This window comes from Vicinamibacterales bacterium, from assembly GCA_036504215.1.
Lineage (GTDB): Bacteria > Acidobacteriota > Vicinamibacteria > Vicinamibacterales > Fen-181 > FEN-299.
The window spans coordinates 1-57,671 of sequence record DASXVO010000029.1; the positions used below are offsets into that span (position 1 = coordinate 1).

Annotated in this window: 43 protein-coding genes (1 of these 43 running past the window's edge); 17 read left to right on the forward strand and 26 right to left on the reverse strand. The window is 66.4% G+C overall.

Translation table 11 applies throughout. The annotated features are described in order from the left end of the window. A partial coding sequence (locus VGK32_07360) for a hypothetical protein (GenBank protein ID HEY3381568.1) occupies positions 1–459 on the reverse strand: 459 nt, incomplete at its 3' end. 369 nt (positions 460–828) lie between these two features. Then, positions 829–1,770, reverse strand: coding sequence for a hypothetical protein (locus VGK32_07365; protein ID HEY3381569.1), 942 nt, complete (start codon positions 1,768–1,770; stop codon positions 829–831). A 401-nt stretch (positions 1,771–2,171) separates the two neighbouring features. Here VGK32_07365 and VGK32_07370 point away from each other — a divergent pair, with 401 nt between their 5' ends. Then, positions 2,172–3,863, forward strand: coding sequence for a response regulator (locus VGK32_07370; GenBank protein HEY3381570.1), 1,692 nt, complete (start codon positions 2,172–2,174; stop codon positions 3,861–3,863). Positions 3,864–4,002: 139 nt separating this feature from the next. Here the strand turns inward: VGK32_07370 and VGK32_07375 are convergent, their stop codons facing one another. The 4 genes from VGK32_07375 to VGK32_07390 form a co-directional block, all read right to left on the reverse strand. After that, the gene (locus VGK32_07375; protein ID HEY3381571.1) at positions 4,003–5,040 is read right to left on the reverse strand and encodes an acetamidase/formamidase family protein; all 1,038 of its coding nucleotides are present in this window, start codon (positions 5,038–5,040) and stop codon (positions 4,003–4,005) included. Positions 5,041–5,088: 48 nt separating this feature from the next. Then, positions 5,089–6,024, reverse strand: coding sequence for a protease modulator HflC (gene hflC / locus VGK32_07380; GenBank protein ID HEY3381572.1), 936 nt, complete (start codon positions 6,022–6,024; stop codon positions 5,089–5,091). Beyond that, on the reverse strand, positions 6,021–7,061 hold the full coding sequence (gene hflK / locus VGK32_07385) for an FtsH protease activity modulator HflK (protein HEY3381573.1): 1,041 nt from the start codon (positions 7,059–7,061) through the stop codon (positions 6,021–6,023). The genes hflC and hflK overlap by 4 nt, the downstream gene beginning before the upstream one ends. A gap of 295 nt (positions 7,062–7,356) precedes the next feature. Next, positions 7,357–8,787, reverse strand: a complete 1,431-nt coding sequence (locus tag VGK32_07390; GenBank protein HEY3381574.1) for an AAA family ATPase — start codon at positions 8,785–8,787, stop codon at positions 7,357–7,359. A gap of 284 nt (positions 8,788–9,071) precedes the next feature. On the opposite strand from VGK32_07390, the gene VGK32_07395 reads away from it, so the two are divergent. After that, positions 9,072–9,506, forward strand: a complete 435-nt coding sequence (locus VGK32_07395) for an ester cyclase (GenBank protein HEY3381575.1) — start codon at positions 9,072–9,074, stop codon at positions 9,504–9,506. Between the two features lie 99 nt (positions 9,507–9,605). Here the strand turns inward: VGK32_07395 and VGK32_07400 are convergent, their stop codons facing one another. After that, positions 9,606–10,616: a fatty acid desaturase gene (locus VGK32_07400; GenBank protein ID HEY3381576.1), complete on the reverse strand. Its 1,011-nt coding sequence runs from the start codon at positions 10,614–10,616 to the stop codon at positions 9,606–9,608. A gap of 482 nt (positions 10,617–11,098) precedes the next feature. Between VGK32_07400 and VGK32_07405 the strand changes: the two genes are divergently transcribed. From VGK32_07405 to VGK32_07420, 4 genes are all read left to right on the forward strand, one after another. After that, positions 11,099–11,413: a hypothetical protein gene (locus VGK32_07405; GenBank protein ID HEY3381577.1), complete on the forward strand. Its 315-nt coding sequence runs from the start codon at positions 11,099–11,101 to the stop codon at positions 11,411–11,413. 654 nt (positions 11,414–12,067) lie between these two features. Continuing rightward, on the forward strand, positions 12,068–12,379 hold the full coding sequence (locus VGK32_07410) for an RNA-binding protein (GenBank protein ID HEY3381578.1): 312 nt from the start codon (positions 12,068–12,070) through the stop codon (positions 12,377–12,379). 163 nt (positions 12,380–12,542) lie between these two features. Next, entirely contained in the window at positions 12,543–12,728 is a 186-nt protein-coding gene (locus VGK32_07415) for a hypothetical protein (protein HEY3381579.1), read from the forward strand. A 260-nt stretch (positions 12,729–12,988) separates the two neighbouring features. Continuing rightward, positions 12,989–14,230, forward strand: a complete 1,242-nt coding sequence (locus VGK32_07420) for a BamA/TamA family outer membrane protein (protein ID HEY3381580.1) — start codon at positions 12,989–12,991, stop codon at positions 14,228–14,230. Here the strand turns inward: VGK32_07420 and VGK32_07425 are convergent, their stop codons facing one another. The 11 genes from VGK32_07425 to VGK32_07475 form a co-directional block, all read right to left on the reverse strand. Next, positions 14,231–15,025, reverse strand: a complete 795-nt coding sequence (locus VGK32_07425; protein HEY3381581.1) for a hypothetical protein — start codon at positions 15,023–15,025, stop codon at positions 14,231–14,233. Positions 15,026–15,104: 79 nt separating this feature from the next. Then, positions 15,105–15,950, reverse strand: coding sequence for an ABC transporter permease subunit (locus VGK32_07430; GenBank protein ID HEY3381582.1), 846 nt, complete (start codon positions 15,948–15,950; stop codon positions 15,105–15,107). Then, on the reverse strand, positions 15,947–16,420 hold the full coding sequence (locus VGK32_07435) for a nitrous oxide reductase accessory protein NosL (protein HEY3381583.1): 474 nt from the start codon (positions 16,418–16,420) through the stop codon (positions 15,947–15,949). The genes VGK32_07430 and VGK32_07435 overlap by 4 nt, the downstream gene beginning before the upstream one ends. Then, a complete protein-coding gene (locus VGK32_07440; GenBank protein ID HEY3381584.1) occupies positions 16,417–17,316 on the reverse strand; it encodes an ABC transporter ATP-binding protein in 900 nt (299 codons plus the stop codon). Before VGK32_07440 ends, VGK32_07435 begins: the two co-directional genes overlap by 4 nt. After that, positions 17,313–18,743, reverse strand: a complete 1,431-nt coding sequence (nosD, locus tag VGK32_07445) for a nitrous oxide reductase family maturation protein NosD (GenBank protein HEY3381585.1) — start codon at positions 18,741–18,743, stop codon at positions 17,313–17,315. Before nosD ends, VGK32_07440 begins: the two co-directional genes overlap by 4 nt. Continuing rightward, positions 18,701–19,345 carry a hypothetical protein gene (locus VGK32_07450; protein HEY3381586.1) on the reverse strand — a complete coding sequence of 215 codons (645 nt, stop codon included), beginning with the start codon at positions 19,343–19,345 and terminating at the stop codon, positions 18,701–18,703. Before VGK32_07450 ends, nosD begins: the two co-directional genes overlap by 43 nt. 63 nt (positions 19,346–19,408) lie before the next feature. Beyond that, a complete protein-coding gene (gene nosZ / locus VGK32_07455; protein ID HEY3381587.1) occupies positions 19,409–21,271 on the reverse strand; it encodes a Sec-dependent nitrous-oxide reductase in 1,863 nt (620 codons plus the stop codon). A gap of 123 nt (positions 21,272–21,394) precedes the next feature. Continuing rightward, positions 21,395–22,630 carry a c-type cytochrome gene (locus tag VGK32_07460; GenBank protein HEY3381588.1) on the reverse strand — a complete coding sequence of 412 codons (1,236 nt, stop codon included), beginning with the start codon at positions 22,628–22,630 and terminating at the stop codon, positions 21,395–21,397. Between the two features lies 1 nt (position 22,631). Further along, the gene (locus VGK32_07465; protein HEY3381589.1) at positions 22,632–23,978 is read right to left on the reverse strand and encodes a cytochrome b N-terminal domain-containing protein; all 1,347 of its coding nucleotides are present in this window, start codon (positions 23,976–23,978) and stop codon (positions 22,632–22,634) included. Between the two features lie 12 nt (positions 23,979–23,990). Continuing rightward, entirely contained in the window at positions 23,991–24,497 is a 507-nt protein-coding gene (locus VGK32_07470) for a ubiquinol-cytochrome c reductase iron-sulfur subunit (GenBank protein ID HEY3381590.1), read from the reverse strand. Beyond that, positions 24,472–26,448 (reverse strand): FAD-dependent oxidoreductase, encoded by a 1,977-nt coding sequence (locus VGK32_07475; protein ID HEY3381591.1) that lies wholly within the window; start codon positions 26,446–26,448, stop codon positions 24,472–24,474. The genes VGK32_07470 and VGK32_07475 overlap by 26 nt, the downstream gene beginning before the upstream one ends. A gap of 540 nt (positions 26,449–26,988) precedes the next feature. Between VGK32_07475 and VGK32_07480 the strand changes: the two genes are divergently transcribed. Beyond that, positions 26,989–27,669 (forward strand): hypothetical protein, encoded by a 681-nt coding sequence (locus VGK32_07480; GenBank protein ID HEY3381592.1) that lies wholly within the window; start codon positions 26,989–26,991, stop codon positions 27,667–27,669. An 81-nt stretch (positions 27,670–27,750) separates the two neighbouring features. Here VGK32_07480 and VGK32_07485 read toward each other — a convergent pair whose 3' ends face one another. The 5 genes from VGK32_07485 to VGK32_07505 all read right to left on the reverse strand — a co-directional run bounded on the left by VGK32_07485 (position 27,751) and on the right by VGK32_07505 (position 34,866). After that, the gene (locus VGK32_07485) at positions 27,751–28,029 is read right to left on the reverse strand and encodes an ATP-binding protein (protein ID HEY3381593.1); all 279 of its coding nucleotides are present in this window, start codon (positions 28,027–28,029) and stop codon (positions 27,751–27,753) included. 464 nt (positions 28,030–28,493) lie between these two features. Then, positions 28,494–29,198 carry an OmpA family protein gene (locus VGK32_07490; GenBank protein HEY3381594.1) on the reverse strand — a complete coding sequence of 235 codons (705 nt, stop codon included), beginning with the start codon at positions 29,196–29,198 and terminating at the stop codon, positions 28,494–28,496. 148 nt (positions 29,199–29,346) lie between these two features. Next, positions 29,347–30,537, reverse strand: a complete 1,191-nt coding sequence (locus VGK32_07495) for a type IV pilus twitching motility protein PilT (protein ID HEY3381595.1) — start codon at positions 30,535–30,537, stop codon at positions 29,347–29,349. Between the two features lie 103 nt (positions 30,538–30,640). Beyond that, complete coding sequence (locus VGK32_07500) at positions 30,641–31,048, reverse strand: hypothetical protein (GenBank protein ID HEY3381596.1); 408 nt, start codon at positions 31,046–31,048, stop codon at positions 30,641–30,643. Positions 31,049–31,395: 347 nt separating this feature from the next. Continuing rightward, positions 31,396–34,866: a methyl-accepting chemotaxis protein gene (locus VGK32_07505; GenBank protein ID HEY3381597.1), complete on the reverse strand. Its 3,471-nt coding sequence runs from the start codon at positions 34,864–34,866 to the stop codon at positions 31,396–31,398. A 524-nt stretch (positions 34,867–35,390) separates the two neighbouring features. On the opposite strand from VGK32_07505, the gene VGK32_07510 reads away from it, so the two are divergent. The 3 genes from VGK32_07510 (at position 35,391) to VGK32_07520 (ending at position 39,974) form a co-directional block, all read left to right on the forward strand. Further along, entirely contained in the window at positions 35,391–37,430 is a 2,040-nt protein-coding gene (locus tag VGK32_07510) for a DUF5916 domain-containing protein (GenBank protein ID HEY3381598.1), read from the forward strand. A gap of 130 nt (positions 37,431–37,560) precedes the next feature. Further along, positions 37,561–39,087 (forward strand): glycoside hydrolase family 27 protein, encoded by a 1,527-nt coding sequence (locus VGK32_07515; protein HEY3381599.1) that lies wholly within the window; start codon positions 37,561–37,563, stop codon positions 39,085–39,087. A gap of 68 nt (positions 39,088–39,155) precedes the next feature. Next, on the forward strand, positions 39,156–39,974 hold the full coding sequence (locus VGK32_07520; GenBank protein ID HEY3381600.1) for an aldolase/citrate lyase family protein: 819 nt from the start codon (positions 39,156–39,158) through the stop codon (positions 39,972–39,974). Positions 39,975–40,029: 55 nt separating this feature from the next. On the opposite strand, the gene VGK32_07525 is transcribed toward VGK32_07520, so the two are convergent. The 3 genes from VGK32_07525 to VGK32_07535 form a co-directional block, all read right to left on the reverse strand. Then, complete coding sequence (locus tag VGK32_07525; protein HEY3381601.1) at positions 40,030–41,919, reverse strand: cation-translocating P-type ATPase; 1,890 nt, start codon at positions 41,917–41,919, stop codon at positions 40,030–40,032. Between the two features lie 193 nt (positions 41,920–42,112). Further along, positions 42,113–43,516, reverse strand: coding sequence for a sigma-54 dependent transcriptional regulator (locus VGK32_07530; protein HEY3381602.1), 1,404 nt, complete (start codon positions 43,514–43,516; stop codon positions 42,113–42,115). After that, a complete protein-coding gene (locus tag VGK32_07535; GenBank protein HEY3381603.1) occupies positions 43,513–44,634 on the reverse strand; it encodes an ATP-binding protein in 1,122 nt (373 codons plus the stop codon). Before VGK32_07535 ends, VGK32_07530 begins: the two co-directional genes overlap by 4 nt. A 354-nt stretch (positions 44,635–44,988) precedes the next feature. Between VGK32_07535 and VGK32_07540 the strand changes: the two genes are divergently transcribed. The 7 genes from VGK32_07540 to VGK32_07570 all read left to right on the forward strand — a co-directional run. Beyond that, positions 44,989–46,311: a TolC family protein gene (locus tag VGK32_07540; GenBank protein HEY3381604.1), complete on the forward strand. Its 1,323-nt coding sequence runs from the start codon at positions 44,989–44,991 to the stop codon at positions 46,309–46,311. Positions 46,312–46,349: 38 nt separating this feature from the next. Continuing rightward, positions 46,350–47,840 carry an efflux RND transporter periplasmic adaptor subunit gene (locus VGK32_07545; protein HEY3381605.1) on the forward strand — a complete coding sequence of 497 codons (1,491 nt, stop codon included), beginning with the start codon at positions 46,350–46,352 and terminating at the stop codon, positions 47,838–47,840. After that, a complete protein-coding gene (locus VGK32_07550; protein HEY3381606.1) occupies positions 47,837–50,971 on the forward strand; it encodes a CusA/CzcA family heavy metal efflux RND transporter in 3,135 nt (1,044 codons plus the stop codon). The genes VGK32_07545 and VGK32_07550 overlap by 4 nt, the downstream gene beginning before the upstream one ends. Before the next feature lie 20 nt (positions 50,972–50,991). Then, complete coding sequence (locus tag VGK32_07555; GenBank protein HEY3381607.1) at positions 50,992–51,711, forward strand: hypothetical protein; 720 nt, start codon at positions 50,992–50,994, stop codon at positions 51,709–51,711. 483 nt (positions 51,712–52,194) lie between these two features. Beyond that, a complete protein-coding gene (locus tag VGK32_07560) occupies positions 52,195–53,499 on the forward strand; it encodes a TolC family protein (GenBank protein ID HEY3381608.1) in 1,305 nt (434 codons plus the stop codon). Positions 53,500–53,520: 21 nt separating this feature from the next. Next, positions 53,521–54,999 carry an efflux RND transporter periplasmic adaptor subunit gene (locus tag VGK32_07565; protein HEY3381609.1) on the forward strand — a complete coding sequence of 493 codons (1,479 nt, stop codon included), beginning with the start codon at positions 53,521–53,523 and terminating at the stop codon, positions 54,997–54,999. Between the two features lie 24 nt (positions 55,000–55,023). Beyond that, positions 55,024–57,671, forward strand: partial view of a CusA/CzcA family heavy metal efflux RND transporter gene (locus VGK32_07570; GenBank protein HEY3381610.1) — the 5' portion only. 667 nt of this gene lie beyond the right edge of the window; 2,648 of the gene's 3,315 nt are visible here — the first part of the coding sequence; its start codon is at positions 55,024–55,026; its stop codon lies off the right edge, out of view.

The window sequence follows — 57,671 nt, forward strand, 5'->3', positions numbered from 1 at the left end:
CTCCGCGAAGTACCGGTTTCGAGAGTGGGGAATCAGGCCGGCCGCAGGGAGGCTCTTGTCCACGCTGAGTGGATGCGTCAGCGGCAGGTTGTTGACGAAGTCGATGCGGACTGGCGTGCCCCGTTGCGCCACGATGAAGCCACCAAGATAGCGGTGGTTCGGCGCCACTCCCGGCGTCGTGATGTCAGCGTATCCCCAGAGATGCGACTCGGGGAGGTCGGGATGGAACGATTGCGTGTAGGCGGCAGCTCTGATTCGATAGAAGTCGGTCCCTGGATAGGCGGCTTTGTCCGGAGCGGCCATCGGCAGGCCGCTCGGTCCGAGCCCGGGCAGCGGAGCGATGAACTTCCTGAGGATCGGGCTCTGCGAGTACGCGAACACCCGCTGCCCACGGAACAGGTACAATCCCGCGCCCGCGATCACCGACGTCTTCATGAAGCTGCGACGGTTCATCGGCATACGGCCCTTCTCCTCTGTTCACCGAATTTGGAAACCCGGCATCAGCGGCCAGAAGACCTGCAGGGCGGCCGCGGCCGCACACACTTCCAGCGATTCAGGTCGTGCAGTGTTGAAGTGGAGGGGCGGCTCTCAGTCCCATGCCAGAGTGGCCGCCCTGTTCAAACTAGCGGTGCCTGAGGCGAGTGGCAATGACGCAAAGGTACTGTGCTGGAGGTACAAAAGTACCAAAGGGATCCGGCGGGCGCATCGCGAACCCACAGCAGGCGACGGCGCGCCAGGACGGGCAGCGGGTCTCGTGAGGCCAGCAGAGGGGATCGGAAATCGGAAATCGGAACCGACTCCTGATCACCGATCCCTTCGTTTTCGCTCCTACTGCCAGCTCATGGTCACCCTGAACGCGCCGCCGTTGTCGTCGAAGTAGTCGTCGTTGATCCCGAGAAACAGACGGCCCGACGCCGGCATCGCCATCGGCTCGGTGAAGGCGCCGATGAGGAAGGGTTCGCCGTCGTCCACTCTGCCGATGAGCGCTCCAGCTGGCGCATTCCGCACCGGGCACCTGGAACACCTCACCGCCCTGGTTCCTGCCGGGCCCGAGCTCACCCGGTCGGCCAACGTGATGCGCCCGGTGGCGACGAAGACGAGACGCCGCCCTTCCCGAACGCGCACGCCGGTGTCGACCCACGGCTGGTTCCCGTCGAGGCGGATTGCGCCAGTGTTCTGGTCATCCGGGCCGCCGAACACCTGGCCCCGATCCTGCCCTCGGCCCTGTCCCCGGCCCCGATCCTGTTCCTGGCCCCGGCCTTGGGCACGACCCTGACCTTGACCCTGACCCTGACCTCGTTCCTGGTCACGGCGCAACATCGAGTCGTACGCCAGGTGCGCGGACGGCGGATTCAGGTACAGGCGGCTCACATCACGAATGGCCCAGTTCTGGCGCACTCCCGCCTCGTTCACCCACTGCACGTGACCGCTCGCGATGATGTTGTGCAGGTGTCCTCGGACCTTTCCCCCATCCCGCATCACCATGACCCCTGTTCGGCCGTCCGTGGGCAGCGAGTCCAGTTCCGATGTCGAAGGGTTGGCACCGGTGAAATCGATCGCCGCCACCTGGTCCATTGGAAACGCGCGATCATTTCCCGAAACGCTCAGGTGGAACTGAAGGTCGACGATGTTGTTGTCACCCCGGCCATAGATGAGAGTTCCGCCGAATCGCTGGCCGTCGGTCAGAACAAACGTCGCAGACTCGCCCGCCCAGCCGGAGGCAGCGGTTCCGGCGATGAGAATGGCAGCCAGAAGAGCTCGACGAACCATGATGTCCTCCTGTCGGATGCCTGTCGGGTGGCCACGCTCCATGAGTGAAGCGGCGATGCCGTGCCTGCCTATAAATCTAACGCCGCAAGCCACTCTCCGCCAGGGAGATCGATGAGGCCTGTGGATTCCACCACGTCCTCCCGCGCGATGTTCAGGGGGTTGTAGACGATGACCGGCGTGCCCTTGACCTGCGGGTTCTGGCACGTGGCGATCCGGGTGGCGCTCGTCAGGACGCCCGCGAACCGGGAAGAATGCTACAATCGGCCCGTCCAGCGCGGACCTCGCACAGAGCGAAGAGGCGCTGTTCGTCGTGACGCTGCTCCGCGACGCGCGCTGGCCGAACCGACACGAGATCCAGGTCGCCGAGCGCAGGTTCAAGGAGCCGAAGGCGGAGGCGCTCGATGGACCCTGGGATCGCTCCGAAATCGGTCGACGACCTGCGCCGGCGATTGGCGGAATTGGAAGCGCAGGTCGAACACCTGCGGCGCGCCAACGAAGCGCTCCAGCAGATCGACGCGCCACACGAACGACTGGATGCCGCGCTGCGCGAGGCGGGCGCCCTCCTGACCAAGTCCCAGGCGATCGCCCACGTCGGGAGCTGGATCCTCGACCTGCCCACGGGTCGACTCGTCTGGTCGGACGAGACCTTTCGCATCTTCGGCCTCGAAGCGCAGGAGTTCGCAGCCACCTACGAGGCCTTCCTGGAAGCCGTCCACCCGGACGACCGGGCGGCCGTGGACGACGCCTACTCCCGCTCGGTCCGCGAGGCAGCCGACAGCTACGACATCGAGCACCGCATCGTACGGCGACACAGCGGCGAAATCCGGGTCGTCCACGAGCGGTGCGAGCACGAGTGGGACGCGTCGGGTGCGATCGTCCGCTCGATCGGCATGGTACAGGACATCACCGAGCGCAAGCACCTCGAGGAAGAACGGCAGCGGCTCCAAGGCCAACTCCTCCAGTCGCAGAAGCTGGAATCGATCGGGCGACTGGCCGGCGGCGTGGCCCACGACTTCAACAACATGCTCTGCGTCATCCTGGGCCGCGTGGAACTGGCCCTCGCCCAGGGGCACGCCGCAGACGCGATGCACGAGGATCTGGTGGCGATCGAGCACGCCGCGAGACGCTCGGCCGACATGGTCAGCCAATTGCTCGCCTTCGCCGGCAAGCAGCCCATCGCACCCAGGGTGATGGATCTCGGCGAGGCGGTCGGCGGCATGCTCACGATGCTGCGGCGACTGATCGGCGAGAACATCACGCTGGTCTGGACGCCGGACGGAAAGGCGTGGCCGGTCCGGATCGACCCCGCACAGCTCTCTCAGTTGCTGGCGGGCCTCTGCCTCAACGCCAGAGACGCCATCGTCGGAACCGGCACCGTTCGCGTCGAGGCGACCAACGTCACGGTCGCTCGCGATCATCCGGCGGCGCGCGCCGGCGGTCATCGAGGCGACTACGTCCTCCTGGCGGTCGCCGACGACGGCCGCGGCATGGAGGCCGAGGTCGTCGAACACCTGTTCGAACCATTCTTCACGACCAAAGGTGTCGGGCGGGGACCCGGCCTCGGGCTGTCGTCCATCCACGGCATCGTCAGCCAGAATGGCAGGTTCATCGACGTGGAGAGCAGTCCCGGCTCCGGTTCGACCTTCAGCATCTACCTGCCGCGTCACACGGCGTGCGAGACACCAACTCGGGGCGGGCGGCCGGAGGCGCCGGCGGACCGCGGTCGCGAGACCATTCTGCTGGTCGAAGATGAGCCCTCGATCCTGAAAATGGCCCAGCGCATGCTCGAAGCCCGGGGCTACACGGTGTTGACCGCGAAATCTCCTGGCGAGGCGCTCGAGTTGGCACAAGCGCACTCCGGCGACATCCACCTCGTCGTCACCGATGTGATCATGCCTGGCATGAACGGGCGCGAGTTGGCCACGCGGCTCTCGCTGCTTCACCCGAAGATGAAACGCGTGTTCATGTCCGGCTACGCGGCCAACGTCATCGCCAACGACGGTATGATCGAAGAGGGCGTCCAGTTCATCCCGAAGCCTTTCTCGGCGACTGCGCTCGCGACCAAGGTCCGCGCCGCGCTGGGACAGGCGTGAAGCCCGCCCGCGCGCCTGACGGCACCACCGGGATCTTGCAGTTGGAATGTGGCCGCACCGACGGGCCCACCGTCAGCGATGTCTTGGTGGACCCGACCGAAGTGCCTCGCCCAGACCGCGAAGTCGGGTAGGAGGCAGCCTACCGCTTCGCCGTGAAGATTGCCTTCGGCAGCTTCACATGGACGCCGAGTGTTTGATCGACGAGCTGCGTGATGGCCACGTCGCCGGCCAGGCTGGTCAGCTGGTATGCCTCGTGTTTGGTCAACCCCTTGGTCGCGGCCAGGAAGTCGATCATTTCCTGAAGCGCGGCTTTCGTGGCCACGGCCAGGTCCAGATCGGTCGCCATGCTGATGAAATGTGTCGGCGTTTCGGCGCGGGGCCACTCGAGCTTCATCCCCTTGCGGACCGTGAGCCGCAGCTTGCCGCGCAACGAGGTTTCGATCGCGGTCTGATCCACCTCCCCGTCACCCTGTGCCGCGTGGCCGTCCCCCACTTCGAAGAGCGCACCAGCCACGAATACCGGGATGTAGAGGGTCGTCCCCGCGACGAGTTCCTTGTTGTCGATGTTTCCCGCGTGTCGACCGGGAGGCGTGCTGCTGACGCGGCCCAGGGCCGGTAACGGGGCCACGCCCATGCTGCCGAAGAACGGGCGGAGCGGCACGACGATGCCCGGCGCGAACGTGGCAGTCATCGTCTTGTTGTCGAGAGGGATGATGCGGATGCCCGCACTGCGATCGCAATTCTCACGCACGAAGCCGCTGCAGCCGTTGTAACCGTAGTCAATCGGCAGTTCGATCGTGAGAATGTCCACCTGGAGCGTGTCTCCAGGTTCGGCGCCCTCGACGTAGATCGGCCCCGTCAGGATATGGCCGCCGGGACCGCGCCGATCGCCCGTGACGTCGGCGACCACCGACCGCAGCGAGGCCTCGACCTTGGCGGGCGGCACCCCGGCTCGCTCGAGCCCGGTTGGCGTGTTGGTGAGCAGCGTATCGACATCGACGACGTCGCCCGACGCGATCCGCAGGACCGGCCTGGCGTCGGACCAGTAGTAGCCATAGGCCACGGTGCCCGCCGTGGCCTCCAGGCGATGCACGCGACCACCGACCGCGTTCTGTGCGGCCGTGGGGGATGCGACAACAATGAGAGTCGAGACGGTTGCGAGAATGGCGCGCCACATGGTGCCATTATCGGCAATTCCGGTCGGAGCACAAGGCCGTGTCGCGGGTTACTTGCTCTCCTTCAGGAACCTCAAGAACTCGCCGTCGGTGGACAGGATCAGCGTCGTGTCCGATGCAAACGTCTTTCGATAGGTCTCCATCGTCTTCAGGAACTGGTAGAGTGCCGGGTCGCGACCGTAGGCCTCCGCGTAGATGCGCGTCGCTTCCCCGTCGGCTTTTCCCATCACCTCCTGGGCCTTGCGGTACGCCTCCGACTGGATCCCCTTCAGCTCGCGTTCCTTCTGGCCGCGGATCTCGGCCGCCTTGCCGTTGCCTTCCGACCGCGACCGCTCGGCGATGCGCCGGCGCTCGGAGATCATCCGGTCGTAAACCTTCTGCTGCACCTCGGCGACGTAGTTGACGCGTCTGATCTGGACGTCGACCAGCTCGATGCCGAACTCCGCGACGATATGTCGTGACTTCTCGAGAATCGCGCGGGTGATCTTGTCGCGGCCCATCGCGATCTTCCCCGCCACCGCGGCAGCGCCCATGTCCACGTCGGCGTTCTCCTCGGTTTCCGGAAACGCCCGGTCGGTGCTGCGAACGACCTCGATCAGGTCATTGTTGGCGATGACGTTGCGCGTCTCACCGTCCACGATGTCGTCGAGGCGCGACTGGGCGCTGCGCTCATCCGTCACGCGTTGGTAGAAGAGCAGTGGATTCTTGACGCGCCAACGCGTGTAGGTGTCCACCCAGATGTACTTCTTGTCTCGCGTCGGGATCTGGTTCGGATCGCCGCTCCATTCGAGCCACCGTCTGTCGAAGATATGGACGGTCTGGATGAACGGCACCTTCATATGGAGGCCGGCATCGGTGTGCGGCTGACCGACCGGCTCGCCGAACTGGGTGATGATCGCCTGCTCGGTTTCCGCGATTGTGTAGACCGACGACCACAGGAGGATCAGTCCCAAGCCGATGACGATGGCGAAGATCGGGCGCTTCACTGCTTCACCTCCTGCTTCACCGAATCGAGATTCAGGAGCGGCAGGATCCCCTTCATCGACGAATCGATGATCAGCTTCCGGCCAGTCTTCGGCAGCACCTCGTTCAGCGTCTCCAGATACAGGCGCTTGCGGGTCACGTCCGGAGCTTTGCGATACTCGTCGTAGATATTGACGAACCTGGCGACATCGCCCCGCGCATTATTGACCCGCTCGAGCGCGTAGCCTTCCGCCGCCCGCACAACCCGCTCGGCCTCCCCGCGTGCGTTGGGAACGGTCTGGTTGTAGTCCGCCCATGCCTCGTTGATGAGCCGTTCCTTCTCCTGGATGGCCTGGTTGACCTCGTTGAACGCCGGCTTGACCCGGTCCGGCGGGTTCACGTCCTGGAGGACGATCTGGAGCACCTCGAGGCCGGTCTCGTACCGGTCACACAGACGCTGGAGCAGCAACTTCGCATCGATCTGGATCTCCTCCCGGCCGACAGTGAGGACCTCGTTGACGCTATGGTCGCCAACGACCTCGCGCATCACCGCCTCGTTCATGTCGCGAAACGTCGAGGGGTCACCGCGATGGGTCGCGTTGTCGAGGTTCCGGACCTTGAACAGGTATTTGTAGGGATCCTTCACCTTGTACTGCACGATCCACTCGACCACCGCGACGTTGAGGTCGCCAGTCAGCATCAGCGACTCGGCTTTGGTGACGTCGGTCTGCTCGAATTGGGACTGCACCGCGGCCGCCGTCGTGCGAAACCCGAACTCGGTCTTCAACTGCCGTTGCACGGGCACGCGGATCACGGTCTCCACGAGCGGGATCTTCACGTGGGGCCCGGGGTCGGTGGTCCGCACGTACCGACCGAACCGCTGCACGACGCCGAGTTCGTCGGCGTTCACCTGGTAGTAGGTCGATGACAGCGCGAGAAGTACGAGCAGGGCGAGCGCGATCCTGCCGATCAGGCGACCTCGGCCCTGAAACGAGATCGGGGGCACGCGGCCGACATCGACGACCTCCTGTGCCCGCCTCGTCCAATCAACGATACTCATGATGTGCTGTCCTCCGCGGCGCCGCGCCGCCAGTACGAGCGTCCGAGCGATGCCATCCAGGTGCGGACTGTACCTCATCATAGGTCGGCGTTCGAGAGCGAACTGTGCAGAAGAGCACACCGGCGGCTGGTCCCGGGAGCACCCCAACCGCGAAGCGTCGCCTCACACCGCCGAACTCGCTTCGCCCACGTTGTTTCTGGACGACGCCTCCGGCGTCGTCATCGACATCTTCCAGGGGCGGCAGCGCGGCGCGAGAACGTGCTTCATTCGTCACGCTCTGACCCCTGAACGATGTCTAGCCTGCCGACGACGACCGACGAAGTCGTGTGCGCACCAGGTTGGCTACGTCTTCGGGCAGGAACGGCTTGCGCAGGACCGGAAAATCCTGGCGTTCACAGAGCGCGGATTCGTCCGGCGAGAGTTCGGTGCCGGTCGTCAGCGCGATTTGCAGGCGGGGATGGATCCGCAGGAGTTCGAGGGCCAGCGACAGACCATCCCCGTCGGGCAGCACCATGTCCACGATCGCCAGGTCGGGCCGCTCGCGGGCGGCGATCTTCCGGGCCTCTTCTGCGGTTGACGCGACGATTGTCACCACGCCCACGCTGCTGAGCGCGTGATCCAGCCAACGAAGCAGGTGCGCGTTCTCATCGAGGACGAGCGCGACGGGCCGCGCAGGTGGAAGCTCTCCGATCGAGGTGTCGGCCCGAAGACTCAGCGTCGACCCGTCCCCGCTCGCGTCCACTTCCACGTGACCGCCCGGCGGGATCTCGCCATCGGCAACCAGCGTGGCGATCGGCTGCGTCAGCATCCGATGAACCGTTCGTTTCAGCTCCCGCGCGCCGTACTCCTCGCTCGTTCCCTTCTCGAGCAGCAGGTCGCGCGCGGCCGTCGTGACGGTGATGTCGAACGAGCGGTCCGCGAGCCGCGTGTGGACGTGCTGCTGCAATTCCGCGATGTGGTGATCGAGGATCTCGCCGAGCGCCGCGACATCGAGAGGACGGTACGTGATCACGACGTCGATTCGATTCACGAACTCCGGGGAGAACCGGCGGCGCACCGCCCCGACGCCCACCGTCTGCAGCCGGTCGAGCACACCGGCGGGCGATCGGCGGTCGACCCCTTGGAAGCCGATCTCGGGCCGCACGACCTTGAGCATCTCGCGCGCACCGAGGTTGCTCGTCAGGAAGACGAGCGTCTTCTCGAAGTTCACCGTCACGTTGTCGCCGAGCCGCAGCGTTCCGCGATCGAGAACGCCGAGCAGGAGCGCGGTCAACGAAGGGGCCGCCTTTTCGATCTCGTCGAACAGGATGATCGCGAGATCCGAACTCGAGCTGACGGCCGCCAGCAGCCGCTCCTGAGTGAGGAGCGGTTTGGTCTCACGGTGGCCGATGTACCCGGGCGGCGCCCCGATCAACTTCGCGACCTCGTGATCGGACTGGTACTCGGCGCAGTCGATCTTCAGCAGATGTTTGGGGCTGCCGTGGAGGATCTCTGCGAGCGCTTCGACGGTGCGAGTCTTCCCGGTTCCGGTGGGACCGAGGAGAAGGAAGATCCCGGCCGGGCGGTCGGGTGGGCTCAGGTGGGCCTGGTACATCTGAACGTACGGAACGATATGCCTCAACGCATCCGGCTGCCCCACCACCTTGCGCGACAAGAGTGCCGCGAGCTGGCCGGCTCCTCCGGTCGGAGCGTCGAGCGCGCCGTTGCCGCCGTCCACGAGTGTCATCCTCCTCGAGGCGATTATAGCGCGCGGCTCGGGCCGGCCCCCTGCACCGAGCAACCCGGCCGCGCGCCTCGTCGCCAACCGCGCCAAGGCAGAGACGGCGGCGGCTCAGCCATCGAAAACGCTGGCGGCGCGCGTAGGAACGAGCTATAAGGGTCTTCTCCCACCAATCCAGTCTGGGCCGGAGGCTCGTGGCGTTCACGAGCGTCGGGACGTCGTTTCCATGACTGCGGTCGGCTGCCGCGAGGTGCGGTCGCTCCCGTCAGTCAGTCCCCAAGGAGGCGTATATGGCCGACAAGACCACCATCGTCCGCCGTCTGTTCGACGATGTCTGGAGTAAGGGCAACGTGAAACTCCTCGACGAGATCGTCACCACCGACTACGCCCACAACGACCCGATGAACGACCTGCAAGGTCCCGACGCGATGAAGGACCTCGTGAAGAAGTACCGAAGCGCATTCCCCGATTGCCGAATCGACATCGACGAACTGCTCACGGCCGGCGACAAGGTCGTCGCACGCTGGCGGTACAGCGGCACGCAGACCGGACAGTTCGAGGGCATGCCGCCGACCGGCCGGCACGCGACCGGCCCGGGCATTACGATCTTCAGGTTCCAGGGGGATCGCGTCCAGGAAAGCCACAGCACCTGGGACGCCCTGGGCATGATGCAGCAGCTTGGAGTCGTGACGCTACCAGGCAAGGCCGCGAGGGTCAGCCGGTAGGGTCGTTAGAGAGTCGTCAGGTCGGGGCGAATTCGGGTTCCTGGAATTCGTCCCGACCCGTTCGAGCGCGTGGCGGATCCACGCCCGACAGATCCAATCCTACCCGGCATCCGACCTACTGCGGCGCGCCCTCATCTCCGCCCAGCTCACCATGTGTCGGCCGGTCTCGTCCACCAGGCGGAGGCGTAGCGAGCGCAGACTGCGCCGAATCGTCAGCGGAGGGACGGCCTGGAACGCCGGAATCGCGGTCTGGCACCGCTGCAGGTTGTAGAACGGGATCCGAGGCTGAACATGATGGATGTGGTGCAGCCCGATGTTGCCGGTGAACCACTGCAGCACCCTCGGAAGCTTATAGTAGGAGCTGCCCTCCAGTGCCGCCTTCATCGGTTCCCACGCTGGCCGCCGCGCCCAGTACACATCCTCGAACTGGTGCTGGACGTAGAACAGCCACACTCCGGCTGTTGCGGCAAGGAGCAATGTGGGCAACTGCGTCATCAGGAAGATCGGCAGCCCAACGGTGAGGTGGGCGACGATCAGACTGGCCGCGATTCCCAGGTTTGTGACGTGCACGCTGAACCGCTCGCGGCTGGTCTCATGGCGCGAAGGCCACCTGTTTCGAATCACGAACAGGAGCCCAGGGCCGATACCCAGCATGATGAACGGGTTGCGAAAGGCCCGGTAGAAGAGCCGCTTCCACCTCGGAGCCGCCAGGTACTCGCCCACTGTCAGGGTCCATACGTCTCCCGCGCCACGACGATCCAGGTCGCCCACCGTCGCGTGGTGCTCGGCATGTGAACGCTGCCACTTCTCGAAGGGGGTCAGCGTGAGAAGGCCTGTCACGTACCCGGCGATGCGGTTGGCCCTGCGAGACGGGAAGAAGGACCCGTGACAGCAGTCGTGGAAGATCATGAAGACTCGTACGAGGAACCCCGCCGCGGCGACGACCAGCGGCAGCGTCACCCACACATATCCCCACCTTGCGAAAACCATCGAGGCGACGGCCAGGGCGAGGTAGGGAACCACCGTCTCCAGGAACTCGACGAGAGCCCGGATCCGCTGAGGCCGTCCGAACGGCTCGACCAACGAATACAGCGGGGATCTCGGTGCCACGACACAAGTGTACGGAACGGCGAGGCAAGCGGGGTGTTCAATACCGCACACACGCCCCACCCGTCGGAGTCCATCTCGTCGATCCCAGCAGCATGGCCTTCGACACCGCTGTGATCACGCCGCGATGGCTTTACGCCAACGCCCTTCGCGGGTACGACGTCGGACGCGCCGAGCGCGCCGGATCGCGCGTCGCTGCCGACCGCTGTTCGCGGCTCGCCCGATGCCGGGCCTGCGCGTGCCGACATGGCAGGATGCCGTGGATCGAATGCTGCGGCGCCCACATCACGACTGCCGGGCTGGACAAGTGGGAGACGTCTGTGCCGGATGGTACAGACGGTTGCTTCCGCACAACGTAGCCTGTGATCCGGGGGGAGGTACGCCGTGTGGCTTACGATCGGCTTGGTGCTCGTCGGACTGTGCGGCCTGGCAATCTGGTGGGTGTCGCGCGCCTCGCGTGCCGACCTCGGTTGGATGAGCCAGCAGTGGCTTGCAGAGCACCGGGCCGGCGGCCGCTGAGGGGGCCTGTCCGCCTCCGTCATCGCTCAGGGACGGCGTACGGCGAGGCGTTCGCGGGCCAACTCCGCTGTGAGACGAGCGACCTCAGTGGCGTGATGCCCGCGGTCTCGGTCCAGTCGCTCGATCATCAACGCCGCCTCCCGGAGCAGCAGCTTCGGCACCGAAAAGGCGACCAGGCGACCGGCTGCGTCGCGAAGCCGCGACAACAGGTCGTGGATACCAGGGCCCTCGGCTGGTCGCTCCGGATGGTCGAGGACGGGCGCGCCGCCGATAGTCTGTAGCGTCGTCATTTCGTGCCCCGGCCGGCGGTCTCTGCAGCCTCCGCCCCGGCGCGAATCTGCCCGAGGGAAGGCGCCGGTTCGTGAGCGGACCACAACGCGGAAGCAGCAAACAGAAGAACGGGGCCACCCAGGGCGAGCGCAGCGAAGGAGCTGACCGACAGGAAGGCCGGCACGAGGACCATCCACGCGCCTCCCATCACTGCGACCCACCCACCCAGTGCTGACCACCGATTCACGTACCTCGTCATACCGTCTCCTCTCGTCACTGAATGCAGCATGCAGCCTGGTGCTTGTTGCGCGCCAACGAGTTCGATCCAGACGTACGACAGCATACAGGTACCGGGGCGACACGTCTGTGCACTATTGCACAGCGGTGGTGGCATCGAGTGGCCAGCCGAACACGGACGCCAGCGGGACCGAGCGCGCGCGAAGGGGCGCCGGACCGGTGGGCGACGCCGGTGTGTGATAAACTATGTGCCGTCAGGTTGGACAACCGCATTTCCGCTCTGCCGCGTCTGGCGGCATCTTCTGGAAGGGCCTTTCTCCATCCCGCTCGAGGTCCGGATCCGGATCCCGATCGACAGTAGACGATGAACGGACGTTGACGGTCCGCCATCACCACCTCCCGCAGAATGCGGGGAGGAGATTGAGCGAATGGGACGAAGACTTTACGTGGGCAACCTTCCGTACGACGTCGGCGAAACCGATCTCCAGCAGTTGTTCGGCGCAGCCGGGACGGTTGAAACCGTCAATGTCGTGCGCGACATGGCCACTGGCCGCGCGCGCGGGTTTGCGTTTGTCGAGATGGCGAGCGACGACGAGGCACAGAAGGCGATCACGCAGTTCAATGACCACTCGATGGGTGGGCGCAACCTCACGGTGAACGAAGCGCGTCCGAAGCCGGAGCGATCCGGCGGATTCGGTGGCGGCGGCGGCAGCAGGCGCCGGTCGGAACCGCGCTGGTAGGGATTGACGTCGCGGAGCCGGGTGCCTGACACCACGGCGTCGCGCGAGCACGCACCGGGGAGGCTCGATCCATCGGACCGCAACTGTCCGAACGGTGTGGGCTTCCCCGTTCTTGTTTGCGCCGCGCCATTGGGCGCTGACGTCCTCGATGATTCGGAGGCACATGACGAAGCCAAAACCCACATTCCTCAAACGGGAACGCGAGAAGGCGAAGCGCGAGCGCCAGCAGAAGAAGTCGGCGCGGCGCGCCGAGGTGAGTGCCCGCAAGGCGGCCGCGCCTGAGCACACCGACGGCGAAGATCCGGACATCGCCGGAATCCGCCTGGGACCGCAGCCTCCGCAGGAGTGAGTCTCAGCCGCCGGCCCTGACGAATCCCAGGCCGACTCCCCCGCAACGCAGGACTTGTCATCCTCTGGCCGTTTCCGGAGGGCAGGATGTTGTTGTGGAGAGCGGAACGGCTGCCCACCGAAACGGGCACTCCCCGATTCCCCCCAAGGACTGCCGCAGCCGCCATCGCCCCTGTGAACCGCTCATCACGATGCCCGCAGCGATCGTGAAGGAGCCGCCGGACGGACGACGATCGAATCTCTGCGTGGTTTGTAGGACGAATGCGGACACTCCGACTGGTCTTCTTCGGTTGGTTGGCAGTTGCTGCTCTTGGCGCGACGGTATCGGCCCACGACGACCCCGACCATGGCGGGAACGCCGGTTCGCCGGCCGCCGTCGATGTCGGCGACCTGTGGCACAAGGTCCGGGGTCAGACGTTCGCCACGGACATCGAGACCCTCCCAGAGCCTCGGCGTTTTCTGGTTCTCACCCCATCCATCGGCTCGAAACCGTCCACCGGGCTGACCGGCGGTTTCTCCGGGAGTGGCGCGTTCTTCAGCGGCAGTCCGGGCACCACGCACATCTCGTCGCTGTCAGGGGGCTTCAGCGTCACGCAGCAGAAGCAGGCGATGCTCGGCGTCAAGCTGGCACTGTTCACCGCTGATGATCGCTGGTTCATCCTGGGGGACAATCGGCTCTCGTGGACGTCGCAGGACACGTACAGCCTGGGTGGACGCGCGCCGGGAAGCTCCGCCGAGAACCTGAGGTTCGATTCGTCCCGACTGTACGGAACCGTCTACCGTAACGTCGAGCCTGGTCTGTTCGTCGGCGTCGGGCTGAACGTCAACACGCATTCGAACGTACGGGCGAGCGCTGGCGACCCGGCGTCGTTCAACCGGTCTGCGTACGTGGCCTACAGCGCCGAGCACGGCTTCACCACCGAACACCAGACTTCCTCTGGAACGAGCGTTGGACTGCGGTACGACACCCGCGACAACGCCATCAACGCGCAACGGGGCTGGCTGGCGAGCGCAACCTACCGCACGTTCTTCCGCGGCGTGCTCGGCGGGGATTCGACGTGGCAGGAGGTGAATCTCGACGTGCGCACCTACAAGAGCCTGTCGAAGGATGGACGTCACAAGATCGCCTTCTGGTTCCTGGGCGACCTCGTGACTGGCGGGGCGGCGCCGTACTTCGACCTGCCGGCCACCGGTTCGGATGGGCGGTCAGCGCGCGGTTACAGCGAGGGCCGTTACCGGGGCGAGCATCTCCTCTATGGCGAGGCGGAGTACAGAGGCACGATTACGCGGAATGGGCTCGTCGGATTCGTCGCGTTCGCCAACGTCACGACGGTGGGCAGCGCGGAGAGCGGGGACAGGCTGTTCGGTTCCTACGCACCCGCTGCGGGTGTCGGGCTGCGCGTGCTGCTCAACAAGCGATCACAAACGAGGCTGTGCGCCGACTACGGCTGGGGCCGCGGCGGCTCGGGCGGATTCTACCTGGCCATTCAAGAGGCGTTCTGATCACCCGGAGATCTGTCTCGCCACGCTCCGCGACAGCAGGCTGGTGGACGTGAACGGTGACTCGTTCCGGCGATATCGCTCAGGCAGGTGGACAACGGACACTTCCCACTTTCCACCGTCGCCTTTCAGTTCAACAACTGCAATGGCGCCGCCATCGTCCGACCACGCGGGCAGAGTGAAGTGCCCCTTCAGCACCCGCGCCGGGCTGCGGCCGTCGGCACTGGCCACCCACAGGTCACCCTTCTCGTCCACGTAGCAGACGCGGTTCAGCTCCGCTGACGACCACCCCCACACCTCGCCGTCATACGGCTCGACGTCGCGGCGCTTGTGGATGACCAGGTTCCCCAATCTCACTTCGGTGGTCACCACCGCGCCGCCCATGTCCATCGCGTCGGCAAACCGCTTGCCCTGCGACGCGATGCCATACAACGGCAGCTTCGAGTCGGTCTTCAGTTCGATCTTGCCGAGGCCGGTCGGACTGGTCCGGCTCGATTTCAGCTTCCAGGCCTTGTCGATCCCTGGCGGTGGAGAGGCCAGGGGGCGCAGTTCCATCCCCTTGCCTGGCACCATCAGGTAGCCCAACTTGATGCCGCCGTTCTTCCTGTCCATGGCGGCGGTCTGGATGACGAGGGTCGCGCCGTCCCAAGCCAGTCCGGAGACGATGCCTCCCTGGAGCGTGGGACCGGAGATCGTCGCGACCAGTTCCCTGTCGACGCTCTGTGACACGAGCACGGCGCCCGCGGACAGGAAGAACAGTGTCGCCGGAATCAAGGCGCTGCGAACGGCGATGGACATGCCCTGTCAGCTCCTCCGCGCCCATTATGCCACGCGCGCCGAGGTTGTCGGGGGGGGCGGTGTCGCCCGGACATGACCGTCACACGTCTGCGCGCGACAAGCGGCGTGCGGCAAGCCCGATCGGCACGACCGTCCAGAGCACCAGCGAGCAGGATAGGACGACCGCGGCGCCCGTCGCGCCTCCGGTGAAACGCAGCAGAGCAAGCGAGGCGGCGCCGAAGGCAGCGGTGCCTTCGATGGCGAGCAGGGTGCCCGTCCGGACCGCATCCACCGGGTTGATGAGGACCGCGGTGATCAGCAGGCGCGAGGCGTGGCCGGAGCGAAGCAGCGAGGCCACCCCGAGCGCCGCCAGGTCGAACAACACCACCGCCACGAACCACACGACCAGCGCCACCGCGAGCGCGCGCGTCCGACGTCCCGTGCTGCCCGCCGCGATCAGCGCGGCGATCCCGAGAAACACGGCCGTCAGCACCGCCGCACCGCCTATCAGCGCGACAAACGAGGTCACGCCGTCGCTGCCCGCTCGAGAGAAGATGACCAGGCCCGACGCCCCGAAGCCCAGTGCCTGTGCGCCGATCAGCGCTTCGAACAGTCCCAGCAGTTTACCGAGCAGGATCTTCCAGCGGGCTACGGGCTGCGAGAACAGCAATTCCGCCGCGCCGCGGTCCGGCGCCAGCGCCAGGACGCCGATCACGATCGCCGTGAGCGGCACCAGCAGCAAGACCAACTGGACGAGCGACACCGCGGTGCGCGCGAACTCCTGCACGCCGCTCCCGCCCGAGAGGATGTAGCCCGACAGCGCCACGCCGAGCGACAGGGCCGCGAACACCACGGCGAAGGTCTGCGTCCACCGCGAACGGACCGCCAGCGTCAGCTCCTGCCGGGCGCACAGCAACAAGGCGGAACGTGAGGTAGTGAGCGTCATCGGGGGGCCTGTCCTCCTGGTGGTCCAGCCGGGCCGAAGATCTCCGGGATCCCGACCGGGACGCCGCCCTTGGTGTCGGGATCGGCGAGCCGGGACGCTGCGTCGACGTAGGCGACGAGGTGCGAGCCCATTGGCGTCTCGAGCCGATCGACCCGCGTGAAGGTCGCGCTCGACGCGAGCACCCACGCCCGGGTCCGGTGATCCGCTACGTAGGCAACGGCGCCTTGCGGAAGCCGCGTCTCCTGACGGAGAAACGCGGCCAGGCACCCGATGTCGTCGAAGAACATCGGCTCCTCTCCCGGCGCCACCACCTGCGCGGCGACGCGCGGGTCCGACACGGTCATCCGGCAGAATCGGCACGCGTCGTGGCGAGGGTCGAGCGTGGCCGGCCCTGGCGGTCCGCCGCCACACGAGGCGGCGAGAATCACGGTGGCGACGACGGCGACGACCCACAACCGCGGCGCGTTCACCGGTGCTCTCCCACGAGTTCCCGATACAGGAGGTCGAGCCGTCCCTCCTCGGTCGTAATCGCGCGGATCTCACCGCCGGCAGCCCGAATCCGGTCGAGGATCTCGGGACGACCAGACGCCGGCCCGTGGACCACGATCTCGTCGGACGACCAGGCCGCATCAGGCCCCAGGGCGGCCAGGAACACGGCCGGCTCTGGTCCACCGGGGGCGAGGCGTACGCGCATCACACCCCGGTCGCCAAGGCGCTCGTGCAACTCCGCGCGGGTCAGCGTGGCAACCAACTGCCCTTCCACCAGCACGGCGAACCGATCGGCCAGGCGCTCGACGTCGCCCAGTTGGTGCGACGTGAACAGCACGGTCCCGTGGTCCTGCTTCCGGCGTTCCATCAGCGTGTAGAACGCGGACAGGCCCTCCGGGTCGAGCGCAGCTGTCGGCTCGTCAAGCAACATCACGGGCGCCTCGGCCAGCATGGCGACGGCCAGGCCGAGGCGTTGGACCATGCCGCCCGAATACGTGCCGACCGCCCGCCCGCTCGCGCCGTTGAGCGCCGCGAACCGCAGCACATCGCCGGTGCGACCGGGGCCGGCACCGCGCAGCTCGCGATAGAACTCGACGACCTCATAGCCGGTCAACGCTTCGGGGAACGAGACCTTCTGCGGCAGGTATGAGATGTCACGTCGTGCGTGGGGCTCTGACGCCGGACGGCCCGGCTCGCCCAGGAGCACCTGGCCGCGGCTCGGGCGGATCAGCCCGGCGGCAGCCTTGAGCGACGTGGTCTTCCCAGATCCGTTCGGCCCGAGCAGCGCAACGGCCTCGCCGCGGCGGACATCGAGCGACAGGTCGATCACGGCGCGATGCGCCCCGAAGGACTTCGTGAAGCTCCGGAACGCAATCATGGCCGGGCGCCTTTCCTCCGCGCCACCCGCGCCCCCTTCGTGAGGACGACGCCACCCGCACCGGCCACGGCGACCGCGATCGCGATTCCGCGCACATCGCCCGCGGACCGGTCCTGGCGCGCGGGGGGCACCGCCGGGAGCGACGGGGGGCGCACGAGCGGCGACCGGTCCTCGGGCGACACGGCCTCGAGCACCGGAAACGCGCGTTCAGCCAGCCCGAGCGCGGTCGCCGCAAAGCTCTGGGCGATGAGGTCTGCCGCAATCAGATTGCCCCGCAGGTGATCGAAGACGCTCGACAACCGAAATGGCCTGTCGCTACGGCCGTCGCCGTCGAGGTCCGGCTCGTCGTTGTCGGACCAGTAGTTGCCGTCGAATGTCGTGTCCGTCCGCTTTCCCACCAGCGACAGCGGTGTCATGTTGCCGACGAACGAGTTCCCCTCGAACCGCACGTCCGCGCACGATGCGAACAGCACGATCGCGATGTCGGATTGGGCGACGATGTTGCGGCGAAACACGTCGCGGCGCGAACCTTCGAGAAAGATCCCCCGGGCGTTGTCCGCGATCAGGTTGTCCTCCGCGATGACATCGTCGCACCCCTGGAAGAGCAGGCCAACCGACGCAAACCCGCGGTTGTGGAGGAAGCGATTGCGGCGGAAGACGATCCGCCGCGAGTACATGATCGCGGTGCCGGCGGCACCGTTCTCGAACACGTTGTCCTCGAACAGGTTGTCATCGGAGAACATGTAGTGGAGGCCGTAGCGGACGTCCCGAACCTGGTTCCCGCCGATATGGCCTTTCGAGGACGACTGCAGGTAGATCCCGTCGCGCGCCTCGACGATCACGTTCTGCTCGAGGCGAAACCCTTCCGTGTTCCACGCATGGATTCCGGATCCCTTCTCGCCGGGATCCCTGCCCGGGATGCCGTTGATGCGGCAGCGGACGACCCGGGTGCCGTGCGCCTCGCGAAGATAGACTCCGAAGAGCGAGCGGCGCACGTAGCAATCTCGAATGGTAGCCCGCCGTCCGGCGACGTGGATCCCGGACGAGTCGCGGCCGAGGTCGCCCCCGTTCCGGCCATCCACGTCGAACCCGTCGATCACCACATCGTCGGCCCTCACGCGGATGACGCTGCCGACGCCGGACCCCACGAGCAGCGGGCGTCCGTGCCCAATGAGGGTGATCGGCCGATCGATCTCCAGATCGCCGGTGTAGGTTCCCGCGGCGACCTCCACCGTGGCGCCGGAGGCTGCGTCGTCGATCCGTCGCTGGAGTGGCGACACCTGTCCGGAGGCCGGGCGGGGCTCGAGCGTGCCCGGCGACGTGCCATGGTCCGCGATGCCCTGCGGTCCCACGGCCGAGACGGCCGCGAGAGCCAGCGCGAGGATCACGCGCTCCCCATCCGCCGCGCGCGCCCAGCGCTTCGCCACGCGAGGAACAACGCCAGCAGCAGGGCCGGGACCACCAGGCCCAGCGCGTACGACGCGGCCGCCGGGTACGAATACACCTCGAAATTCGCCAGCTGCTTGTAGCCGAACATCGGCGGCATGAACGCCGGGACCTTGACCGCCGCAGTCGGCGCCAGCGAGTGACCGTAGCTGTACATTTTGAATGCGAACGACCAGATGGCAAACCCGGCGAAGTAGAGATACAAGACGATCACGTCAACCAGCTGCGACATCGTGCCGTGAACCGCCGCACGCAGGAACAACAGACCGAGCGCGCCGACCACGAACGGCAGCCACTTGAACTCGGTGAAGTCGTCGGTGACCAGGTCCTTCATCCCGATGTAGTGGTTGAGGACGTTGATCTCCTTCACGTCCTGGCCGCGGTTTCCCCCGTCCAGCTTGTAGCTGTAGATGTCCATTCGCAGGCCATCCGGGTACTGCGGGGCGAACATCGTCAGGTTCCACAGCGGAAAGATGTAGACCGCAACCAGCAGCACGGCTGCAAGGACGAGCAGCACGCGCGACCGCAGGTCCAGCGGCACGGCCATGAACCCATTCGCCCGTTCGATGAGCCTTTGCATCATCCGTCTCCACCACGACGACAGGGGCGCGGCGCGCCGCGCCCCCATCGCCGCGCGGCAGCGGGATTACTTCTTCTTGACGATCAGGTAGCCCTGCATCTCCTGGTGGAGCGCCGAGCAGAAGTTCGTGCAGTAGTACGGGAACACGCCGGCCTTGTCGACCTTGAACGTCACGGTCTTGGTCTCGCCCGGGTCGACGACCACGTTGATGTTGTAGTCGAGCAACCCGAGGCCGTGCAGTTCGTCGGTCGTCTGCTCGATGTTGGTGAGCGCGATCGTGACGATGTCGCCCTCGTTCACCTCGATCGCGGACGGCGTGATGGTCGACCGCACGAGCACGGTCTTGACGATGACCTTGTTGCCCTGACGGGTCACCCCCGCGTCCTTCACATCCCAGACCGCGAGCGGATGCTTGTTCTCTTCCTTCGGGTAGACCTCGATCGGGTGCAACTTGTCGGCCTTCACCATCTGCGCGTAGTGCGGCTCGGGCTCGGTGAACGCATCGTAGAGAAGCTTCATCTTCTCCTCGGAGATGTCCACGAGCTGTGACGATTCCGGCTGCGACGGCCCGACCGAGAGGTGCCGCCCGTGCGAGAGCTTGTTGAGACCGACCAGGTACTTGCCGTCGGGCGAGACCGTGTCGCCCTCGGCGGCGGTCAGATGGCCGATCGAGTAGGACATCGGTATCTTGTCCACGACCTCCCAGGTCCCGAGCTTCCACTTTGCGATGGCGCTGTCGACAAACAGAGACGTGTAGGCCCAGCCGTCCGGCGCGAACTGCGTGTGGAGTGGCCCGAGACCGACCGTGACCTCCGCTTCCTTGATCGACTCGTACTTCAGTACAGGGATCCCGTCCTCATCGCCGGTGAAGTCCTTGTTGCGAATCGCCGTCTGGATCTTCTCGAAATTGAACACGGTCGTGACACCCTGGAGCTTGCCCGAGCCCACGATCCACTTTCCGTCGGGCGCGACGTCCACCCCGTGCGGCGACTTTCCGCACGGCATCAGGTAGACGATGCCCGGCACCTTCTTCGGATCGAGGACCTTCACCCCGCCGATCAGCTCGCCCTTGCCCTCGGCAATCGCCTTCTCGGCGGCCTTCCAGTCCACCGCCGCGATGTAGTCGCGATCGCGCTGCGACGCGGTGACCTCGAGCTTGCCCGTCGCCCGCTCGGCGTTGTAGCAGGTCCAGAACATCCACCCGTCCGACATCTTCTTGCCCGCGTCGCCGAGGTCGTAGTCGAACGGCGGCATCAAGATTTCCCAGCCCATCGAGATCTGGCCCGTCTTCGGATCGATCTTCATCGCCGCCACGACGCCCTTGTACTCGGTGGCGTACTTGTCGATACCGACCACGGTGCCCTTCGGGATCGGGATCGAGAAGCGCGACGCCATCATCGAGTAATCCGTGTTGGGCGTCACGAACGCCGACCCATGGTTCCCCGACACGTTCGGCACCGGGCCGAAGATCTGCTTGGTCTTGAAGTCCCGCAGATCGATGCGCGCCACGCGGCCGTTCATGTCGTTGACGAACAGCCAGCGACCGTCGTAGTCGCCGGCGGTCTCCGAGAGAGCCGGGTGGTGCACGTCACCCCAAGTCAGCCCGCCCAACATGGCCTTCGACTCGTCGTCGAACCCGTAGCCGGTCCCCGGGTAGGGCGTGAACACAGGGATCGTCGACAGGTGGCGCATGGACGGCACTCCGTACACGTAGACCTGCCCCGAATGGCCGCCGGAAGAGAACATGTAGTACTCATCAAGATCGCCGGGCGCCACGTAGGTCTTCTGCGCCGCCACCGCCATGTCAGATGCACCCGCCGCGGCCTTCTTTGCCTTTGGCGCGGTCGGCGCGCATTTGCCGGCCATGACGCCAAGCGCCAGGACGGCAACGAGCGTAAACAGGGTTCTCACGCGAGCCGTCAGCTTCATGCAGCCTCCTCCCAGGGGGCCGACGCGGGGCGCGGCCCCGAACTCACACGACGTTCGGTCTCGTGGTTCGATTCACCAGGGCAGCCAGGTCATGCGTTCGCACGCCTGGCCATCTGTGCTCACTCAACGGCCTGCGGGCGGCTTCGGCGCCCTCTCGGTCTCGGCCTTCTGCCGCTGGTATTCGGCAAACGCCTCCCGCAGCTTCTGGATTGCCACCTGCTTCTCGGCCGGCGACAGGATGATCTGTCTCGAGAGAACGACTGACATCGTCCCGGTGGGGTTCATGAAGAAGTCATCCACCGTGCGACCGAACCGGCGCTGCGTGTCCTCGACGGCGACGGACAGGTCGGGGCCGATCTGCGCCGGGCTCTTCACCCCGAGCGAGGAGATGTTGTGGCACACGAAGCATCCGGTCTTCACGAACCACGCGCCGGGACCGGTCTTCATCCGCTCCTCCTCGACCTTCTCGTCGGGGGTCTGCGGGTCGGTGCGCGGGACGCCGGCGACGAATTCGGCCGGCACCGGAGTCTTCCGCCACGACTGGACCAGGATGGCGAGCGACTGCGCGTCCTTGGTCCCGAAGTTGAAGTTCGGCATCACCGTGTCGGCCACCAGCGCCTTCGGGTCCTTCAGGTGGGCGACATGCCACGCGAACGCCGTCTTCTGACCGGACAGCCGGCTGTAGTCGTACTGTTCAGGCGCCTTGTCGCCAACGAACGTGAGATCCGGCCCGATCGTGCCGCCCCGCCCGTTGATCGTGTGGCATGCCCGGCACCCCTTCTCCCTGACCAACCGCTTGCCGAGGTTGATCGCGTCGGCCCCCTTGGTCTCACGGTCGTACCGATGACAGACGTTGCAGTTCATCTGCATCAGCGCGTGCTTGTTGTCCGCGATCGAATAGGCCTCGCCAAGGTCCTTTCCGAGCATCGGCTCCTCCCAGAACGCCACAGGACCGTGCGCCGGCTCGACGTCGACCGCCCACCCCTGTCCGCCGTGGCACGACGTGCACCCGAAGCGCTCGGGCGGGTGCGCTCGCAACAGGTCCGCGGGATGTGTGCGGTGGGGTTCGTCCGCCGTCTCGAAGCCCTTCCACGCTGTGGCCTGGTGGCAGGTGACGCATCGATCGGCGTGTCCCAGCGCCGGCACCCAGATCTGCTGGAGACCCGACGGCACCACGCGCGCCTTCTCCTGGCCGAACTTGTCGGCGACCATCTGGTGGAATTCGCGCTGGTAATAGCGCCACTCGTGCTCGCGGTCGTTCCGGGTGAACAGCACCGTTGACACCACCAGCAGCAGGCCGACGACGGCCAGCACGGGCCGATCCCGGCGCGGGTAGGGCGAGTTGGTTCGCTGTTCCATGTCAGAGCCTCGTCGGGATCTCGGGCCACGTCTCCCACGGCCAGTACAGGTGCCAGTACGGGCCGCGCATGAACGTCCCGACCAGTGTGAGGATGAGAACGACCGCGACGACACCCAGGAACACGAGGTTCTGCGCCCGTCGCGTCCGCGGGAACCACGAGCCGGCCGCGGCGCCGGGGCTCCGGTCGATCCACGGCCAGGCCGTGAGCAGCCCGACCAGCACGCCCGGCAACAGGACGCCGCCAAGGAACGCACCGTTGATCGTGAACGTCCCCAACCGGATCGTCGTGTCCGTCACGATCTCCTGCAGCCAGAGGAAGTACCACGGCGCCTTGGCCGGATTCGGGGTGACGAGCGCATTGGCCGCTTCCTCGAGCGGCGACCGCATCAGCGCCGCCATGATGCTGAGCACGGCGAACGTGCCGAGCACGACGATCGCCGTGCGTCGAGTGAGGTCGGGCACCGCGTTCACGGTCGCATCGGCGGCCTCGAGCGTCGTCGTGCGGACGGCCGGCGAGGTCCCGCGGGCCACGCCGAGGAGCGCGTAGGTCTTCGTTGTCGAAGCCGGGCTCGCCACCGGCGCGGGCAGGACCGACGCCCGGTCCGCTCGTGCCAGCCCGCCGTCCTTGCGCACCCGCCACATGTGATACGCGAAGAGCGCGCCGAGCGCCGCCGGCAGGACGATGACGTGCAGCGCGTAGAACCGGATGAGCGTCGGCTGGTCGATTCCACGCCCTCCGATCAGCAACTCGCGTATCGAGGGCCCGATCCACGGGATCGACGACGCGATGTTCGTGCCCACGGTCACCGCCCAGAACGCCAACTGGTCCCACGGCAGGAGGTAGCCGGTAAACGACAGGAACAGCGTGAGCAGGAGCATGACCACCCCGATCACCCAGTTCCATTCCCGGTGCTGGCCCTGCCCGACGCCGTTCTTGTACGCCCCGGTCAGAAACACCCTGACGAGGTGCAGGAACACCGCCGCGACCATCAGGTGCGCCGCGAACCGGTGAACCGCGCGGATCCACGATCCGAACGTGATCGCGTACTCGATGTCCTTCACCGACCCGTAGGCGCGCTCGACCGACGGCACATACAGGAACAGCAGCGGTCCGCCCGAGAGCACCAGCAGCAGCAACAGCGCCGCCGACACGGTGCCCAGCCAGAATGAGTAGGACCAGTCGAGCGATGACCTCTCGACCTTGGCCGGGAACCAGTGCAGCAGGAAATTCGAGACGATGGCGTCGCCGGACTGGCGGTCCGATCGGGGCCGCAGGCTCCAGAGACGTCGTGCGTGCACGCCGGGCGCTTCGGCCCGGGCGCGCGGCGTCGTGGCTGGCAGGCTCATGCGCACTCCTCCCTACGCGGTCGTGAGCCGGAAGTCGTGGCCCACTTCGTTGGCCAGGTCCACGACGAGTTGACCGTCATCCGACGCGAGCGACAGGTGGTACCACGCGAGTGGCCGCGGCGCGGGCCCTGACACGTTCCCCCCATCGCCGGTGTACTTCGACCCGTGGCACGGACACAGGAAACGGTGCGTGAGGCGGAGCGCCTTGCCGTCAACCGTGCGGGCCTCCGGATTCGAGAGCGCCTCGGCGCGGACCGTGCAGCCCAGGTGGGTGCACACCGCCGAAATCGCGTGGAACACCGTGCCCTCGCGGAAGATGAACAGCCGCTGGTCAGGAAGGAACTTGAGCCCGTCGGGGAACTCGGCGGGCAGGCCCACCTTCACCGTCGTGGGCGCGTCATAGGACACGTTGGGCACCAGCGAGCGGAGCGAGGCGGCGCCTTGGTAGCCGAGGGCCGCGATGCCCGCGCCGGTGCCGAGGGTCAGGAGAAAGTCACGCCTGTTCTGCGGTTCGCCCATGGATGCCTCGCTCGTTCGTATCGTCGAACCGTTCGGTAATGGCAAACTGCTCCATCGTCATCGCGTCGGTCGGGCAGCGTGTGGCGCACAGCCCGCAGCGGATGCACCGCTCGTCGTCCTTCACCATGGCCGACAGCGGCAGACCGCTGTCCCCGGCCCGCTCGATGAGCGTCTGGCGAGTGTCGGCACCGAGGCCGAGTTCCTCGAACGGCACGATGGCCAGACAGTACTCTGGACACACGTCGACGCACCGGTTGCACAGAACGCACTTCTCGGGGTCGTAGATGGTTTGGACGTGGCAGACGAGGCAGCGGGCGGCCTGCCGGCGCGCGTCCGATTCGGAATAGCCGGATTCGACCTCCGCGATCCCCGTGCGACGTCCAAGATCCAACGTCGGCGGAGCCGCGCGATCGAGTTCCTCGAAGCCGGCAATCATCCGGTAACGGGGCGTCGGGATCTTGGCGATGTCGAGACGGACGTCGAGCGGTGCGTCGTGCGGCGCGAGGAACTGGTGGATCGACCGTGCGGCCCGCTTGCCGTTCGCCACGGCGTCGATGAGATTGCGCGGCCCGAACGCGACGTCGCCGCCGGCGTACACCCCGCGAGCAGTGGTCGCCAGCGTGACCGGATCGATGCGAATCGTTCCGCCGGGAGCCAGCTCGACGCCATCCTCCGGCCTCAGGAACGCCAGGTCGGCGCGCTGACCAACCGCCAGGACGCATGCATCGGCCTCGACCGTGACGACATCGCCGTCGTCGTACGCAGGTGCGAATCGGCCAGTCGCGTCGAAGACCGACGTGACGGCGCGAAGCTCGATGGCCTGCAGGCGGCCCTGGCCGACGAAACGGTTCGGTCCGCGCCTGGGGACGAACCGAACGCCCTCGTTCTTCGCCTCCTCGAATTCCTCGTGTCCCTGGGTCGTTCGAAGGACGGGCATCTCGTCGAAACTCTCGAGCGAGACGATGGTGACCTCACGGGCCCCGCCGCGCAGCGCCGCCCGCGCCGAATCGAGCGCCTCCTTGGCGTGCGAGGCCGATTCCGCCGCGATCTCTCCGAGAGCGTCGATGCCGGCGTCGGCACCGAGCCGCAAGGCCGTTCGGGCCGCATCAAAGGCCACGAACCCCCCGCCGATCACCACAACTCGCCGGCCAAGATCCGCACGGTAGCCCCGGTTGACGTTGAGCAGGTAGTCGACCGCCTTGACGACGCCGTCGAGCTCGATGCCCGTCACCTGGATGTCGCGGCCCTTGGAGACACCGACCGACAGGAAGATCGCCTCGAAGCCCAGCTCCCTGAGAGCGGCGAGGCCGAAGTCGGGCGACAGGGTGACGCCCGTTTTCAGCGTCACGCCGAGCGCCAGGATCTTGTCGATCTCCGCCCGGATCAATGAGCGAGGGAGGCGGTATTCCGGGATGCCAAACCGCATCATCCCGCCGGGCTCGTCGGCGGACTCGAACACCGTCACCGCGTGGCCGAGCAGCGCGAGGTCGTGCGCGGCCGCCAGGCCTGCCGGCCCGGCGCCCACGACCGCGACACGAGAGCGTGAAGCCGGCGCGTCGGGCGTCCGCACCGCACTGGACGGCGTCACGGGAAGGTGGCCGGCGTATCGATTGCCCTCGTCGATGAGCGTCGTGAGCAGGCGGTCCTGAGTGCCGGGTTGCGTCGATTCGACGCCGTACTGCTCGGTGACGAACCGCTTGAGGGCGCGGATGGAGATTGGGGCGTCAATCGCGGCCCGGCGGCATGCGTCCTCGCAAGGCGCAGCGCAGACCCGACCGCAGACGGACGCAAATGGATTGGGAGCCCGGGCGACGAGGTACGCATCCTCGTCCCGCCCGTCGGCAATCAGTTGCACATACCGACCCGCGTCGGTGGCGACCGGACAACCCGACTGGCACTTGACCTGGGCCTTCCAGTGGTCCAGATCGGGGAGGCGGACGGGCAAAGCCATACGTCCCTCAGGGCGGGAGTGTCGCCTCGACCGAGCGCGGCGCTCAATCAGGGCACGAGCATTTCTGCTCAATCGTTTCGACCGGACCGTCCTGACTCCGAAGCGGACGCCGCCGACCGACCCCCACCCGGGGGATGACTCGGTTGTAGATGTGAAATCTACTACGGTCGCTCCGGCTCCGCAAGATCACCCACCTTGCAGCGACGCGATGCTACCCGGACGGCGGCTGGAGTCCTGATGATCCAGGTCATACGGCATGAACAACGCGGAACGAGGCGCGCAGAGGGATGCCGCGGCATCACGCACAGGCGATACCAGCTGCCACCGCTGGAGTCCCGACAGGAAATTGAATGAGGGCATACCACGATGCGTGTTGCCGCCGGTGGTCTTCCAGAATGGCGCCTCGCCGCGGCTGGAGCGGCCGTCCACGCCGGGTCACGCACGCCGACCTGCGCGCCGGCCGGTGTTACCAAACGGTCCCGCAGCACTCTGTATGACCGAGGGCGGGTCATGAGGCTCGCCACAGGGGAGGATACGGACATGCTGGCACACGACAGGAACTGGATTGTGGTTGCGCTCGCGGCGAGCGCGTTGATCGTCGGTGGAACGAACCGGTTGGCGGCGCGGCAGGACAACGCGATGGGCCATGAAACGGCGCGGCCCGCGGCGGCCACCGCGCGATCGGCGATCGACCACGCGCAGTTGCGGCAGGACATGCGGAAGCTCTGGTCCGATCACGCGATCTGGACCAGGGAGTATATCGTCGCGGCGGTGGACGGCACACCCGACGCACAGGCGGCGGCCACCCGGCTTCTGAGAAACCAGGACGACATCGGGCGGGCCATCGCGTCCTTCTACGGAGATGCCGCCGGCGAGAAACTGACCGGCCTGCTGAAGCAACACATTCTCATTGCCGTCGACCTCGTGGCCGCAGCGAAAGCAGGCGACCACGCCAAGTCCGCCGCCGCGGATCGCGCATGGACGGCCAATGGGGAGCAGATCGCGGACTTCCTGAGCCGAGCGAACCCCAACTGGCCGAGGGCGGCCGTCGCCGACATGATGGCCATGCACCTGGCGACGACGACCAAGGAGGTCGTGGCGCGCCTCAACAAGAAGTGGGATGACGATGTCCAGGCGTTCGACGAGGTGTACTCGCATCTGATGAAGATGGCGGATGTCCTGACCGACGGCATCGTCAAGCAGTTCGCCGCCGGAGCGTGATCCGGACCGCAGTGGCCGGCGTCGGTTCGGCTGGCAGATCGGATCTCGGAAGCCTGGGTTGTGCTGGTGGGCGCGTCGTGATCAGACCTCGGAACGGGATGGTGGAGCCACCCTGGCCAGCGGCAGGAACACGGTGACCGTGGTTCCCTGGTTCTCGACGCTCTCGATCACGATGCGCCCACCGCATCGCATCACCAGGTCCCGCACGATCGTCAGGCCGAGGCCGGTGCCACGTTCCTCCACCGCCTTTGCGTTCCTCGCCCTGAAAAACTCCCCGAAGAGGCGCGGCTGTTCTTCCACTGGGATCCCGATCCCCGTGTCGGCCACCACGATCCGCGCACGCTCCCCCTTCGCGCGCAAGCTCGACGCGCACGCCGCCGACGCGCGTGTACTTCACGGCGTTTCCCACGAGGTTGTCGGCCATGCGGTCGACTCCCGCCTCGTCCGACCACACCGAGAGGCCCTCCTCAGGGCAGGAGAATTGAAGCGACACGTTCTTGGCACGGCTGGCAGCATCGAACCTCGCGCACACGCGCCGGAGCGCCTCGGCCAGGTCAACGAGCCCCTGCGTCGTCTTTTCCTCGCGGACATCGGTCCGGCCCGCGGCCAGATCGAGCAGGTCGTCCACGAGCGTCCAGAGAAACGCGATGCGGTGCCGGAGAACGAAGAGGGGAATCGTGCGGCAGAGCGAGGAGCCCGCCGCGGAACACGGGAGGAGGGCCGCGCCGAATGGCGTCGACGCGGCCATGGCCCTCGAGGAATCCGGATCGGGTCTCCACCCGCAGGCAGTAGTCCCTGTCCGGCGAGGTTGATGCTCCGATTTCCTACCGCTTGACGAGCTCCACGCGCCGATTGCGGGCGCGGCCGTCCTCGGCGTCGTTGCTGGCGACCGGAGCGAGCGGGCCGACGCCACGGCCGACAAGACGCGCGGCGGCGATTCCGTGCTTGGCCACGAGCGCCTGCACCACCGCGTCGGCACGGGCCTGCGACAGTCTCGTGTTCACGTCCAGCGACGAGACGTTGTCCGTGTGGCCGACGACGAAGACCTTCAGCGCCGGGTCCGCCGTGAGGAACTTCGCAATCTCCGCGACGGCGGCATCCGACTCCGCTTTCAGCTCGGACTTGCCGGTGTCGAAGTAGATGCCCGGGACCTCCACGTGGCCGGCGGCCTTCAGGCCCGACTGGAAGAGCTCCGCGCTCGCGATCACTTCCTGCACCATCGCCTGTTTCTCGACGATGGTCAGGAGGTACCCCTTCATCCAGGCGGTATCGACCTGCGCCCAGATCTCCTGGCCGTTCCTGGACACTTTCAGGACCGTGTACCGCTGGTCTTCGTACTGGACGGCGCCGCCGATCTTGGCGACGGCCTGCTGGTGGTTGCGGATGATAGCCAGCGGGCTCGGGGCCGTCTGCCCCGCATCCGTCTGGTACTTGATCTCGAAGCGCCGGCCCTCCACCGCCTGTGTCGTCTTGCCGGTCTTGAAGACCACGCGGTCGAAATCGGTCGCTTTGCACAACACGATGCGCATGCCCTGCATGCGAGAGAAGAGCGGGTGGTCCTTGCAGCCGGCGGCATCCGGCGATTTTGCCTGCGGGGCGTTTCCCTCCCGGAATCCGATATGGTGCCACGGATGTTATCACTGTGGCACCGCTCTCCTCCGGTGGCCGCCTCATTCGCTACGTGGCTGCGCCAGCTGACGCCTCCTTGGGCGCCCAGGACACGTCCATGCCCGCCCGCTTGTAGAGCGAGAGCAGAGCGGCCTTGTCTACGGTTCGGGTATAGGCCTCCTCGGGGGAGACGACCTGTCTCTTCACCAAGTCGAACAGGGACTCGTTCATCATGCACATGCCGAATTTCTTGCCGGCCTGCATGATGGACGGGATCTGAAACGTCTTGGCCTCGCGAATCAGGTTGCACACCGGAGGCGTGGCGATCAGCACCTCGAGCGCGGCCACGCGGCCCCCGCCAATCTTCCGGCACAGGACCTGGCTCACGACCGCGCGCAGGCTCTCCGCCAGCATGATCCGGATCTGCTGCTGCCGATCCGCCGGGAACTGGTTGATGACCCGGTCGACCGTGGACGGCGCCGACGAGGTGTGGAGCGTGCCGAACACGAGGTGCCCTGTCTCGGCGGTCTCGATGGCGATCGCCACGGTTTCGAGGTCGCGCATCTCGCCCACCAGGACGATGTCCGGGTCTTCGCGCAGCGCGGCGCGCAGCGCGTGCTTGAACGAGTCGGTGTGGCCGCCCACCTCCCGCTGGTTCACGAGGCACTTCTTGTTCTCGTGGACGAACTCGAGCGGGTCTTCGATCGTGATGATGTGGTCGCTTCGGTTGCGGTTGACGTAGTCGATCAGGGCGCAGAGCGTCGTGGACTTCCCCGACCCCGTCGGGCCCGTGATGAGGACGAGGCCTTTCGGGAGGTGACAAACCTCGAGGAGTTCTCGCGGGAGAGCCATCTCCTCGGCCGTCATGATCTTGCTCGGGATCACGCGGAAGACGCCACCCGGACCCTTCCGATCGACGAACAGGTTGCAGCGAAATCGCGCGAGCCCCGCAATTTCGTAGGCGAAATCGGTATCGTGGCGCTCGGCGTACTCCTGGCGGTACCGCGGCGGGGCAATCGGCAGCAGCAGCCGCTCCGTATCGGCGGCCGTCAGCGCCGCGCGCCCGGCAATGGCCTCGATCTGGCCATCGTGCCGCAACAGGGGCGGGGATCCAGCGGACACGTGCAGGTCGGACGCCTTCCGTGCCACCATCAACCGGAACAACTCCTCGATCTCGGGCGTCCCGGGCGTCACCGGAGCGCGGGCGTCGGGCTCGGCGGGCCGCCCTTCGGGCACCGTCGCTCTACCGTCCAATGCCATCGAGGCCTGGCAGTGCGGGCAGCGGATCGAGAACGAACCGGCCGGCACTCTCGCGTCGTCGATGAGCAAGCGTCGCGCACACTGTGGGCAGGTCACTTCCACGCTATGTCTCCCGTATCTCGGCAACCCTGGAAATGCGGTCCTTCTGGATGAGGTGCTGCCTGTGGCCAGACTGCACGAGCAGAAACGCCTCGGGCCGATTCAGATGGTCGACCAGCCGGCGCTGGTTCTCCGGCATGTCGATGACAATCTCGCCCTCGAAACGCTCGCTTCCCGCTTCGACGAGAACGTGGCGGACGAGGGCCGCCGAATCCCACGACCGCTCGTCCTCCCGTGAGGGTGACGCCACGGACAGCGACAGCACCTGGCGCTTGTTCACCAGGACGGTCGACCCTCCCTCACCTGACCGGAACGGGAAGAACGATGACGGGCCGTTGATCCACTCCTGGGGGAGCATCGGCCCGGTCTGCAGCGCGGACAGCACGGGCAGGTAGCAGGTGCCGTGAAGCACGGTGCCATCCAGACACTGGATATCTGTTTCTACCTGAACCGTTGGGACCCTGAGATCATCCATATACGTCTGCTCGGAGGGCTCGGGTGCGGCCGCCAGAGGCCGGCCTTCCAAGGAACAATCGGCATGTTGGGCCGTCCGCATGACCGCTGTCGTCGAACTGGTGCCCGGGAAGCTGTTCGAGGAGACCATCTGCACGGGTGTCGGCATTCCCCACCCGGCGGGCGCAATGGGGCGGTAATTGCGGGGGCCGAAGCGGAGAGCAGTATTCGGCAGGCTGCCGGGCGCGGCGCGGCGCGCCGCGCCCGGACGGTGCACAGGTCGTCGGCGGGCCTGAGCCCGCCGGTCTATAGGTTGAACCGGCCCACCAACTGCTGGAGCTGGCCGGCCATGGTCGCGAGCGACCGTGCCGCCCCCTGCGTGTCGGCCGCTCCCCTGGTCGTGCCGTCGGCTGCAGTGGCCACGCCGGCGATGTTGCGCGCGATCTCCGCGGACCCGCGCGCCGCCTCGGTGATGTTCCGCCCGATCTCGTTGGTCGTCGCCGTTTGCTCCTCCACCGCCGAGGCGATGGTGTTCGACACGTCGTCGATTTGGCTGATGAGGGCGCTGATTTGCCGGATGGCTTCCACCGCTCCGCTGGTGTCCCCCTGGATGGCGGCGATCTTCCCGCTGATGTCCTCGGTCGCCTTCGCCGTTTCCTTGGCCAGTTCCTTCACTTCGTTGGCCACCACGGCAAATCCCTTGCCGGCATCCCCGGCCCGGGCCGCCTCGATGGTCGCATTGAGCGCCAGGAGGTTGGTCTGTTCGGCAATCGACGTGATGACCTTGATGACGTTGCCAATCTCGGTCGAGGAATCGCCCAGCTTCTGGACTGTCTGGTTGGTGGTGTCAGCCACCCCAACGGCGTGCTTGGCCATCCGGGCCGCCTCGTTCGCGCTCTTGGCGATCTCGCGCACCGACGCGAGCATCTCCTCGGCGCTCGTGGCGACGACGGTCAGGTTACGCGAGATCTGCTCGGAAGCGGCCGAGACGACGCCCACCTGGGTCGAGGTCTCCTCGGCGTTGCCCGTCATCTGCTGGCTGATGGCTCCCAGTTCTTCCGCCGAGCCGCCCAGTGCCTGGGCGTTCTGCGTGATCTGCTCGATGTTCTCCCTGAGGCCTGTCACCATCGTGTTGATGGAGGTCTTCATGGCGGCATGGTCGCCAACGTAGGCCCCGGCCACCTGGACCCGCAGATCCTGCTTGGCCACCTTCTCGAGGACGGCCGCGGCTTCATTCAGTGGCTTGATGATCGCATCGAGCGTGTCGTTGACCCCCTGGATGATCGCGCGAAAGTCCCCCTGGTGCTTCGCCGCGTCAGCGCGCATCGCGAGTCGCCCTTCGATGGCCGCTTGCGACAAGGCTGTGGCATCCTGGACGAGGGCGCGCACGCCACGGACGGTGCCGTCGAGGCCGGCGTTGACCTTCGCAAACAACTCGGCTACCTGCCGGGTGTCGGCGTCGGACGAGCCGACGGTGGTATCTACCGCGAGATTGCCCAGCGAGAGACGCTCGAGGTTGACGACCAGCTTGTTCACCTCTTGGCCCTGGAAGTCGGCCTGCTTCTTGGCGACCCGCGCCGCGGTCTTGACGGCGGTAAGGTCGGTGGCCACCTCCATCGCGCCGACGACCCGCCCCGTCTCGTCCTTGATCGGGACGCCGGAGTAGGCGATGTCGAGCGCCTTGCCCTGAGGATGCACATCTGTCTCGCCACTGACCATCTGGCCGCGCGCCATGCACTGCCCCGTGGCACAGCGATCGGTTCCGCAGTCTGCCGCGCGGAGGTGATCGCGGCACTGCGTGCCCAGCAGCGCCTGCAGCGGCCGGCCGGTGAGGTCGGAGATCACTCGGTTGGCGTACTGGATGCGGAACTCGCGGTCGATGATGAAGGCCGGTGTCGGCATTACGTCGATCAGCGCGACCACCGCGTCGAGCGTGTGGTTGAGACCGTCGATGACCTTCCGGAAGTCCCCCTGGTGTTTCGCTGCGTCGGCGCGAACCGTCAGCCGGCCGGTGGCGGCCGTCCGCGCCAGTCCGTCGGCATCGGCAACCATCAGGTTGACCGCCTGGATGCAGGTGTTGAGGTTGTTCTTGATCTCGTTGAAGTCGCCCCGGTATTCGTCGGTGATTCGCGGCGGAATGTCCCCCTTGCTGATCCGATCGACGTATTCGGCCGCCATGTTCAGCGGTCCGATGACCGCGTCCAGCGTGTTGTTGACCCCCTGGATGGTCTTCCGGAAATCGCCCTGGTGGCGCGACGCATCCGCGCGCGCGTCCAGCTTGCCCTCCACGGCTGAGGTCGCCAGCGACGTCGCGTCGGCGACTAGTCGCTCGATGGCGTCGATGCAGGTATTGAGGTTGTTCTTCAACTCGTTGAAGTCGCCGCGGTACTCCTCGGTGACCCGCGACGGTATGTTGCCCTTGCTGATCCGATCGACGTATTCGGCCGCCATGTTGAGCGGCCCGATGACCGCGTCCAGCGTGTCGTTGAGGCCGCGCAGGATCTTCCGATAGACGCCCGCCGACTTCTCCGCGTCCACGCGCACCGCGAGCCGGCCTTCCCTGGTGCCGGTAATCGCCACGCCGATCTGGTCCACCAGGATCCCGAGGGCGCCGATGCAGGTATTGAGGTTGTTCTTCAGCTCGTTGAAATCGCCCTGGTACGTGTCGGTGATAGCGGGCGGGATGTCGCCCTTGCTGATGCGGTCCACATATTCCGCCGCCATGTTCAGCGGGCCGATGATGGCATCGAGCGTGTCGTTGACGCCCTGGATGATCTCGCGATAGCCCCCTTCGAACTTGGCGACGTCGCCGCGGGTGGCCAGCTTGCCATCGACCGCCGAGCGCGACAACATGGCCGCTTCGCCGACCAGGCCACGCAGGGCGGTGACGGTCGCCTTCAGTGCCGGCGCGATCTCATCCTCGGCATCCTTCGCGTGGACCTCGACAGAGAGATCGCCGCGAGCGATCTTCTGGAGCGCCGCGACGACGTCGCCCTGGAGGGCGTCGGCGAACTGGTCCATGGCGCTCGTCAGCTGTCCGATCTCGTCCTTACGGCCGAGGCGCAACCGCCGGCCGAGGTGCCCCTTGGTCAGCTCCCGCATCATCTCGACGCCGCGGGCGAGCGGCCGCGTGATGCTGGAACTGATGACGAGGCCGAGACCGACGGCGAGCAGAAAGCCGACGAACCCGGCGGTCGCCATCTGGCGTGCGGACGACCTGGCCGTCTCGTTGCTCGCGGTTTCGAGGGCTTCAGCACTCGCGACGTTGAAACTCACGAGTGTGCCGATGGCCGCTCCTACCGCCTTTCGGGAATTCGCCGTCTTGCCGCCGTCGCGTGTCGCGTCGATCACGGCTTTCGATCGACCCGCCTTCGTCTCCGAGAAACTCCACTCCACCTGTGCCAGGTAGTCCCGAAGCGCGGCGTCGAACACGGCCAACGCCGCCTTCTTCTTCTCGTCCTTCGTCAAGAGGGCGTACTTCGCAGCTTCGCCCTTGATGGTCGCGATGGATTTGGCCGCGTTCTGCACAGTCAACTCGTACTCGTCGGGGAGGAGCACGACCTTGTAGACGTCTCCCCGAAGCCGGTAGAGTTCGGCGTTGACGATCGCCAGCTGTGTCGTCGGAACGAACTCGTTCGCATAGAGCGAACTCTGGTTCGCCTGCATGTCACCGATGTTTCGATAACCAAGAACCGCGACCACGCCGAGCATCAGCGCGACCGCGAGGAATCCTCCGACGAGCTTGACGCCCGTCTTCAGATTGTTGAGTGATGCCATCGACCTTCTCCCGCCGTATCTTTGCGGCACGTCATGATGAGGTAATGAATGAGGCCTTGCTTCGAAGTCGAGTAACCAAGAATCGGACCGGGCGCTCTCGTAGGCACCGCGGCGGGGCCGTTCAGGCGAACGCCCGAATCCGGCCAGTAATTGTGTGGTTGATTGAAGGAAATGACGCGGCTGACAAGCTCAGCCGTGTATAAGTGTCGACATCCCGATGATGACCACCTTCCGACCGTCAGCCCTTTCGCCACCCTGCCGCTCACGCACGCATCCGTATTCACACGATCCTTCTACTGTTGAGAATCGGCACAACCATCGTGTTCTGTAATTAGGCACGGACGAGCTTTGGGGACCAAGCGCGCTGGCCAGAGTGAGTTGCGGTAGCACGCCCGCGCGCCCCCCATGGCACGCCGCCGCGCCACTCCCCTTCTGCAAATCGCCAACCTGGACTATTCTCTTCGCCAACTTGCTGCGTCGGAGAATGAGTCTTCGTCGCTCGATCCAGCCCCGTGGCGTGCCGCATGAAACTACTCGTGTCTCGGATCCTCGTGTGCGTCGCGGTGCTGGTCGCGGGCATCGCTCCTGCCGTAGCCGGGCAGGTTCCCCGACGGTTCGAGATGAAGGCCGTCCGAGCGTCCAAGCCACCGGTGATCGATGGCGTGGTGGACGAAGAGGAATGGCGCGGCGCGCCGGTGGCCTCCGACTTCGTGCAGTTCGAGCCCGAACGCGGTGAGCCGTCCACCGTGAGGACCGAAGCGCTCGTCCTCTACGATGCCGGCCACCTCTACGTGGCGTTTCGCGCCTGGGACCGGGAACCGCTCACGGCTCAACTGACACAGCGCGACGCCGACCTGTTCGGTGACGACTCGGTCATCGTCATGCTCGACAGCTACGGCGACCGGCAGTCGGCCTACTACTTCCAGACGAACGTCGTGGGCACACAGGCGGACGGTCGCATCGTGGACGATGGCCGCCAGGCGGACGGCAGTTGGGACGCGCCGTGGCGGTCGGCGGCGAGACGGACTGAGTTCGGTTGGACGGCCGAGATCGCGATTCCGCTGACCTCGATCAAATACGCCACGGGCGACGACCGCTGGTGGGGGATCAACTTCGGCCGGAGCCGGCGGCGTACGCTCGAGTTCTCCACCTGGGCAGGCCCCCTCGACAATCGCGCGCGGGTATCCCAGGCCGGCCGGCTGACCGGCCTGACCGTCGCCGCCCCAGCCCGGCGACAGCAGATCATTCCCTACGGCCTCTCGCGGGTCCGGCAAGGCACGTCGCCGGACTGGCAGGCTGGTGTCGATGCCCGCTACGCCCTGACGCCACAGACAGCCGTGTACGCCACCGTCAATCCGGACTTCGCGACCATCGAGGCCGACCAGGAGCAGATCAACCTGACGAGATTCGAAGTGTCGCTCAAGGAGAAACGCCAATTCTTCCTCGAGGGCCAGGAGCTCTTCGGCCAGCGGATCCGGACGTTCTATTCGCGTCGCATCGCCGACGTCCTGGCCGGCGGCAAGGTTCTCGGCAAGCAGGGCCCGTGGACCATGGCGTTCCTCTCGGCCGAGTCCGATCCGATCGACACCTCGGGCCGGGCGAACTACACGGTCGGCCGGGTCCAGCGTGATGTATTCGGCCGATCGAAGGTGGCCCTGACCACCGCAAACCGGAACCTGGCCGGCGTCAACCAGGGCTCGATCGGCGTGGACACAAACCTCTTCTTCACCAAGACACTCAGCCTGACCGCGCAGGTGGTCAAGAGCTGGGGCCTGTTCAGCCACGGCACCGAGGGGTTCTACGTGCGCCCCACCTATGATTCGCCGACGGCCCACTTCCACGTTCGCTACACGCACCTCGGGGACAGGCTGGCGGAGAACGTGAACCCGATCGGGCAGGTCACCGACGATGACCGACGGGAGATCGACTCCGCGGTCGAGAAGACGTTGTGGATTCGCCGCGGCGCGGTGGAGCGGATCGCGTACGGGTCGAACTACAACATCTATTGGAGTCAGAAGGGCGTCTTGCGGAGCTGGGAGGTGGACGAATCGATCGAAGTGCAGCTCCGGAGCCGGTGGAGCGCCGAGGTCCAGTACACGGAAGAGTTCAAGCGGTTCGAGAAGGACTTCCGAAATCGCCAGATTGGCTTTCACGTCGGTTACAACACGCGGGAGTATCAATCGGTTCGGATGGGCTACGAGTTCGGTCGCAACTTCGACGCCGACTTTCAGTTGTGGACCGCGAGCGGCAAGTACAAGGTGACCGCCGCGCTGTCGGCCGAGTACGAGCTGCAGCGACTGCGGCTCGACCCTGACCCGCGCGACGAGAGCACGTGGATTCACGTGGTCAGGGCGAACCAGTTCTTCACCAAGGACCTCTTCCTGCGCCTCTTCTTCCAGACCAATTCCGCCATCGACCGCCGGAACGTGCAGGCCGTCTTCGTGTGGCGCTACCGTCCGCCGTTCGGCAGCGTCCAGGTCGCCTTCCAGCGCGGGACGGCGGCCTTCGGCCAGCGGTCGGGCCAGGGAAACACGTTGTTCGTCAAGATGACGACGATCTTCTGAAGCGCGCAACCGGCATCACTTCAGCGGCGAGTGGGAGACTCCCGACACCCAGGTAACAGGCTGGGACTGCTCGATGAAGCCCTGGAATCCAGGGTGCTGCAACCAGCGCCTCGACTACAATGGCGGGAACATGACACCACCTGCCCTCCGACTCCTCGCGATCTCGGCCATCCTGGCGTCGACCGTCGCGGCCGGTCCGGTGGCGATCGATCTCACCGCTCACTGGGTGTCGCGCGTCCCCAACGGCGACGGGACGTTTCGCGAGACCGTCGTCGTGCTGAAACAGCAGGGCGCAACCCTTACCGGGAGGGTCATCAACCCGACCTCCGAGCAGCCCATCGTCGACGGCACGGTCGGCGACGGATCCTTCGCCTTCGCGACTGTCACCGGACGCCCGCCCAACGAACGTCGAATCGAGTACAAAGGCGTCGTGGTGTCGGCGGACGCCGTGCGGATCCGCATCGTGCGAACCGGCCGGCCCGATCAGGAACTGACTGCCGAGCGTGGGCCCGACAGTGCCGGCGAACTCCCGCCGCGCATCGCGCCGCCCGCGTTGCGCCCGGTTGGAGACAACGGCCTGTCGCGGACGCCGCCGATGGGATGGAACAGTTGGAATCGCCTTCGTGGAAGGGTGGACGACGCGACCGTGCGCGCGACCGCCGACGCGATGGTCGAGAGCGGCATGAAGGCTGCCGGCTACGTGTACGTCAACATCGACGACACCTGGGAGGCGGGACGCGACAGGTCCGGCAGGATCCTCACGAACAGGAAGTTCCCCGACATGAAAGGCCTGGCCGACTACGTGCACGGCAAGGGACTGAAACTCGGCATCTACTCGTCGCCCGGCCCGCTGACGTGTGCGGGTTACGAGGGAAGCTACGGCCATGAGGCCGACGATGCGGCGACCTATGCCGCGTGGGGTATCGACTACCTGAAGTACGACTGGTGCAGCGCCGCGAGGCTCTATCCGGACAGCGACATGCAGGCCGTCTATCAGAAGATGGGGGACGCGCTCCGGGCGACCGGGCGGTCGATGGTGTTCAGCCTCTGCCAATACGGGCGGAACGACGTCTGGAAGTGGGGCCCCGAGGTGGGCGGCAACCTGTGGCGCACGACCGGCGACATCGGCGACAACTGGAACTCGATGACGCGCATCGGGTTCGGCCAGGACTCGCTGGCGCCGTTCGCGAAGCCCGGCCACTGGAATGACCCCGACATGCTCGAGATCGGCAACGGAGGGATGACCGACGTCGAGTACCGCACCCACATGAGCCTGTGGGCGCTCCTCGCCGCACCGCTCCTGGCCGGCAACGACCTCCGAACCATGGCGGCGGACACGCAGCGGATCCTCACCAACCGGGAGGTGATCGCCGTCGATCAGGATCCACTGGGCCGACAAGGGCACCGCGTCAGGGCGGACGGCGACCTCGAGGTTTGGATGCGAACGTTGTCTGGGGGCGCCATCGCCGTCGGCCTGTTCAATCGCGGCGCCTCGGCGGCGCAGATATCCGTTCGCTGCGAGGAGTTTCAGGCTTGTGGAGGGTACACGGCGCGCGATCTCTGGATCGCCTCGGACCTGGGACGCTTCGGCCCGTCCTATGCGGCCACCGTGCCCAGCCACGGCGTCGTCCTGCTTCGCCTCACGCCGACGCCGTAGATGTCGGATCGTTCCGAGGAACTTCCGCTGAGATACGTGAAATCTGCCAACCCGAAGGAGAGTCTCCGATGCTTCGCCGCCTCATCCCCTGGACGCTCACTCTCGTCGTCATCTCGTGCGTCGCGCCAGACGCCGTGGCCCAGGAGCGCGCAAACCGCTTGATCGCGCTGCTCGAGGCGGGCAAGCCCGCCATCGGAGTCTGGACCGCGGCCACGACCGCCCCGCGCATCACGAAGGTGCTCGCCACCTCGGACGCCGACTACATCGTGGCGGACATCGAGCACGAAGTGTACGACTTCCCGGCGCTCAGGAGCTTCCTGCTGGGCGTGCAGGACTTCAGCCTGCGCTATCGCGCCGAGCCCAGGAGCGCGCCTGTTGTGCTCGTGAAGCTGGCGAACCGGGCGACGTGGGACCCGCGCTACGAGATCGCGGAGTCGTTGAAGGTCGGGCCCGCGATGGGCGTGTGGATTCCGTTCGTCGAGAGCCGCGCCGACCTCGAGCGCGCGATCTCGGCCGTCCGCAACGCGGAGACGTCGGCACTGGCCGGCCTGAACATCCCGCGAGAACGGCGCGACGTGTGGCCCCTCAATCCGAAGGGCGAACTGCTCGTCGTCGCGATGATCGAAACGGAGAACGGCGTGCGCAACGCCAAGGAGATCGTCGAGACGCCGGGTGTCGGCGCGGTCGAGTGCGTGCACATTCCGGACGCGGACGCCGCGCGCATCCTTCAGATGTGTCTCGCCAGGAAGGTCGTGGCGGCCACGGATGCGGCACCAGCGGACGTGCAGTCGAAGATCGCAGCCGGCTATCGGATGCTCAGCGTCGGGTGGGACTACGCGCTCCTGCAGCGCACCCTGGGAGACACCGTGAAGGCGATGCGCAAGTAGACCATCCCTCCGAAAGAGTGATCGATGGCGGTCGTATCCAGTGTCGGGCCCGGCGTCACCGCTCCTTCACGAATGCCATCGTCGCCGATGAAAGGACCACCAGCACCGAACCGATGTTGTGCACGATGGCCCCCATGATGGGTGTCAGATAGCCACCGCCGCTCGCCAGAACGGCGACGGCGTTGAATGTCAGGCCAAACGCGATGTTCCACTTGATGATCCTGAGCATGCGCCGGCTCAATTGAACCAGGAATGGGATTCTGGTCACATCGTCGTGCATCAGCGCGATGTCGGAGGTTTCGAGCGCCACATCTGTGCCTGCCGCCGCCATCGCGACCCCGACGTCGGCCGTGGCCAACGCGGGCGCGTCGTTGATGCCGTCGCCGACGAACACGACCGTCAGACCCTGCCGCTGAAGATCCTTGACGACATCGGGCTTGCCCTCCGGGGACAGGTCGGACCAACAGTCATCCGCACCGACCGCGTCGGCGATCCGACGCGCCGCTCGCGCGTGGTCGCCGGAAACAATCCCGACCTGACGGATCCCAAGCGCGCGAAGGCGCGCGACGGTTTCCTTCGCGCCGGGCCGGACCTGGTCGGTCACGCTGAGGATGCCGACGGCGCGCTTGTCCTCGAAGACGACGAGTGGCGTCGCGCCCCGATCCTTGACCCGATCGAGGTGCCTCCGCAGTGACGCTGGAACGGCGGATCCGCCTCCGCCGAGATGGGCACTCCCGACTTCGACCTGCCGGCCCTCCACCATGGCCCGCACGCCGAGGCCGACCTCCGTGACCATGTGCTCCGCCTCCGAGAGGTCGAGTCGAGCGTCCCCGGCGGCCTTCAGCACGGCGCGGGCGAGCGGGTGCGTGCTGTGTTGCTCGACCGAGGCCGCCCGCTGCAGCACGTAGCTGGGATCGATGCCGTCGGCCGTTTCCACTTCGTCCACGCAGGGCGTGCCCGCCGTGAGCGTCCCCGTCTTGTCGAACAGAATGGCAGTTGCCCGCCCGACCGACTCCAGGTGCACTCCGCCTTTGACGAGAACGCCAGCGCGCGCGGCCCGGCCGATGGTGGCGACGACCGCTGTGGGGGCGGCCAGAATCAGGGCGCACGGACACCCGACAATCAACACGGCAATCGCCCGGTCGGCCTGGCCGGTGACCACCCAGGCGACCACCGCCGCCGCCAGAATCGTCGGCGTGAACCATCGTGCGTACCGATCGATCATCCTGACGGCCGCCGGGCGCTGGGCTTCAGCCTGCAACACGAGTTCGATTACCCGGCCGAGCGTGGTGTTCTCGCCGACCTTCGTGGCGACGATTTCGATGACGCCCTGATGGTTCAGCGTGCCGGCGAAGACGTCGTCTCCTGCGCGTTTCTCCACCGGCATCGGTTCGCCGGTCATGGAGGATTCGTCCAGCCACGTCATCCCGTTGACGACCCGGCCGTCAACCGGCACGCGCTCGCCCGATCGGACGAGCACACAATCACCGACCGCCAGGTCCTCGACCCGGGCTTCGACCCGACGGCCGTCCCGAAGAACCGTCGCGTTCTCGGGTGCCAGGCGGACGAGCGTCTCCACCGCCTTGCGCGCCGCCGTGGCCGTGGCCTGTTCGATCAGGCTCCCGAATACCATGACAAAGCTCACGACGGCGGCGGTCAGGAATTCGCCTCGAAGGAGGCTGCCGGCAATGGCCAGCGCGACCAACTCGTCGACGTTGACTCGCTTCTCGAAAAGCCCTTTGAGCGCGGCCCAGATGATGGGCGCGCCGTTGAGCGCCACCGACGCGAGAGCGAGTGCGGCGCCAACGTGGGAGGTGAGCGGCCCTCCGCCGTTCGGCAGGAGATAGCTGGCCAGCGCCAGTCCGCCGGCGATCGCGACCCGAAGGAAGTCTTGGGAGCGGAGAAGCTCGCGATAGACGCCGAGCTGGGAGAAACGCCCGATCATGCCAGGCCCTTGCGCATATCCATCAAGCTCATCTTACCGTCGCCGCACGTGGTCCTTCGACGCACATGTACGGCAACGTATTCGTGCCCTCAGGAATTGGTGCTGAGCGAGCGACTCCGGCTGGCGCGTCATCGCCACACAGGGCGGCGCCGTCCATTGTGAGACAGGGTGCGGGCCCGTCGGGGGCAGGTTGTCAATCCGGGCTGCCCACGGGGGGCGGAGCGGTCTTGTCCCGTTCCAAACCGAACTTCTGCATCCGGTACAGGAGCGTGCTCCGCGTGATATTGAGGTAGGCGGCAGCGCGGGTCTGGTTCCAATTGTGCTTCTCGAGGGCGGCCAACAGCAGTTCCCGCTCCACATCCTCGAGCGAAATCCCCTCGTCCGGCAGTTCAATCCGCAGGTTGCCGATCCGCTGTCCGCTCGCCTTCAGGCGATCGGGTAGATCGTCGAGGCCCAGGAGGCCGTCGCGATCGAGCACCAGGGCCCGCTCGATGACGTTCTCGAGCTCACGGATGTTGCCCGGCCAGGCGTACAGGTTGAAGGCCGAGTACACTGCCTTGTCCACCGCGGGGCGCGGGCGACCGAGCCGCTCGGCGTGCTTGGCGAGGAAGTGATCCACGAGCAGAGGAACGTCGTCCGACCGCTCGCGCAACGGTGGGACGCGAATGGAGACGACCGCCAAGCGGTAGTAGAGATCCTCGCGAAAGCTCGCGTCGGCCGTCATCTTCTCCAGACTGCGGTTGGTCGCCGCAATCACGCGGACATCCACCTTGATCGGGCGCGTTTCGCCGACCTTGTCCACCTCGCGCTCCTGGAGCACGCGCAGGATCTTCACCTGCAACAGGAGCGGAAGCTCCCCGACCTCATCGAGGAAGATGGTTCCCCGGTTCGCGGCTTCGAACTTCCCCTGCTTGTCCGCGATGGCGCCCGTAAACGCCCCCCGGCGATGCCCGAACAACTCCGACTCGAGCAGGTTCTCCGGGATGGCCGCGCAGTTGACGGTCACGAACGGCCCGCGGCTGCGACCGCTGTTCACGTGAATCGCCTTGGCCAGCAGCTCCTTCCCTGTCCCGCTCTCGCCCTCGAGCAAGACGGTCGTGTCGCTCGCGGCCACCCGGGATGCCGTGTCCGTCACGTCGCGCATGGCTCGCGACCCGGCAATCATGCTGGCGAACGAGAAGCGCTCGCTCACAATCTGCCGCAGCTGACGGTTCTCGCTGGCGAGCGCGCCAAGCTCGAGGGCCTTCCGAACAGACGCTTTCAGTTGATCGCGCGAGAACGGCTTGGTGAGGTAGTCGAAGGCCCCGACCTTCATCGCCTCGACCGCCGAGTCGATCGTCCCGTGCGCTGTGAGCACGATGACGGGGAGGTCGGGCTGCATCGCCTTCAGGTGCGCCATCAACTCGACGCCATCCATCTCCGGCATACGGACGTCGGTCAGGACCAGATCGACGCCCGTCTCCTGGAACCGCTGCAACCCGCTTCGGCCGTCGGTGGCCGTCACCACCTGGTACCCGTCCTCGCGCAGGTTGTACTCCACCACCCGTCGCAGGCTCTCGTCGTCGTCGATCAGAAGGATGGTCTTCGGGTCACTCATGGCTGGCCCTGAACGGCTCCCGTCGGAGAAAGCGGTAACAGGATCTCAACGACCGTGCCCCCGCTCTGGCCGGGCGTGATTCGAATCTCGCCCCGATGCGCTGCGACGATCCGCTGGCTGATAGCAAGACCCAGGCCCGTGCCGCGTTCCTTCGTGGTGAAGAACGGCTCGAAGATCCGCGCCTTCGCCTCGGGAGGAATGCCCGGACCCTGGTCGGCCACCTCGATCAGGTAACGCCCGTCCCGTGGTTCGTGTCGAAGCCTCACGCGACCGCCGCGCGGGCTGGCTTGCACGGCGTTCAGTATGACATTCACGAGCACCTGTTCGATCTGCTCGGGATCGATCCGCAGACCCTGTGATGCGGCGTCGCCCTCGACGGCGAGCGCAACGCCGGCCTGCTCGGCTTGCGGACCAAGGAGGCTCACCACGCGTCGAACGACGTCGGGCAAGTCCGCCGGTCGCAGCCGGGGCGGCTTGGGCCTGGCATAATCGAGAAACTCCTGGACGAGCCCCTCGAGCCGATGCAACTCCCGTGTCGCGATCCCGGAGAACTCGGCTTCTGGTGTGCCCGCGATCGCGCGCGCGCTGACGATTTCGAGCGCGCCCTTCACGCCTGCAAGCGGGTTGCGGATTTCGTGAGCCAGGCCGGCCGCAATCTCGCCCAGGGCAGACAGTCGTTCTGCGCGCCGCAACTGCTCACCCGATTCGCGCAGTTCCCGATTCGCGCGTTCCAGCGACTCGGCAGTCTCCCGGTACCGGTTCGTCAGGCGCCGTTCATGGGAGGCAATCAGCCCCACCGACAGCCCCAGGGACAGAAACACGACGAGTTCCGCGTACTGACTCATCGTGTACGGCGGATTGTGCGACCACGCGGTGTGGATGTGCGGCGCGTAGGCGACCGAGCTGATGACGGCGGCTCCGAGGCCGCCTCGCACGCCGAACCAGTATGCGGCCACGATCACCGGCACGTAATACAAGCGTTGATAGACGGCGTGCAGGACGAAGTGCTCCGGCGGCGTGACGTAGTGCAGCGCCGACACCGCGGCCACGCCCGCCAGCAACGAGCTCCATTGCGCGACGTTCTGCGTGCGTGGCGAGGACGGGCCCGAATTCCTCATCAGGTGCGTGATGACGGAGAGCGCGAGACGATTCCGGTACTAGACAATCAGCCGGCTGGAACTATACCACCGGCCAGCAGGTATCCTGCCGCACGATCGCCAATGCCATTGTTCGACCGCACCGCCGGGCGTATTGTTCGGCTTGGTCCTCCATCGCCGATTGCCGATCGAGACGGGCCGCACTGTCTGTTATCGCGCTCCGCCTGGGCGTTGCGGTGTCTGAGAACGATCACACCGGGGCCGAGTCCGCCTGGCCCAGGTTCTCGCGCCGCCCCAGACCGGCTGGGATTCGAGCTGTTGGAAACGGCACTGACGTCAACGTCCGCGGCATGGGCCTTGCCTGAGGGGACTTACGTGAAGAGACAGACGCTCACGCTTCTCGGCTTCCTCTTCGGCGCGGCCATCGTGCCGGCTGACGCACAGACCGACTCGGGCCCCGGCGCGCATGGCGTCGCACCCGGTCCTCCAACCACAGCGTCCGCCGGGTCGGTCGTGACCCTCCAGGCGCTCGTCGCCGAGCTCGAGCAGCACAATCCGGAGCTCCAGGCGGGACGACGGGAAGTCGACGTCCGCCTCGCGCGGGTTGCTTCGGCCGGGGCACCACCCGAGCCGACGATCACGGCCGGCTACATGGGCGGGCTCGCGAGTGTACCGTTCTTCCCGAGCGGATCGACCCCGAACGCGTTCCGGCAGTTCACGGTCACCCAGGAGATCCCGTATCCCGGGAAGCTCGGGCTGCGATCGCAGGTGGCGGCCACCGAGGTCACGGCTGAGCGCTGGAACTTCGAAGCCACTCGGCGGCGGTTGATTGCGGACCTGAAGTCCGCGTACTTCGACTACGCCTTCGCCGACCGGGCCATCGCGGTCGTCCAGCGCAACAAGGTCCTCCTGGATCAGGTCCGGCAGATCGCCGAGTCGCAGTTCAGCGTCGGAAAGGGCTCGCAGCAGGACATCCTGAAGGCGCAGGTCGAAGTCTCGCTGCTGCTCGAACGCCTGACCGTTCTCGAACAGCAACGCAAGACGTCGCAGGCCCGAATCAACGGCCTCCTCTACCGCCACCCCGAGACGCCGCTGGGGCCGGTGGCCGAGTACGCGCCGGTGACCCTCCCGGAGGATCTCGACCAGCTTCGATCGCTCGAGCGCCAGCAGAGCCCCGCTTTGAAGAGCCTGGAGCAGGGCATCACCCGAGGCCAGCAGGCGCTGGCGCTGGCCAACCGCGAACTGCGCCCGGATTTCGGCGTCACGGTTTCCACCCAGAAGTACACCGGCGACATGCCGTGGATGTACGGCATCGACCTCATGGTGAAGGTGCCGATCTACTGGCAGCGCAAGCAACGCCCGCTGATCGCCGAAGCCGCGGCATCGCTCGACAGCGCGCGACTCATGCGGAACAACACGCTCGCGACAGAACAGTCCCAGGTGACGCAGGAATTCCTGGCGGCGACCACCAGCCAGCGCCTCGCGGATCTCTACCGCGACACGATCCTCCCGCAGGCCAAGCTGACCCTCGAATCCTCCCTGGCCTCGTATCAGGTGGGTCGCGTGGACTTCCTGACGCTCCTCAGCAACTACCAGACCGTGCTGACCTACGAGGTGAGCGTCGAGGAACAGGCGGCGCGGCTGCGGCAGGCCCTGGCCCGGATAGAACCGTTCGTCAACCAGGAGCTGGTTCGATGACTCCATCGCGTGGTCTTGCAGGCAGACGAGACAGCCCTATGACCGACCGCACGTCTCTCCTCCGTTATGGCCTCGTGGCCATGATCTCGCTCCTCATCGGCGGTGGCCTCGTGTTTCTCGCGCTTCGCGCCGGGCGACCTCCGACCGGAGCAACGGGAGCGCCCGCGGGCGGACCCACGCCACCAACGTCGGCAGGGGCGGCCCAGGCCGGCGCGGGCATGAAGGGCATGCCCGGGATGGAGACGCCCGCCCCGCCGCCCGGTGAGCCCCCGCCAGCCGCGTCAGGTCCCACTGTGTTCATCTCACCCGCGCGACAGCAATTGATCGGCGTCCGCACGGCAGCGGTCGAACACCGCACCCTCGACACCACGATTCGCGCCGTGGGCACACTCGCCTACGACGAGACCCGGGTGACACAGGTGAACACCAAGGTCGCCGGGTGGATCGAACGCGTCAACGTCGATTACGTCGGCAAGCCGGTTCGCCGGGGCGAGCCGCTCTTCAGCGTCTACAGCCCGGATCTGGTGGCGACGCAGACGGAGTACCTGCTCGCCCTCAAGGCCCGGGATCAGTTCGCCTCGAGCCAGGTGGTCGAAACGCGGGCGAGCAGCGAGTCGCTGCTCGCCGCCACCCGCCAGCGTCTGAAGCTGTGGGACGTCTCCGATGCCCAGATTGCCGATCTGGAGAAGACCCGCCAGCCTCGCCGCAGCCTGACGCTGTACGCCCCGTTCACGGGCATCGTCCTCGAGCGCAACGCCTTTGCCGGCCAGTACATCACCCCGGAGATGGCTGCCTTCAAGCTCGCCGACCTCTCCACCCTCTGGGTGATCGGCCAGGTCTTCGAGTACGAGCTCGGACAGATCGCGGTGGGGCAGGACGCCAACATCGCCTTCCCGTACGGCGAGTACGGCCGCACCATCAAAGGGCGGATCGGCTTCATCTACCCCGACATCGACCCCCAGACCAGGCGGGCACGCATCCGGGTCGAGTTCAGCAATGCCGGCAACACGTTCAAGCCCGGCACGTACGTGACCGTGTCCATCACGACGCGAGGCGGCCACGTGGTGGCCGTGCCGAAGGAGGCGGTGATCGACACGGGGGTCAAGCAGGTGGCGATCGTCGTCCATCCGAACGGGTATTTCGAACCGCGCGAGATCAAGGTGGGCCAGCCGACCGACGAGTTCTACCCGGTGCTGAGCGGCTTGGCCGCGGGGGATCAAATCGTCACGTCCGCGCAGTTCATGGTCGATTCCGAAGCGAACCTGCAGACGGCGATGCAGGCGATGTCGGTCAGCATGCCGGGGATGGACATGGGCGGCGGGAAGAAGGCGCCGAGCCCACCGCCCGCGGCTGCGCCGCCTGCCAAACCGCAGGCCATGCCGGGCATGAAGATGCCACCACCGAAGGCGCCTGACGCGTCGAAGGACCAGATGGAGGATATGCCGGGCATGCCGGGCATGAAGATGCCAGCCGCGAAGAAGCCTCCGGCACCGCCGAAGAAGAAGTTCGACGCGGGAGGCGCCCGGTGATCGAGAAGCTCATCGCCTTCAGTGGGCGGAACGCCTTCGTCGTCATCCTCCTGATCCTGGGCATCGTCGGCGGCGGCGTGTGGGCGCTCCGCAACACGCCCATCGACGCCATCCCGGATCTCTCAGACGTCCAGGTCATCATCACGGCGAACTGGGATGGCCGCAGCCCGACGCTGGTCGAAGACCAGGTGACCTACCCGATCGTCACGGCACTCATCTCCGCGCCCAACGTCAAGGTGGTCCGCGGCTTCTCCTATTTCGACGTCTCCTTCGTTTACGTCATCTTCCAGGACGGCACCGACCCGTACTGGGCACGCAGCCGCGTGCTCGAGTACCTGAACGGCCTCCAGGGCCGTCTGCCCGCGGGAGTCACCCCGGTCCTCGGGCCGGATGCCACCGGCGTCGGCTGGGGCTTCGAGTACGCGCTCGTCGACCGCACCGGCAAGACCGACCTGTCCCGCCTGCGCACGCTCAACGACTGGTACGTCCAATACCAGTTGCGGAGCGTCACCGGTGTCGCCGAAGTCGCGCCGGTCGGCGGGTACGTCAAGCAGTATCAGATCGAGATCGATCCGAACGCCCTGCTGGCCTACAACATGACGATCGACAAGGTGGCGTCCGCCGTCCGCGCCAGCAACAACGACGTCGGGGGCCGGGTCGTCGAGTGGACCGGGCGCGAGTACATGGTCCGTGGCCTCGGGTACCTGCAGAGCGTCGCCGACATCGAACAGGTGGGCCTCGGCGCGAAGCCGGACGGGACGCCGATCCTGGTGAAAGACGTCGGCCGCGTGCACCTGGGACCCGAGATGCGGCGTGGGGTGGCGGACCTCAACGGCGAGGGCGACGTCGCCGGCGGCATCGTGGTCATCCGCTCTGGGGTCGACACGAATGCCGTCATCCAGAATGTCAAGAAGGCGGTCAAAGAGAAGGTCCAGCCGTCGCTCCCGAAGGGTGTGGAGTTCGTCACGACGTACGACCGCTCCGACCTGATCGAGCGGTCGATCAGCAACCTCAAGGAGAAGCTCATCGAGGAAGCGCTCATCGTGTCGCTGGTGTGCATCGTCTTCCTGTGGCACTTCCGAAGCGCGCTGGTCGCCATCCTCACGCTGCCGCTGGCCATCCTCCTCTCGTTCGTCGCGATGCGCTACATCGGCCTCGGCTCGAACATCATGAGTCTCGGCGGCATCGCCATCGCGATCGGCGCGATGATCGACGCCGCGATCATCATGATCGAGAACGCCCACAAGCACCTCGAACACGATCAGGGGGCCAGGCCCCGACGGGACATCTTGATCGAAGCGGCGCAGGAGGTCGGGCGTCCGCTGTTCTTCTCGCTCCTGATCATCACCGTCTCGTTCCTCCCGATCTTCACGCTCGAGGGACAGGAAGGCCGGATGTTCCGGCCCCTCGCCTTCACCAAGACGTTTGCGATGGGGTTCGCGGCGTTCACGTCGGTGTTGATCGTGCCGTTTCTCATGGTGCTCTTCATCCGCGGGAAGATTGCCAAAGAGGAGAAGAACCCGATCAACCGCTTCCTGATCTGGGCGTACCACCCGTTCGTCAAGTTCGTGCTGCGGCACCGCGCCCTGACGCTCATCGTGGCGGTGCTCGTTCTTCTGAGCACGGTCCCGATCTTCATGAGACTGGGCTCGGAGTTCATGCCCCCCCTCTACGAGGGCACGATCCTCTACATGCCGATCACACTGCCGGGCGCGTCGGTTCCCACGGCCCAGCAGATCCTCCAGGTCCAGGACAAGCTGATCAAGTCCGTTCCGGAGGTCGCGTCGGTGTTTGGCAAGGCGGGCCGCGCGATCTCTGCCACGGACCCGGCGCCACCCGAGATGATCGAAACGGTGATCAACCTCAAGCCGGAGTCTCAGTGGCGGCCCGGCATGACGCCGGCCAAGCTGGAAGCCGAGCTCGACAAGAAGGTCCGCCTGCCTGGTGTCGTGAACGCCTGGACGATGCCGATCAAGGCACGGGTGGACATGCTCTCGACCGGCATACGCACGCCCGTCGGCATCAAGATCTTCGGGCCGAAGCTGGACACGATCAACGCCATTGGCGCCCAGATCGAGGGCGCACTCGGGAGCGTGAAGGGCACGCGCAACGTCTTCGCCGAGCGCGTCACGGGCGGCTACTACGTGGACTTCAAGGTCCGCCGCGACCAGATCGCGCGCTACGGCCTGACCGTCGGCGACGTCGAAATGGTCATCGAATCGGCGATTGGCGGCGCGAACGTGACGACGACGATCGAAGGCCGTGAGCGGTTCCCGGTCAATGTTCGCTACCAGCGCTACTACCGGACCGACATCAGCACGCTGCGGCGTACGCTGATCGCGACGCCGGGCGGTGCGCAGGTCCCGCTCGAGCAGGTCGCCGACATCTCGCTCTCGACCGGGCCGACGGTGATCCGGACCGAGCAGGCGCAGTTGCTGGGCTACGTCTACGTGGACGTGGCCGACCGCGACATCGGGAGTTATGTGGACGAGGCCAAGCGTGTCGTCGGCCAGATGGTGAAGCTGCCCGAGGGGTACTACCTGGAATGGAGCGGCCAGTACGAGTACATGCTGCGGGCCGCCGAGCGCCTGAAGATCGTCATCCCGGTCACGCTCCTCATCGTCATCGTGCTGCTCTACTTCAACACGGGCAACCCGGTGAAGATCGCGATCGTCCTGCTGGCGGTGCCCTTCTCCCTGGTCGGCGCGTTCTGGCTGCTCTTCCTGCTCGGCTACAACATGAGCGTGGCCGTCTGGGTCGGGATCATCGCGCTGGCGGGCGTCGATGCCGAGACCGGGGTCGTGATGCTGCTCTATCTCGACCACGCGTTCGACCGGTTCAAGGCGGAGGGGCGGATGAACAGCCTTCGCGACCTCCAGGATGCGGTGGAGGACGGCGCCGTCAAGCGGATTCGGCCGAAGATGATGACCGTGATGGCGATCCTGATGGGGCTGCTGCCCATCATGTGGGGGCACGGTGCCGGGGCGGACGTGATGAAGCGCATCGCGGCGCCGATGGTCGGTGGCGTCATCACGTCGTTCATTCTCGAACTGTTGATATACCCAGTGATCTTTACCGTCTGGAAATGGCACGCCGAGGTGAAGCCCGGGCTGGTGAAGGCGAACGGCTGAACCCGGATGGAAGGGAACCCATGTCGATCAAGCGACTGATCTCGTACGCGGCGCTGGCTGCGTTCACCGTCGTCGGACCCACGTGGGCAGCGACCTCGCCGCTCGAATTGCCGGTCCGGACGGGGCACATGCGCCACGGAAGTCGTGGAACGCTGGTGTTCGGTGACCAGGGAGTCGAGTACAAGACGTCGAAGAAAGACGCGGGCCACCGCTGGACCTACGAGGAGATCAAACAGGTCCAGGTGCTGTCACCGACGCGCCTCGCCGTACGCACCTACGAGGACCAGGGATGGACGCGGCTGTGGGTCGACCGCACGGTCGAGTTCGAGATTGAGAAGGGGGCGGTGAGCCCCGAGTTGTCCGCGTTCCTGCTCGCGAAGATCCCCAGGCCGGTCATGACGTCGATCCTGCCAGCCATGACCCGTGCGCCGCGGTACCGTGTCCCGGTCAAGCATGTGCGAGGCCGGCGCGGCAGCGACGGCGACCTCGCGCTCTACGACGACGCGCTCGTGTACACGTCCGCTCAGGCGGGCGCCAGCCGCTACTGGCGATTTGGCGACCTCGCCTCGGTGTATGCACCTGACCGCTTCCGCCTCGAAGTATTGACGTACGAGGGCGGTGGAGGAGACACCCGGCCATTCACGTTCCAGTTGAAGGCCGACTTGCCGCCTGGGTTCTACGACACGTTGTGGACGTTCCTGAACGCCCCGCCGCCCCTCAGGCAGTCGACAGGACGCTGAACACGACCACCCCGGGACGGCTCCCGGGTCGAGAGGCCCATGAAACGGCTCGGGAAGGTTATCGTCGTTGCACGGGCGCTCGTCGGTGTCGGCGCCGTCATCGTCCATGTTGGCAGATGAAGTCCGGCTCCCTCCAACCACGCAGCGGCCAGATCAGCCGAAGCGTTGAAAGTGGCTCGTGCGAGACCTGGCTGTCCACCTGTCTGTTATCCCCCACCACCTCCATCAGCCTGTCTGAAATCGATCACCTCAACGGGCCGGTCGCCTCATCGACGACCGTCGCCTGCCAGCTAACGCGCCGAAAGAGCCCGGTTCCTGCGCGACACGCCCGATGGCACGGTCCGGCACCGCTCTTGCCAATTACCCCGTCGGCGCTCACCGGCGCCCTCGAGCCCCCACCTCGAAGTCATCCTCGCCTCATCAGGTGAAGGTCGCGTCTTGCCCGTCCGACAGGGGAACGCCTGCCGGCCCCGGAGGAGTCTTGTGCTCGTTGGGTCCCGTTCAATGGTGCGGTCGATAGTCTTCGCGGCTCTACTCCCGCTGACACTGGCCCCGCGCGCAATGGCTCAGTCGCCGTCGCGCGCCCCAGACGCCAACCCGGCTCCTGCCGTCGATACCCTCGTCGAGCGGGCACTCACGCGTGCCCCGTCGCTGGCCGCCCGGCGCGAACGGGTCCAGGCCGCGCAGGTCGCCATCCGGGCCGCGGACGCCCTCCCGGATCCGATGGTCGAAATCGAGTACCAGTCGTTCAACTTCCCGCGATACACCATTGGGTCGGATCCCGGGTCGATGGTTGGCGCGTCGATTCGGCAGGGTCTCCTCAGCCGGGGGCGGCGGTCGGCGAGCCGGTACGTGGCAACCGCCGAGGCGACGCGGCGCGCGGCCGAGCAGCGGCTGACGGCGGCCGACGTGGCCACGGAGGTTCGGGTTCAGTACGCCCGGCTGTACGCCATTGATCGCGAGCGCGACACGCTGGTCGACGCGGCTGAGCTCGTTCGGATGCTGGAGTCCACGGTCACCGCCCGATACGCGACCGGTGGAGGCGATCAGGCGAGCGTCCTCCGCGTGCAGCTCGAACAGACACGCATCGGCCAGCGCGTGGCGGACCTGGCGGCTGAGCGCAGGGTGGTGCAGGCGGCCGTCAATCGTCTGACGAACGACCCGCCCGATGCGCCGATCGGGCGGGTCGCGGGTCTCCCGCCCGCGGCGCTTCCTGGCGAAGCCGCGTCGGTCCTCGACCAGACCGCCCGCAGCGCCCCGGCCGTGGCGCTCGGTCAGGCGGCGGTGGATCTGGCGAGTCGCCAGGTGGACGCGGCGCGACAGGAGCTGAAGCCGAGTTGGAGCGTGGGCGGCGGCATCTTCTGGCAAGGCGGCCTGGACCGCATGGTGAAGTTCAGCGTCGGCGTCGAACTGCCCTTCTGGAAGGAGCGGAAGCAACTGCCGCTCATCGCCGCCGCCGAGAGCGAACGCCGGGCGGCGCAGCTCGAGTTGGCGAACACCACCATCGACGTGCGCGCGCAGGCGGCGGGCCTGCTGGTCGAGTATCAGAATGCCATCGACCAGATCGAGCGGTATCAGGGCGCGCTGCTGCCGCAGAACAGCGCGGCGCTCGACGCCACTCGCGCGAGTTATCTCGGCGGCCGCGGCGACTTCGTCTCGGTCCTCGACGAATTCCGGCGGTGGATCGACCTCCGCACGGAGCTGGCCGGACGTGAAGCCGACCGCTTCTCCGCCCAGGCCAGGCTCGCGGCGCTCCTTGGTGCCCCAGCCACCGGCCAGCCTCAGTAGCCTTGGTTCAGGAGTCATCTGATGAACATGCTTGCTCTCATCCGTCGCCGCGGGACTCGCCCGGCCTGGCTGGTCTTTGGCGGCCTCATCGCGGCCATCGTGGCCGTTGCCTTCCTCGCGGGCTGCGTCGCCAAGGCCGCACCGCAGCTCTATCACTGTCCGATGCACCCCGACTATGTGTCGGACAAGCCGGGCGACTGCCCGATCTGCGGCATGCGGCTCGTGCCGATGAAGGCCGATGCGCCGAAGCCAGTGCCCGGTGTAGAGAAAGACCACCAGCACGGCGACTCGACCCCGCACAAGGACGTTTACACCTGCCCGATGCACCCCGAGGTGCAGGCCGAGAAGCCGGGCCAGTGCCCGAAGTGTGGGATGAACCTGGTCAAGAAGACCGTCGCCGCGGAGCCCCAGAAGACGTCACCTCAACCTGGTGACACGGCGGCGGCGCCGCCGGCCGGCCTCGCCACGGTGCACACCGACGATGGACGCGCCGAGGTGGCCGGCGTGCGGACCGTCACCGCGACCACTGAGTCGGTCGTGAGTTCGGTGCGAGCCGTGGGAACCGTCGTTCCGGACGAAACACGGGTGCGCCACGTGACGACGAAGGTGGGGGGATGGGTACAGAAGCTGTACGTGAATGCGATCGGACAGCCGGTCCGTGCCGGGCAGCCGCTGTTCGAACTGTACTCACCGGAACTCCTGGCGAGCCAGGAAGAATACGTGCGCGCTCGGCAGAGCGCCGAGCAGTTCGCCAAGTCCTCGCTCCCCGAAGTGCGGCGCGGCGGCGAGGACCTGGCCGCGTCCGCGAGGCGCCGCCTCGAGTTGTTCGACGTCCCCGAGGAGTTCCTGCAGCAACTCGATCGTACGGGCAAGGCCCAGCGGACGATCGTCTTCCGCGCGCCCTTCACCGGATACGTGAGCGAGAAGAGCGTCGTCGAAGGACACAAGGTGGAGGCCGGCATGGACCTGCTCACCCTCACGGACCTGTCACGAGTCTGGGTCACCGCCCAGCTCTACGAAGCCGAAGCCAACGCCGCCCAACTCGGGCGCCCCGCCACCGTCACGTTGCCCTACGACGCGGGCACGTCGCTACGCGGCCGGGTCAGCCTCGTCTATCCGACGATTGAGACGGAAAGCCGCACGATCAAGGTCCGCCTCGAATTTGCCAACCCGCGCATGGTGCTGAAGCCGGGGATGTTCGTCAACGTCGCGCTCGAGGCATCCCGTACGAGCGGCGTGGTCGTGCCGGATTCGGCGGTCATCGATTCGGGCACGCGGCAAGTGGTCTTTGTCGAAGCCGGACCGGGCCACTTCGAACCCCGCGAGGTGCAGGTGGGGCCGAGGGCTGACGGCAAGGCGCTGCTGAAGAGCGGAGTCCGAGCGGGTGAGCGCGTCGCCATTGCCGCCAACTTCCTGCTCGATTCGGAGTCGCGTCTGCGCGGGGCGGTGGCCAGCAAGACCGAGGCCCCGGCAACCGGACCACACAAGCACCAGCAATAACTCCAGCGCGGCGCGAGTTGAGTCATGATCCGAAAAGTCATCGAGTTCTCGGCCAAGAACCGCCTCCTCGTCCTGCTCGCCACGGCCGCCGTGGTCGTCGCGGCACTCTACGTCCTGAAGACAATTCGCCTCGACGCGCTGCCAGATCTCTCCGACACGCAGGTCATCGTCTACTCGCGGTGGGACCGGTCGCCAGACATCATCGAGGACCAGGTCACCTACCCGATCACGACGGCGCTCCTCGGGGCGCCGCACGTCAAGGCGATCCGCGGTTTCTCCGACTTCGGCTTCTCCTATGTGTACGTGGTGTTCGAGGACGGGACGGACATCTATTGGGCACGAAGCCGCGTGCTCGAATACCTGTCCAAGATCCAGCCCCGCCTGCCCGAAGGCGTGCAGACCGAGCTTGGGCCCGACGCGACGGGCGTCGGCTGGGTGTTCCAGTACGCCCTGGTCGATCGCACCGGTGCACTGGGACCCGAGCAGCTTCGCTCGCTGCAGGACTGGACGATTCGCTATGCCATCCAGGCGGTGCCTGGCGTATCAGAGGTCGCGTCGCTTGGCGGCTTCGTGCGCCAGTACCAGATCACGGTGGATCCCAACAAGCTGGCGTCCTACAACCTCCCACTCGAGGAGGTGGTGATGGCGGTCCGCAAGAGCAACAACGAGGTAGGCGGCCGCCTGATCGAGTGGAGCGGGCGCGAATACATGGTGCGGGGCCGTGGCTACGCCAAGACGCTCCAGGACTTCGAGAAGATCGTGCTCAAGGTGGCGCCCGGCGGCGTGCCCGTGCTGCTGCGGGACGTGGCGCGGATCGAGCTGGGGCCGGAACTGCGCCGAGGGGTGGCAGACCTGAACGGCACCGGCGAGACCGTGGGCGGCATCGTCGTCATGCGGCACGGCGAGAACGCCCTGAACGTCATTCGGGCGGTGAAGGAGCGCATCAAGGAACTCGGGCCCTCCCTCCCGAAGGGCGTCGAGGTCGTGACCACCTACGACCGCTCGACGCTGATCGAGCGGGCCATCGAAACGCTGAAGCACGAGCTGACGATCGAGATGATCATCGTCTCGCTCGTGATCCTGATCTTCCTCTGGCACATTCCCTCGGCCATCATCCCCATCGTCACGATCCCCGTGTCGGTGCTCATCGCCTTCATCCCGATGTACTACATGGGCGTGACGGTGAACATCATGTCGATCGCGGGAATTGCGATTTCGATCGGCGTGCTGGTGGACGGGGCCATCGTGGAGGTGGAGAACGCGTACAACAAGCTTCACCGCTGGCAGGCCGAGGGGCGGACGGGTGACTTCCACGCCATCCGCCTCGAGGCGTTGCAGGAGGTGGGGCCGTCCGTCTTCTTCTCGCTGCTCGTCATCGCCGTGGCGTTCCTGCCGATCTTCGCGCTCGTGGATCAGGAAGGGCGCCTCTTCAAGCCGCTGGCGTTCTCGAAGAACCTCGCGATGGCGATTGCCGCCCTCCTGGCCATCACGCTCGACCCGGCGTTGCGCATGCTGTTCACGCGCATGGACCCGTTGACGTTCCGTCCACGGTGGCTCGCACGGATCGCGACGACCGCGCTCGTCGGAACCTACTACGCAGAGGAGCGGCACCCGATCAGTCGCGCCATCTTCAGGGTCTACGACCCGGCGTGCCGCTTCGTCCTCCGCCGCCCCAAGACGGTCATCAGCCTGGCGCTCCTCGCCGTGGCGGTCAGCGTGCCGGTGTACTTCAAGCTCGGGTCGGAGTTCATGCCGCCGCTGAACGAGGGCACGATCCTCTACATGCCGACGACCGTGGCCGGCATTTCGGTGGCGCAGGCGCAGGACCTGATGCAGCGGCAGGACAAGGCGCTGCGGCGCTTCCCGGAGGTCGAGAGCGTGATGGGCAAGGCCGGCCGTGCGGAAACGTCCACCGATCCGGCGCCGTTCTCGATGATGGAAACGACCATCGTCCTGAAGCCCCAGGACCAGTGGCGACATTTCCCCAGGTGGTACTCGGGCCGGGTGCCCGGATGGATGGAACCCGCGTTTCGCCCCATCTGGCCGGACCGCATCTCCTGGGACGACCTGGTCAACCAGATGGACGAGGCCGTTCGCATGCCGGGCGTCAGCAACGCCTGGACGATGCCGATCAAAGGCCGCATCGACATGCTGACGACCGGTGTCCGGACGCCGGTCGGGATCAAGGTGATGGGGGCCGACCTGGCGACCATCGAGCGGATCGGGCTTCGCATCGAGGAGATCCTCCGGCCGCTGGCGGGCACGCGGAGCGTCTTCGCCGAGCGCGTGACGAGCGGGAACTTCGTGGACTTCATCCCACGGCGCGACGACCTGGCGCGCTACGGCCTGACCATCGACCAGTTGCAGTCCGTCATCATGTCCGCCATCGGCGGCGAGAACGTGACGACGACAATCGAAGGGCGGGAGCGGTATCCGGTGAACGTGCGCTATCCGCGTGAGCTGCGTGATGACCTGTCGCGGTTGAAGCGCGTGCTCGTGCCGACGCCTACTGGCGCCCAGATCCCGCTCGAGCAACTTGCCGATATCAAGGTGCTGACGGGACCCTCGATGCTGCGCGACGAGAACGGCTTCCTCGCCGGCTACGTCTTCGTGGATATCGCGGGACGGGACGTGGGCAGCTACGTCGAGGAGGCCAAGAAGCTGGTGGGAGA

What these genes read in the sequence shown, in the direction of transcription:
- VGK32_07475 (HEY3381591.1), bottom strand. Translation starts at nt 26,448, where the DNA reads ATGGCTTTGCCCGTCCGCCTCCCCGATCTGGACCACTGGAAGGCCCAG.
- VGK32_07440 (HEY3381584.1), bottom strand. Translation starts at nt 17,316, where the DNA reads ATGATTGCGTTCCGGAGCTTCACGAAGTCCTTCGGGGCGCATCGCGCC.
- VGK32_07555 (HEY3381607.1), top strand. Translation starts at nt 50,992, where the DNA reads ATGTCGATCAAGCGACTGATCTCGTACGCGGCGCTGGCTGCGTTCACC.
- VGK32_07490 (HEY3381594.1), bottom strand. Translation starts at nt 29,198, where the DNA reads ATGCGCATCGTGTTGTGCAAAGCGACCGATTTCGACCGCGTGGTCTTC.
- VGK32_07460 (HEY3381588.1), bottom strand. Translation starts at nt 22,630, where the DNA reads ATGGAACAGCGAACCAACTCGCCCTACCCGCGCCGGGATCGGCCCGTG.
- VGK32_07425 (HEY3381581.1), bottom strand. Translation starts at nt 15,025, where the DNA reads ATGTCCATCGCCGTTCGCAGCGCCTTGATTCCGGCGACACTGTTCTTC.
- VGK32_07545 (HEY3381605.1), top strand. Translation starts at nt 46,350, where the DNA reads ATGACCGACCGCACGTCTCTCCTCCGTTATGGCCTCGTGGCCATGATC.
- VGK32_07480 (HEY3381592.1), top strand. Translation starts at nt 26,989, where the DNA reads ATGCTGGCACACGACAGGAACTGGATTGTGGTTGCGCTCGCGGCGAGC.
- VGK32_07415 (HEY3381579.1), top strand. Translation starts at nt 12,543, where the DNA reads ATGACGAAGCCAAAACCCACATTCCTCAAACGGGAACGCGAGAAGGCG.
- VGK32_07505 (HEY3381597.1), bottom strand. Translation starts at nt 34,866, where the DNA reads ATGGCATCACTCAACAATCTGAAGACGGGCGTCAAGCTCGTCGGAGGA.
- VGK32_07495 (HEY3381595.1), bottom strand. Translation starts at nt 30,537, where the DNA reads ATGGCATTGGACGGTAGAGCGACGGTGCCCGAAGGGCGGCCCGCCGAG.
- VGK32_07420 (HEY3381580.1), top strand. Translation starts at nt 12,989, where the DNA reads ATGCGGACACTCCGACTGGTCTTCTTCGGTTGGTTGGCAGTTGCTGCT.
- VGK32_07370 (HEY3381570.1), top strand. Translation starts at nt 2,172, where the DNA reads ATGGACCCTGGGATCGCTCCGAAATCGGTCGACGACCTGCGCCGGCGA.
- VGK32_07470 (HEY3381590.1), bottom strand. Translation starts at nt 24,497, where the DNA reads ATGGGCGAACCGCAGAACAGGCGTGACTTTCTCCTGACCCTCGGCACC.
- VGK32_07510 (HEY3381598.1), top strand. Translation starts at nt 35,391, where the DNA reads ATGAAACTACTCGTGTCTCGGATCCTCGTGTGCGTCGCGGTGCTGGTC.
- VGK32_07530 (HEY3381602.1), bottom strand. Translation starts at nt 43,516, where the DNA reads ATGAGTGACCCGAAGACCATCCTTCTGATCGACGACGACGAGAGCCTG.
- VGK32_07375 (HEY3381571.1), bottom strand. Translation starts at nt 5,040, where the DNA reads ATGTGGCGCGCCATTCTCGCAACCGTCTCGACTCTCATTGTTGTCGCA.
- VGK32_07390 (HEY3381574.1), bottom strand. Translation starts at nt 8,787, where the DNA reads ATGACACTCGTGGACGGCGGCAACGGCGCGCTCGACGCTCCGACCGGA.
- hflK (HEY3381573.1), bottom strand. Translation starts at nt 7,061, where the DNA reads ATGAGTATCGTTGATTGGACGAGGCGGGCACAGGAGGTCGTCGATGTC.
- VGK32_07535 (HEY3381603.1), bottom strand. Translation starts at nt 44,634, where the DNA reads ATGAGGAATTCGGGCCCGTCCTCGCCACGCACGCAGAACGTCGCGCAA.
- VGK32_07525 (HEY3381601.1), bottom strand. Translation starts at nt 41,919, where the DNA reads ATGATCGGGCGTTTCTCCCAGCTCGGCGTCTATCGCGAGCTTCTCCGC.
- VGK32_07365 (HEY3381569.1), bottom strand. Translation starts at nt 1,770, where the DNA reads ATGGTTCGTCGAGCTCTTCTGGCTGCCATTCTCATCGCCGGAACCGCT.
- VGK32_07450 (HEY3381586.1), bottom strand. Translation starts at nt 19,345, where the DNA reads ATGATGCAAAGGCTCATCGAACGGGCGAATGGGTTCATGGCCGTGCCG.
- VGK32_07515 (HEY3381599.1), top strand. Translation starts at nt 37,561, where the DNA reads ATGACACCACCTGCCCTCCGACTCCTCGCGATCTCGGCCATCCTGGCG.
- VGK32_07430 (HEY3381582.1), bottom strand. Translation starts at nt 15,950, where the DNA reads ATGACGCTCACTACCTCACGTTCCGCCTTGTTGCTGTGCGCCCGGCAG.
- VGK32_07410 (HEY3381578.1), top strand. Translation starts at nt 12,068, where the DNA reads ATGGGACGAAGACTTTACGTGGGCAACCTTCCGTACGACGTCGGCGAA.
- nosZ (HEY3381587.1), bottom strand. Translation starts at nt 21,271, where the DNA reads ATGAAGCTGACGGCTCGCGTGAGAACCCTGTTTACGCTCGTTGCCGTC.
- VGK32_07520 (HEY3381600.1), top strand. Translation starts at nt 39,156, where the DNA reads ATGCTTCGCCGCCTCATCCCCTGGACGCTCACTCTCGTCGTCATCTCG.
- VGK32_07565 (HEY3381609.1), top strand. Translation starts at nt 53,521, where the DNA reads ATGAACATGCTTGCTCTCATCCGTCGCCGCGGGACTCGCCCGGCCTGG.
- VGK32_07465 (HEY3381589.1), bottom strand. Translation starts at nt 23,978, where the DNA reads ATGAGCCTGCCAGCCACGACGCCGCGCGCCCGGGCCGAAGCGCCCGGC.
- VGK32_07395 (HEY3381575.1), top strand. Translation starts at nt 9,072, where the DNA reads ATGGCCGACAAGACCACCATCGTCCGCCGTCTGTTCGACGATGTCTGG.